This is a genomic window from Rhizobium sp. AAP116, assembly GCF_001295785.1.
GTDB lineage: Bacteria > Pseudomonadota > Alphaproteobacteria > Rhizobiales > Rhizobiaceae > Allorhizobium.
In genome coordinates, this window is the sequence record NZ_LJIB01000043.1 from 223,507 (window position 1) to 281,177 (window position 57,671).

At 61.6% G+C, this 57,671-nt stretch carries 49 protein-coding genes and 1 other RNA gene (1 of these 50 running past the window's edge); 38 read left to right on the plus strand and 12 right to left on the minus strand.

The window, feature by feature from the left end:
• The first annotated feature begins 32 nt into the window (after window positions 1-32).
• The 4 genes from IP85_RS21180 to IP85_RS21195 all read left to right on the plus strand — a co-directional run bounded on the left by IP85_RS21180 (window position 33) and on the right by IP85_RS21195 (window position 5,020).
• The gene (locus tag IP85_RS21180) at window positions 33-1,400 is read left to right on the plus strand and encodes a glutamine synthetase family protein (RefSeq protein WP_054151640.1); all 1,368 of its coding nucleotides are present in this window, start codon (window positions 33-35) and stop codon (window positions 1,398-1,400) included.
• Window positions 1,401-1,504: 104 nt separating this feature from the next.
• Window positions 1,505-2,890, plus strand: coding sequence for an aldehyde dehydrogenase family protein (locus IP85_RS21185; protein WP_054151641.1), 1,386 nt, complete (start codon window positions 1,505-1,507; stop codon window positions 2,888-2,890).
• A complete protein-coding gene (locus tag IP85_RS21190) occupies window positions 2,887-4,032 on the plus strand; it encodes an iron-containing alcohol dehydrogenase (protein ID WP_054151642.1) in 1,146 nt (381 codons plus the stop codon). Before IP85_RS21185 ends, IP85_RS21190 begins: the two co-directional genes overlap by 4 nt.
• A gap of 268 nt (window positions 4,033-4,300) precedes the next feature.
• Entirely contained in the window at window positions 4,301-5,020 is a 720-nt protein-coding gene (locus IP85_RS21195) for a ParA family protein (RefSeq protein ID WP_054151643.1), read from the plus strand.
• A 648-nt stretch (window positions 5,021-5,668) separates the two neighbouring features.
• Here the strand turns inward: IP85_RS21195 and IP85_RS21205 are convergent.
• Window positions 5,669-7,000 (minus strand): L,D-transpeptidase, encoded by a 1,332-nt coding sequence (locus tag IP85_RS21205; protein WP_156323036.1) that lies wholly within the window; start codon window positions 6,998-7,000, stop codon window positions 5,669-5,671.
• Between the two features lie 211 nt (window positions 7,001-7,211).
• Between IP85_RS21205 and IP85_RS21210 the strand changes: the two genes are divergently transcribed.
• The 4 genes from IP85_RS21210 (at window position 7,212) to IP85_RS21225 (ending at window position 9,336) form a co-directional block, all read left to right on the plus strand.
• On the plus strand, window positions 7,212-7,664 hold the full coding sequence (locus tag IP85_RS21210) for a MarR family transcriptional regulator (RefSeq protein WP_245280920.1): 453 nt from the start codon (window positions 7,212-7,214) through the stop codon (window positions 7,662-7,664).
• A complete protein-coding gene (locus IP85_RS21215; RefSeq protein ID WP_054151646.1) occupies window positions 7,661-8,488 on the plus strand; it encodes a DUF4432 family protein in 828 nt (275 codons plus the stop codon). Before IP85_RS21210 ends, IP85_RS21215 begins: the two co-directional genes overlap by 4 nt.
• An 85-nt stretch (window positions 8,489-8,573) precedes the next feature.
• On the plus strand, window positions 8,574-8,912 hold the full coding sequence (locus IP85_RS21220) for a TIGR01244 family sulfur transferase (protein WP_054151647.1): 339 nt from the start codon (window positions 8,574-8,576) through the stop codon (window positions 8,910-8,912).
• Between the two features lie 82 nt (window positions 8,913-8,994).
• Entirely contained in the window at window positions 8,995-9,336 is a 342-nt protein-coding gene (locus IP85_RS21225) for a RidA family protein (RefSeq protein ID WP_006728347.1), read from the plus strand.
• A gap of 81 nt (window positions 9,337-9,417) precedes the next feature.
• Here the strand turns inward: IP85_RS21225 and IP85_RS21230 are convergent, their stop codons facing one another.
• Complete coding sequence (locus IP85_RS21230; protein ID WP_054151648.1) at window positions 9,418-10,353, minus strand: DMT family transporter; 936 nt, start codon at window positions 10,351-10,353, stop codon at window positions 9,418-9,420.
• A gap of 114 nt (window positions 10,354-10,467) precedes the next feature.
• Here IP85_RS21230 and IP85_RS21235 point away from each other — a divergent pair, with 114 nt between their 5' ends.
• Window positions 10,468-11,052 (plus strand): Ada metal-binding domain-containing protein, encoded by a 585-nt coding sequence (locus tag IP85_RS21235; RefSeq protein ID WP_054151755.1) that lies wholly within the window; start codon window positions 10,468-10,470, stop codon window positions 11,050-11,052.
• Window positions 11,053-11,445: 393 nt separating this feature from the next.
• Window positions 11,446-12,369, plus strand: a complete 924-nt coding sequence (locus IP85_RS21245) for a LysR family transcriptional regulator (RefSeq protein WP_245280921.1) — start codon at window positions 11,446-11,448, stop codon at window positions 12,367-12,369.
• A gap of 21 nt (window positions 12,370-12,390) precedes the next feature.
• Here the strand turns inward: IP85_RS21245 and IP85_RS21250 are convergent, their stop codons facing one another.
• From IP85_RS21250 to IP85_RS21260, 3 genes are all read right to left on the minus strand, one after another.
• On the minus strand, window positions 12,391-14,043 hold the full coding sequence (locus IP85_RS21250; protein ID WP_054151650.1) for a thiamine pyrophosphate-binding protein: 1,653 nt from the start codon (window positions 14,041-14,043) through the stop codon (window positions 12,391-12,393).
• Entirely contained in the window at window positions 14,040-15,239 is a 1,200-nt protein-coding gene (locus IP85_RS21255) for a CaiB/BaiF CoA-transferase family protein (protein ID WP_054151651.1), read from the minus strand. The genes IP85_RS21250 and IP85_RS21255 overlap by 4 nt, the downstream gene beginning before the upstream one ends.
• A 160-nt stretch (window positions 15,240-15,399) precedes the next feature.
• Window positions 15,400-16,326, minus strand: coding sequence for an alpha/beta hydrolase (locus IP85_RS21260; protein WP_054151652.1), 927 nt, complete (start codon window positions 16,324-16,326; stop codon window positions 15,400-15,402).
• A 246-nt stretch (window positions 16,327-16,572) separates the two neighbouring features.
• Here IP85_RS21260 and ettA point away from each other — a divergent pair, with 246 nt between their 5' ends.
• The 4 genes from ettA (at window position 16,573) to metF (ending at window position 22,835) form a co-directional block, all read left to right on the plus strand.
• Complete coding sequence (ettA, locus tag IP85_RS21265) at window positions 16,573-18,222, plus strand: energy-dependent translational throttle protein EttA (protein WP_054151653.1); 1,650 nt, start codon at window positions 16,573-16,575, stop codon at window positions 18,220-18,222.
• 242 nt (window positions 18,223-18,464) lie between these two features.
• Window positions 18,465-20,750: a methyl-accepting chemotaxis protein gene (locus tag IP85_RS21270; RefSeq protein ID WP_245280922.1), complete on the plus strand. Its 2,286-nt coding sequence runs from the start codon at window positions 18,465-18,467 to the stop codon at window positions 20,748-20,750.
• 168 nt (window positions 20,751-20,918) lie between these two features.
• Entirely contained in the window at window positions 20,919-21,926 is a 1,008-nt protein-coding gene (locus IP85_RS21275) for a metalloregulator ArsR/SmtB family transcription factor (protein ID WP_054151655.1), read from the plus strand.
• On the plus strand, window positions 21,927-22,835 hold the full coding sequence (gene metF, locus IP85_RS21280) for a methylenetetrahydrofolate reductase [NAD(P)H] (protein ID WP_171901538.1): 909 nt from the start codon (window positions 21,927-21,929) through the stop codon (window positions 22,833-22,835).
• Between the two features lie 509 nt (window positions 22,836-23,344).
• Here the strand turns inward: metF and IP85_RS21285 are convergent.
• The 4 genes from IP85_RS21285 to IP85_RS21300 form a co-directional block, all read right to left on the minus strand.
• On the minus strand, window positions 23,345-24,532 hold the full coding sequence (locus IP85_RS21285) for a lytic murein transglycosylase (RefSeq protein ID WP_054151656.1): 1,188 nt from the start codon (window positions 24,530-24,532) through the stop codon (window positions 23,345-23,347).
• Window positions 24,533-24,630: 98 nt separating this feature from the next.
• A complete protein-coding gene (locus tag IP85_RS21290; RefSeq protein ID WP_054151657.1) occupies window positions 24,631-25,410 on the minus strand; it encodes a GH25 family lysozyme in 780 nt (259 codons plus the stop codon).
• 130 nt (window positions 25,411-25,540) lie between these two features.
• On the minus strand, window positions 25,541-26,209 hold the full coding sequence (locus IP85_RS21295; protein WP_054151658.1) for a class I SAM-dependent methyltransferase: 669 nt from the start codon (window positions 26,207-26,209) through the stop codon (window positions 25,541-25,543).
• Window positions 26,206-27,456 carry a DUF3419 family protein gene (locus IP85_RS21300; RefSeq protein ID WP_054151659.1) on the minus strand — a complete coding sequence of 417 codons (1,251 nt, stop codon included), beginning with the start codon at window positions 27,454-27,456 and terminating at the stop codon, window positions 26,206-26,208. Before IP85_RS21300 ends, IP85_RS21295 begins: the two co-directional genes overlap by 4 nt.
• 140 nt (window positions 27,457-27,596) lie before the next feature.
• Here IP85_RS21300 and IP85_RS22310 point away from each other — a divergent pair, with 140 nt between their 5' ends.
• Together IP85_RS22310 and IP85_RS21310 are read left to right on the plus strand one after the other, a co-directional pair.
• On the plus strand, window positions 27,597-29,165 hold the full coding sequence (locus tag IP85_RS22310; protein WP_197278035.1) for an EAL domain-containing protein: 1,569 nt from the start codon (window positions 27,597-27,599) through the stop codon (window positions 29,163-29,165).
• A 90-nt stretch (window positions 29,166-29,255) separates the two neighbouring features.
• On the plus strand, window positions 29,256-30,623 hold the full coding sequence (locus IP85_RS21310) for a serine hydrolase (protein ID WP_054151661.1): 1,368 nt from the start codon (window positions 29,256-29,258) through the stop codon (window positions 30,621-30,623).
• Window positions 30,624-30,632: 9 nt separating this feature from the next.
• Here the strand turns inward: IP85_RS21310 and IP85_RS21315 are convergent, their stop codons facing one another.
• The 3 genes from IP85_RS21315 to IP85_RS21325 form a co-directional block, all read right to left on the minus strand.
• Window positions 30,633-31,598, minus strand: a complete 966-nt coding sequence (locus IP85_RS21315) for a lytic transglycosylase domain-containing protein (protein WP_054151662.1) — start codon at window positions 31,596-31,598, stop codon at window positions 30,633-30,635.
• 133 nt (window positions 31,599-31,731) lie between these two features.
• Window positions 31,732-32,367, minus strand: coding sequence for a LysE family translocator (locus IP85_RS21320; protein WP_054151663.1), 636 nt, complete (start codon window positions 32,365-32,367; stop codon window positions 31,732-31,734).
• 45 nt (window positions 32,368-32,412) lie between these two features.
• Window positions 32,413-33,627: a pyrophosphate--fructose-6-phosphate 1-phosphotransferase gene (locus IP85_RS21325; protein ID WP_054151664.1), complete on the minus strand. Its 1,215-nt coding sequence runs from the start codon at window positions 33,625-33,627 to the stop codon at window positions 32,413-32,415.
• 319 nt (window positions 33,628-33,946) lie between these two features.
• Between IP85_RS21325 and IP85_RS21330 the strand changes: the two genes are divergently transcribed.
• The 22 genes from IP85_RS21330 to ftsZ all read left to right on the plus strand — a co-directional run.
• Window positions 33,947-34,684, plus strand: a complete 738-nt coding sequence (locus IP85_RS21330) for a DnaJ family molecular chaperone (RefSeq protein WP_054151665.1) — start codon at window positions 33,947-33,949, stop codon at window positions 34,682-34,684.
• The gene (locus IP85_RS21335; protein ID WP_054151666.1) at window positions 34,681-35,442 is read left to right on the plus strand and encodes an N-acetylmuramoyl-L-alanine amidase; all 762 of its coding nucleotides are present in this window, start codon (window positions 34,681-34,683) and stop codon (window positions 35,440-35,442) included. The genes IP85_RS21330 and IP85_RS21335 overlap by 4 nt, the downstream gene beginning before the upstream one ends.
• A gap of 258 nt (window positions 35,443-35,700) precedes the next feature.
• Window positions 35,701-36,225, plus strand: coding sequence for a lytic transglycosylase domain-containing protein (locus IP85_RS21340; RefSeq protein WP_054151667.1), 525 nt, complete (start codon window positions 35,701-35,703; stop codon window positions 36,223-36,225).
• Between the two features lie 85 nt (window positions 36,226-36,310).
• A complete protein-coding gene (locus tag IP85_RS21345; RefSeq protein WP_054151668.1) occupies window positions 36,311-37,501 on the plus strand; it encodes an FAD-dependent oxidoreductase in 1,191 nt (396 codons plus the stop codon).
• Window positions 37,502-37,580: 79 nt separating this feature from the next.
• An RNA gene (rnpB, locus tag IP85_RS21770) (RNase P RNA component class A) lies at window positions 37,581-37,979 on the plus strand.
• Between the two features lie 382 nt (window positions 37,980-38,361).
• Complete coding sequence (mraZ, locus tag IP85_RS21350; protein WP_054151669.1) at window positions 38,362-38,799, plus strand: division/cell wall cluster transcriptional repressor MraZ; 438 nt, start codon at window positions 38,362-38,364, stop codon at window positions 38,797-38,799.
• A 17-nt stretch (window positions 38,800-38,816) separates the two neighbouring features.
• Window positions 38,817-39,842: a 16S rRNA (cytosine(1402)-N(4))-methyltransferase RsmH gene (gene rsmH / locus IP85_RS21355; RefSeq protein ID WP_054151670.1), complete on the plus strand. Its 1,026-nt coding sequence runs from the start codon at window positions 38,817-38,819 to the stop codon at window positions 39,840-39,842.
• Window positions 39,843-39,844: 2 nt separating this feature from the next.
• Window positions 39,845-40,231, plus strand: a complete 387-nt coding sequence (locus IP85_RS21360) for a hypothetical protein (protein ID WP_054151671.1) — start codon at window positions 39,845-39,847, stop codon at window positions 40,229-40,231.
• Entirely contained in the window at window positions 40,231-41,976 is a 1,746-nt protein-coding gene (locus tag IP85_RS21365) for a penicillin-binding protein 2 (RefSeq protein ID WP_054151672.1), read from the plus strand. The genes IP85_RS21360 and IP85_RS21365 overlap by 1 nt, the downstream gene beginning before the upstream one ends.
• 59 nt (window positions 41,977-42,035) lie before the next feature.
• Window positions 42,036-43,490 carry a UDP-N-acetylmuramoyl-L-alanyl-D-glutamate--2,6-diaminopimelate ligase gene (locus tag IP85_RS21370; protein ID WP_054151673.1) on the plus strand — a complete coding sequence of 485 codons (1,455 nt, stop codon included), beginning with the start codon at window positions 42,036-42,038 and terminating at the stop codon, window positions 43,488-43,490.
• Complete coding sequence (locus IP85_RS21375; protein ID WP_054151674.1) at window positions 43,487-44,920, plus strand: UDP-N-acetylmuramoylalanyl-D-glutamyl-2,6-diaminopimelate--D-alanyl-D-alanine ligase; 1,434 nt, start codon at window positions 43,487-43,489, stop codon at window positions 44,918-44,920. The genes IP85_RS21370 and IP85_RS21375 overlap by 4 nt, the downstream gene beginning before the upstream one ends.
• Before the next feature lie 24 nt (window positions 44,921-44,944).
• Complete coding sequence (mraY, locus tag IP85_RS21380; protein WP_006725936.1) at window positions 44,945-46,045, plus strand: phospho-N-acetylmuramoyl-pentapeptide-transferase; 1,101 nt, start codon at window positions 44,945-44,947, stop codon at window positions 46,043-46,045.
• A gap of 7 nt (window positions 46,046-46,052) precedes the next feature.
• Window positions 46,053-47,462 carry a UDP-N-acetylmuramoyl-L-alanine--D-glutamate ligase gene (gene murD / locus IP85_RS21385; RefSeq protein WP_054151675.1) on the plus strand — a complete coding sequence of 470 codons (1,410 nt, stop codon included), beginning with the start codon at window positions 46,053-46,055 and terminating at the stop codon, window positions 47,460-47,462.
• Window position 47,463: 1 nt separating this feature from the next.
• On the plus strand, window positions 47,464-48,618 hold the full coding sequence (ftsW, locus tag IP85_RS21390) for a putative lipid II flippase FtsW (RefSeq protein ID WP_054151676.1): 1,155 nt from the start codon (window positions 47,464-47,466) through the stop codon (window positions 48,616-48,618).
• A gap of 6 nt (window positions 48,619-48,624) precedes the next feature.
• Window positions 48,625-49,746, plus strand: coding sequence for an undecaprenyldiphospho-muramoylpentapeptide beta-N-acetylglucosaminyltransferase (gene murG, locus IP85_RS21395; protein WP_054151677.1), 1,122 nt, complete (start codon window positions 48,625-48,627; stop codon window positions 49,744-49,746).
• Window positions 49,743-51,155 (plus strand): UDP-N-acetylmuramate--L-alanine ligase, encoded by a 1,413-nt coding sequence (gene murC / locus IP85_RS21400; RefSeq protein WP_054151678.1) that lies wholly within the window; start codon window positions 49,743-49,745, stop codon window positions 51,153-51,155. The genes murG and murC overlap by 4 nt, the downstream gene beginning before the upstream one ends.
• Window positions 51,156-52,130, plus strand: a complete 975-nt coding sequence (gene murB / locus IP85_RS21405; protein WP_054151679.1) for a UDP-N-acetylmuramate dehydrogenase — start codon at window positions 51,156-51,158, stop codon at window positions 52,128-52,130.
• Between the two features lie 69 nt (window positions 52,131-52,199).
• A complete protein-coding gene (locus IP85_RS21410) occupies window positions 52,200-53,054 on the plus strand; it encodes a GGDEF domain-containing protein (RefSeq protein WP_054151680.1) in 855 nt (284 codons plus the stop codon).
• Window positions 53,055-53,259: 205 nt separating this feature from the next.
• Window positions 53,260-54,186 carry a D-alanine--D-alanine ligase gene (locus IP85_RS21415; protein ID WP_054151681.1) on the plus strand — a complete coding sequence of 309 codons (927 nt, stop codon included), beginning with the start codon at window positions 53,260-53,262 and terminating at the stop codon, window positions 54,184-54,186.
• On the plus strand, window positions 54,183-55,106 hold the full coding sequence (locus IP85_RS21420; RefSeq protein WP_156323042.1) for a cell division protein FtsQ/DivIB: 924 nt from the start codon (window positions 54,183-54,185) through the stop codon (window positions 55,104-55,106). The genes IP85_RS21415 and IP85_RS21420 overlap by 4 nt, the downstream gene beginning before the upstream one ends.
• Entirely contained in the window at window positions 55,103-56,434 is a 1,332-nt protein-coding gene (ftsA, locus tag IP85_RS21425) for a cell division protein FtsA (protein WP_054151683.1), read from the plus strand. The genes IP85_RS21420 and ftsA overlap by 4 nt, the downstream gene beginning before the upstream one ends.
• 96 nt (window positions 56,435-56,530) lie before the next feature.
• Window positions 56,531-57,671: the 5' portion of a cell division protein FtsZ gene (gene ftsZ, locus IP85_RS21430; RefSeq protein ID WP_054151758.1), read on the plus strand. Its footprint extends 608 nt past the window's final position; 1,141 of the gene's 1,749 nt are visible here — the first part of the coding sequence; the start codon lies at window positions 56,531-56,533; its stop codon lies off the right edge, out of view.

Sequence of the window (57,671 nt, forward strand, 5' to 3'; positions counted from 1 at the left end):
CATAAGCCAATCGCTGCCCTGGGAACACCGAGATGACCACGTACACATTCGAAGAGTTGAAAAAAGACGTCGCAGAAGGGCGCATCGACACGGTTCTGGCGTGTCAGGTGGACATGCAGGGCCGTTTGATGGGCAAGCGCTTCCAGGCGGAGTTCTTTGTCGAAAGCGCCTGGAAGGAAACGCATAGCTGCAACTATCTGCTCGCCACCGACATGGAGATGGAAACCGTCTCCGGTTACAAGGCGACGAGCTGGGAGAAAGGCTACGGCGACTACACAATGAAGCCCGATCTTTCGACGCTGCGTCGGATCCCCTGGCTCGAAGGTACGGCGCTGGTTCTCTGCGACATGCTTGACCACGCCACCCATGCCGAAGTGCCGCATTCGCCGCGCGCCATCCTGAAGAAGCAGGTCGCCCGGCTTGAGGCCATGGGCATGAAGGCCTTCATGGCGACCGAACTCGAATTCTTCCTCTTCGACCAGACCTATGACGAGGCGCGGCTTTCGGGCTATCGCGACCTGAAAATGGTCTCGGGCTATAACGAGGACTATCACATCTTCCAGACGACCAAGGAAGAAGGCGTGATGCGCGCGATCCGCAAGGGTCTGCAGGGGGCGGGCATCCCTGTTGAGAATTCCAAGGGCGAGGCATCCGCCGGCCAGGAAGAGATCAATGTCCGTTATGCGGACGTGCTCACCATGGCCGACCGCCACGTGATCATCAAGAACGGCTGCAAAGAGATCGCCTGGTCGAAGGGCAAGGCCATCACCTTCCTTGCGAAGTGGCATTACAATGCCGCAGGCTCCTCATCGCATATCCATCAGTCGCTGTGGTCCGCCGACGGCAAGACGCCGCTGTTCTTCGACAAGGACGGCGAATACGGCATGTCCGAGACGATGCGCCACTACATGGCCGGGCTTCTCGCCCATGCCAGCGACTTCACCTATTTCCTCGCGCCCTATATCAACTCCTACAAGCGCTTTGTCGCCGGCACGTTTGCGCCGACCAAGGCGATCTGGTCGAAGGACAATCGCACCGCCGGCTACCGCTTGTGCGGCGAGGCGAGCAAGGGCATCCGCGTCGAGTGCCGCGTCGGTGGTTCCGACCTCAATCCCTATCTCGCCATGGCGGCTCTGCTCGCAGCTGGTATCGACGGGATCGAGAAGAAGATGGCGCTCGAACCGGAATTCTCGGGCGATGCCTATGGGGCAAAAGAGGCTCGCGAAATTCCAAGGACGCTGCGGGCGGCTGCGGAAACGCTTCGCGGCTCGGCCATGCTGCGGGCTGCTTTCGGCGATGACGTGGTGGATCACTATGTGCGGGCTGCCGAGTGGGAGCAGGAAGAATACGATCGTCGGATTACCGACTGGGAGGTGGCTCGCGGTTTCGAGCGGGCGTGACCAAAGGCGGCCTTGAGCCCGCCACGATCCCCGGCGTATGGGTGGAAACAAGGACAGCGGCTGCGGCCGCTGTCATCTCGTTCTAGAACAACAGGAAGACGATCATGACCATGATCCAATGCATTTCGCCGATCGACGGATCGGTTTACGCGGAACGTCCGGCCATGTCGCTGGAAGCGGCGTCCGAGGCTGTCGGTCGTGCGCGCAAGGCGCAGAAGGCCTGGGCGCGCCGGCCGCTTGAGGACCGCGTTCAGCTGGTGCTGAAGGGCGTTGCCCGCCTCAACGAGATGGCGGACGAAGTGGTGCCGGAACTGGCCCATATGATGGGCCGTCCGGTGCGCTACGGCGGCGAATACAAGGGCTTCAACGAGCGCTCCAACTATGTCGCGGCGATTGCTGCCGACTCGCTTGCGCCACTGGTCGTGGAAGCAAGTGACACGTTCGAGCGTCGCATCGAGCGCGAGCCGCATGGCGTGGTCTTCGTCATCGCGCCGTGGAACTACCCTTACATGACCGCGATCAACACGATCGCGCCGGCGCTGATGGCGGGCAACACCGTCGTCATCAAGCATGCGACCCAGACGCTGCTGGTCGGCGAGCGCATGGTGCGCGCCTTTGTCGAGGCGGGTGTTCCCGATGATGTCTTCATCAACCTCTTCCTCGACCACGCTACGACCTCGGCGCTGATCGCGGCTGGCAATTTCAACTTCATCAACTTCACCGGTTCGGTCGAAGGCGGGCGTTCCATCGAACGGGCCGCTGCCGGCACCTTTGCCGGTCTCGGCCTCGAGCTTGGCGGCAAGGACCCGGGCTACGTCATGGAAGACGCCGACCTGGAGGCTGCCGTCGATACGCTGATGGATGGCGCCACCTACAATTCCGGCCAGTGCTGCTGCGGCATCGAGCGCATCTATGTGCATGAGAGCCTCTACGACGCCTTCGTCGAGAAGTCGGTTGCCTGGGTGTCGAACTACAAGCTCGGCAATCCGCTGGATCCGGAAACGACGCTCGGGCCGATGGCCAACAAGCGCTTCGCCAAAGTGGTGCGCGAACAGATCGCCGATGCCGTATCAAAGGGTGCCAAGGCACTGGTCGATCCGAAGCTTTTCCCGGCCGATGACGGCGGCGCCTATATCATGCCGCAGATCCTCGTGAACGTTGATCATTCCATGGCCTTCATGAAGGACGAGACCTTTGGTCCGGCCGTCGGCATCATGAAGGTGAAGAGCGACGACGAGGCGCTCGGTCTGATGAACGACAGCCCCTATGGTCTGACCGCCTCGCTCTGGACGCAGGATCCTGAGCGCGCCGCCCGCATCGGCCGCGAGATCGAGACCGGCACCGTGTTCATGAACCGCGCCGATTACCTCGACCCGGCGCTTTGCTGGACCGGCGTCAAGGAAACCGGCAAGGGCGGCTCGCTCTCCGTGCTCGGCTTCCAGAACCTTACCCGTCCGAAATCCTACCACCTGAAGAAAGTCACGAAATGAACATCGTCGCCAATTGGAGCTATCCCACCGCCATCAAGATGGGACGTGGCCGCATCAAGGAACTGGCGGACGCCTGCAAATCGCTCGGCATGAAGAAGCCGTTGCTGATCACCGACCGGGGCCTCGCACCGATGGCGATCACCCAGACTGCGCTCGACGTGCTGGAAGAAGCCGGCCTCGGTCGCGCGCTCTTTGCCGATGTCGATCCGAACCCGAATGAGAAGAATCTCGAAGCCGGCATCAAGGCTTACAAGGATGGCGGTCACGACGGCGTTGTCGCCTTTGGCGGCGGCTCGGGCCTCGACCTTGGCAAGTGCGTGGCGTTCATGGCCGGCCAGACACGGCCGGTCTGGGACTTCGAGGATATCGGCGACTGGTGGACGCGGGCCAATTCCGATGCGATCGCGCCGATCGTTGCCGTGCCGACCACGGCCGGCACCGGCTCGGAAGTCGGTCGTGCCTCGGTCATCACCAATTCCGTGACGCATGTGAAGAAGATCATCTTCCATCCGAAGTTCCTGCCCGGCGTCGTCATCTGCGACCCGGAACTGACCGTCGGCATGCCGAAGATGATCACGGCCGGCACCGGCATGGACGCATTCGCGCATTGCCTGGAAGCCTATTCCTCGCCCTTCTATCATCCGATGAGCCAAGGCATCGCGCTCGAAGGCATGCGTCTGGTCAAGGAATTCCTGCCGCGTGCCTACAAGGACGGCACTGACCTCGAAGCCCGAACCAACATGATGTCGGCGGCTGCCATGGGCGCCGTCGCCTTCCAGAAGGGGCTCGGCGCAATCCATGCGCTGTCGCATCCGATCGGGGCCGTCTACAACACCCATCACGGCATGACGAACGCCGTTGTCATGCCGCCGGTCCTGAAGTTCAACCGTCACGTCATCGAGGAGCGGATTGAGCGGGCGGCTGCCTATCTCGGCATTGCGGGAGGGTTTGATGGCTTCTACGACTATGTGCTCGCCCTGCGCGCCGAACTCAACGTCCCGGCCAACCTGACGGCCATGGGCATTGCCAATGACCGGATCGATGAGCTTTCGGCCATGGCGATCGAGGATCCCAGCGCCGGCGGCAATCCGGTCAAGATGACGCTCGAAAACACCAAGCAGCTCTTCGCCGACTGCTTCTGATCTCACGCGTCGCTCTCTTGAAAGGCCCCGGCATGTCGTGCCGGGGCCTCTGCAGCCATGCTGTCGGGCCGAGCTTCTGCCTGCCCATTCCTATCTGCGAATATACTAGGTATTTCCGTCGCTTCTCCCCAATAAGGGGGGAGGGGGACCTCGCGCGCGTTTCCAGTTTGTTAACCATGTTTGCGCCATGATGACAGCATGTGGCACCGATGACGCAGGTTGCCAAAGAGCGATGAGCCGCTCGGATCTGACCTCCCAAGGAAACAGCATGCCAGTCATTTCTTTTGCCAATGCCAAGGGTGGTGCCGGCAAGACCACCGCAGCCCTTCTTCTCGCCACCGAACTGGCCCATCAGGGATACCGCGTCGCCATCCTTGATGCCGATCCGCAGCGCTGGATCACCCAGTGGCACGAGATCTCGGGTCCGCAGCGCAACATCGAGGTGGTCTCCGAGGTTACGGTCGCTTCCGTGCAAGGACATATCCGCGAGTTGTCGCGTAGCAACGACTACATCATCATGGATCTTGCCGGTGCGCGCGACGCCATGGTGACGACTGCGATCGGTCTCTCCGATCACGTGATGATTCCTGTCCAGGGGTGCGCCATGGACGCCAAGGGCGGCGCGCAGATCCTCGACCTCATCAAGCTGATGCAGGACGCCGGCAACCTCGTCATTCCACATTCGGTCGTGCTCACGCGCGTCACCTCGATGGTTACCACGCGCGCACTTCTGACGATCAAGGGGCTTCTGGCGGCTCGTGGTGTGAACGTCATCAACACGCCGATTGCTGAACGCAGTGCTTACCGCGAGATCTTCGACTGTGGTGGCACGCTGTATTCGATGGATACGGCGAAGATCAGCAATCTCGACAAGGCCCAGGACAATGCCAAGGCCTTCGCTTCCGAGGTCATGCGCCTGTTGCCGGTCAAGGTGATCCGCTCCAGCGAGCCGCGTCGCCTGTTCCGTCTGGTGCGCTCAGCCGCCTGATAACCCCAAATTCGACACTACAACCCGCGTTTGGCAAGCCAAGCGCGGGTTAACATTATGTCGCGACCTTCAGGGTCAAAGCCATGGCTGCATGCCAGCTCGTGCCATTCGACCGCAGCACCGGCGGCCCTCAGCTGGTCGACAAGCCCGACTGCGTCTAATCGTTCGCGCCTTTCGTCATCTTCTCCCGATACGAGAAGGAATGGTGTTCCGGCAAGATCGGGAAAGCAGTTCTGGGTGAAGGGCTTTTCTGGCCGAAGTAATACGGCGCCTGACACCAAGGCCGTGTGACGTGCAGTCAGGGCTGCTGCCATTATCGCGCCGCTCGAAAAGCCGATCAGCAGGGCCGGCTCTCCATGCCTCTGCCCGATGATCAAGAGCAGTTGCGACAGTTCTGCAGCCCTGTCGGTAAGGTTCACCTCATCAATCGACCTGTCCGTCCGTCTTCTGAAGAACGTGAACGACGCATCTGATGGCTCGCGACCCCGCGGACAGTACGTCGGATGAGCGGGTGCTACCTCCCTGGCAAAGTCCAGAAGTGAGAATTCATCCTGGTTGCTGCCATGCAGAATCACTAACGGTTGGTGACGGCTCTCGCCCTCGCGGAAGAGTGTCGGGAAGCCCGCAAACTCGCGAGGGCCTGAGCTGTCACTCGACAAATTCCACCGTCACGCCCGACTTGACCATCTTTGCCAGTTCCGTCGCATCCCAGTTGGTGAGGCGAATACAGCCGTGGCTCTGGGTGCGGCCGATCTTGGAAGGCTCGGGCGTGCCGTGAATGCCATAGGTGGGCTTCGACAATGCCAGCCAGACCGTGCCGACGGGGCCGTTCGGCCCTGGCGGGATCTGCAGGACTTGCGTGTTGTTGCCCTGCTGGAAATTGATCTTCGGATTGTATGTGTAGCCCGGGTTGAGCGCGATGCGTTCGATCGTGACGGTGCCCGACGGGGAGGGTGTATCGGCCGAGCCGATGCTGGCCGGGTAAGCGGCGATCAGGCCGCCATCCTCGCCATAGGCGAAGACCTGCTTCAGACCCTTGTTGGCGACGATGCGTGCCACGTTACCCTTCTTGTACGGGCCGGGCTCCACCACCTTGATCGTCGTGCCCGGGATCGAGAAGTCGACGCCGGGATTCAGTTCGCGCAGATAGCCCTCATCCATGTGGAAACGCTCGGCGAGCATCTCCGCCGTCGAGGTGTAGGACAGGGCCGGAAGCTGTGCCTTGTGTGCGTAGTCGTCGGGGATCGACGCGACAAAGGGGCCGGCGGCATCGCCGGCGGTGATCGTGTAGCTCTTGATCGCCAGGCCGCCGGAGAGACGCAGGCGCTCCAGGATGTCGTCGGCATTGTTCGGGTCGAGCGTTTCGCCGGTCATTTGCTCCCAGGCGACGATCGCCTTGTTGACGTTCTGGCCCATCTTGCCGTCGATGACGCCGGGCGAAATGCCTTCACGATCGAGGAACGCCTGGAGGGCGGTGATCTCCAGGCGGGAGAGATTGCTCTTGACCGGGATTTCAGGCGTCACCGTGCGGGCAGGGGCCGTGTCGGCAGGTGCGGGCAGATCCGGGCCGCCATACGGCATGTCCTGGGGCAGACCGTCGAGCGGCAGGCTGTCACGCGGGTCGACGTCGGGGATCGATGCGGTCGTGACGTCGTCGTCCCAGCCACGCGGCGCAGGTGCGGGTTCGGAATAGGGATCGTAGACGCCGGGCAGGCCATGGTTTCCGCCACGCTGGCGGGGAGGATAATAGCTTTCCGCCGGAATCTCGGTTGCGACTAGATTGCCCATGCGGTCGATCAGCACCGTGCGGCCCATTCGGTCTCGGCTGATCATGACTTCGCCGGCTTCCGGCACATAGTCGAGGATATCGCCCTCCGGCGAGACGAGCAGCATCTGGGCGTTGCGACCGTCATAGACCGATTGTGCCGAGGCTAGGCTCACAGATGTGAGAGAGGCGGCGGCCAAAACCGCAAGTATCAAGCTAGATTTCCTGAAGTCGAACACGATTCGGTTTCCTCGTCTGAGCCGGCGACAAACGCGATAAATTTGACACTAATGTGGAAAAGGTGAATTCATAATGAATTGAGAGTTAACTCGCTGTGGGGGCGGAAGAGATAACCGGGCTGGATGCAGGGTCGCAGCGCCGGGTTGAGGGGGGACAATGCAGGATAGACTGAGGATGGAGGCATTTATGCCCTTTCGGCTTTTACGCGTGGCCGAAAGCGTTGACCACGGCTTCATGCAGTTCTGCGGCCCGGAAGACGAGTTGTCATGGTCCGAATGGCAGGTTCTCTGGTCGCTCGGCGAACACACGCCGACAACGGCGAAGGCCATCTCCTCCCATTCGGGTCTTTCCAAGACAAAAATCAGTCGTGCCGTGAAGGTCCTAGAGGACAAAGGATATCTCATTCGCAAAAAGGATCGATCGGACCGGCGCTTTGAACTTCTGTCGTTAACGCTCAAGGGGCAGCACAGGTTCGAACGGCTCGCGGACGAGGCTGGGGCTTTCCAGCAGTGGCTTGAGCGCAGTGTCAACATCGCCTATCTCTCCTCGCTCGACAGCGGGCTCTTGGGCTTGGAGGATCTCATCTCCACCGGTCACCTCAGGGCCCCGCAACGGCAGGCCGAGGAACCTCTTGCATGATCACTTTTTCCGGTCCCAGGGGACCGCGTCTGGCACTGGACGAAAGCTCGGTATTCGATATCGGCTCGTGCATCGTCGAGGGCGTCGATCTGTCTCCCGGCCGGGCGATCCCCGATGACGGCGATCCGCGGATTGACCATTCGCTGGAAGGGTTCCTGTTCACCTGCGGACCCGACCATATCCGCCACCGAGAGCCGATCGCGGGCACGGACCGGCACTTTCCTCTGCATGGCTCCTTTTCAGCCAACCCGGCGCATTCGATCGAGATGGCGGTCGAGGGAGAGGATCTCGTGGCGCGGGCCGTGGTCGATGTGACACTCGCGGCTGGCGGCCACGCGCAGTTGCGGCGGCAGTGGCGCCTGAAGGCCAAGAGCGGCGAGGTGCAGCTTTCGGATACGCTCGTCAATGTCGGCGAAACCGCCTTTCCGACCTTTCTGATGTATCACATGAATCTGGGCGCGAAGCACTTCGACGACGAAACGCAGCTCGAAGGGGCGATGCTCGACGGCGGTGGTTTCCCCTGGGCCTTCGGCGAAGCGGAGGGCGGCATCTTCTGTGTTTCAGCGGGTCATGGCGGCTGGGCGGAACTGCGTCTGGGGCCGATCGCGCCGATCGGCGGCAAGCGGCTGAAGGTCCGTTTCCGAACCGATACACTGCCGCATCTGCAGGTGTGGAGAAACCAGAGGCTGCCTGCCCATGTGCTCGGCATCGAGCCGGTCTCGCATCGCTGGAAGGGGCGTGCCGAGCTCGAGGCGGCGGGCGAATTCAATATCCTGCAGCCGGGCGAAAGCCGGGACTACGGACTTGCATTTTCCTTCGTCTGACGACCGATCGGTGATCCCGCGCGATTGACGCTCAGGGATGCCCGTCGTAGATGATTGGCCCTAAGGAAATTGACGAGGAGCCCCGATGAACATCCGCCAGATCAACGAGGAATATTCGGTCAGCGGCCAGATCACGGTCGACGAGGTCGACGAGATCAAGGCGCTCGGCTTCAAGTCGATCGTCTGCCATCGCCCGGATGGTGAAGAATTCGGCCAGCCTGAATTTGCAGCCGTTGCCAAGCGCGCGGAAGAACTCGGCCTCAAGATCAAGCATGTGCCCGTCGGGCCGATGGGTGTCACGCCGGATGCCGTCGCCGACATGGTCGATGCGCTCGAAGAATTCGAACGCCCGATGCTCGGCTATTGCCGCTCCGGTGCCCGTTCGAACGCAACCTACGAACACGCACAGCGCCAGCGCGGCTGACGCGTCTTTTCCATTATCCTTGGCCGGACGTTCGCGTCCGGCCTGTCTGTTTTCTAAACCAGCCTCAAGCAGGAGTTATCCCATGAGCATCAAGCGTATCGAGCCCGGCAAGCGCATGAGCGGCGCCGTCGTCCACGGCAACACCGTTTACCTCGCCGGCCAGGTTGGCGAAGGCTCTACCGTGACCGAGCAGTCGAAGTCGGCGCTCGCCGAAGTCGACCGCCTGCTGGCCGCCGCCGGTTCGGACAAGTCGAAGATCCTGCAGACGATCATCTACCTCTCCGACATGTCGACCTTCGGCGAAATGAATGCCGTCTGGGAAGCCTGGATCGATCCGGCCAACCCGCCGGCCCGCGCCACCAGCGGTGCGCCGCTCGCGACGCCGGACTATCTGGTCGAGTTCATCGTCACAGCTGCTGTCTGATTTTGCAGGGCAACGTACAGAATGCGAAAGGCCGGGAGCGATCCCGGCCTTTTTTTGTTTTCTCCGGCGGTTGCTCAGGGCTCACGGGCTGGCGGACTTGTGTCTCCTGGCAAGGAGCCAGCGATATAGGCGCCCGTCGATGGAGAGCAATCCGAGCGTGATCAGGCCCATTCCAGCGAAATGGTTGGGTGCCAGCCTTTCGCCGAGGAACAGATAGCCGAGCAGGATGGCGCTGACGGGAATGAGCAGGGTGACGAGGGAACTGTTGATCGCTCCACCGACCGCGAGGATGTGGAAGAAGAGGATGTATGCAAGCGCCGTGGACAGCAGCCCGAGGCCGAGAAGCGCAGCGATGGTCGTCATTCCCGGCATCGGCAGATGCCATGGGCTATCGACCAGGGCGACCACGGGCATCATCAACAGCGTCGTCGCCGATACCTGGCCGAATGCACTGGTTGCCGGCGAGATGCCCATCCGCCGGAAGCGCCGGCCGAAGACGCCCGCAAAGCCATAGGACAGGGCTGCGCCAAGGCAGGCTAGCAGCGGCAGGAGCGGAATGGCCTCGGTCTTCACGTGGTTTCCGGCCATCAGCACTGCGACACCCAAGAACCCAAGGGCGATGCCGACGAGCTTGTTGCGCGTGATGCCTTCGTCCGATGTCAGACCATGCGCGACGAGGATCGAGAAGATCGGAGTGGTCGCGTTGAGGATCGAGGCGAGACCGCTGGCGATCTGGGTCTGCCCCCAGAAGAGAAGCGTGAAGGGGATGAGATTGTTGAGGAGACCCATGCCCAGGAAAGCGGTCCATATGGTGGCGTCTGCGGGGATGGGCTGGCGGCGGATTCGCAGATAGACAAACAGAGCCAATGCAGCGATTGCCACGCGGGCCAGAACCACCGTGAGCGGCGGCAGTTCGGAGAGGGCGAGTTTGGAAAAGAAGAAGGAACCGCCCCACAGCACGGACAGTGTCAGGAGGAGAGCCCAGTCTGTGAGGCCCATGGATTGGTTCGTCTGCATGCGATTGTTCCAGCGTTGATCTGATGGACATGAGTGGCGTGCCGAACCGCGATTTGCTCGCCGGATTCGGACTCTGTCCTTTTGAGGGGCCGAACGCTGATGTACTCTCTGATCATGAGCCTCGATATCCACCAATGTGAACAGGCATGGCTTGCGCGTGATCCCGAGTTTGACGGCCGGTTCTTCATAGGCGTTCGAACGACCGGGATCTATTGCCGTTGTGTCTGCCCGGTGCGCCAGCCTTATCGCTGCAATATCGAATTCCTGCCGAGTGCGGCGGCGGCCGAACTTGCGGGCTATCGCCCCTGCCTGCGCTGCCGGCCGGAAACGGCGCCGTTCAGCCCGGCGTGGAAGGGCAGTGCTGCCATCGTCGAAAGAGCAGCAAGGCTCATTCGTGACGAGGGCGCGCTTGATGCGCCGGGTGCGACCGTCGAGATGCTAGCCGCTCGTGTCGGGGTCGGCGGTCGGCATCTCTCGCGTCTGTTTCAGAAGCATCTCGGGGCAAGCCCGCTCGAGGTGGCAAAAACCGCCCGGGTGCAGCGCGCCAAGCGCTTGCTGACCGGCACTGATATGACGATCACGGAGATTGCTCTGCAGGCGGGTTTTGGAAGCGTCAGGCGGTTCAATGCCGTCTTTCAGGAGGTGTATAGACGTCCACCCACAGAGATCAAACGCCGGCTGTTATCGGCAAAAATCTGAGTTGCGGCGCAAGGCCGGGCTCACAGTGCAAGAAAAGCCGGGAGTGATCCCGGCCTTTATCGTTTGGCTCAGCCTTCTATTCTCTCTGAATACTCACTGCTCCTCCGCGGTGCGAACATGGTGCGAAGCGTGGACAGTGCGCCGACTAGGGAGCTCACGGCACCCCGCAGCAGCTTGTGCCAGAAGGCGGCAATCGCCTTGCGGCGCAACACAGCTGCGCGGGCGCGGTGGAAGTCAAAGTCGATCTCTCCATCCGCGCCCACCCTTGCATCTGTGGCTTTCGAACGTCGCATGATGTGATCCGCCTGTTGTCATGACCGAGAATTCATGAATTATCATGGTTGATGCGGCTGATAATCAGCTCGTTTTGCCGCTATCTCGTGACTGAGGTTCATGAATATGACTGCATCGGCCGACATGAAGGCATTTGTCCGGATCGTTGAACTCGGTTCCTTTGCCAGAGCGGCGGAGGATCTGAGAGTTACCCCGTCTGCGCTGTCAAAACTTATATCGCGGCTGGAGGACCGATTGGGTGTGCGGCTGCTGATGCGCTCGACGCGGCGACTGGCGCTGACGCCGGAAGGCGCCCTCTACCATGAAAGGGCGCAACAGGTTCTCGCGCTGATCGAGCGGACAGAAGCTGACGTGGCATCATCGAGGTCACGACCCAAAGGGCTTTTGCGGATAAATGCCAGTACCGGCTTTGCGCGCCAGACACTGCTGCAAGTCGTCCCGGCCTTTATGGTGCGCTATCCCGAAGTGCGCATAGACCTCAGCCTGACCGACAGGCTGATCGACCCAGTCAGCGAACGCGTCGACATCGTGATCCGTGGAAGCCCGACAACATCGGGCGAGTTTACCGTTCGCGAACTTTCACGGGGGCGGCGGGTCATCTGTGCCGCACCTGCCTATCTTGCGCGTCGGGGCACGCCTTCCGTTCCGTCCGATCTCGCGTCTCACAATTGCCTGGCGCTGACGGGGCGGCTGCCGCCCCCAACCTGGTCCCTTTCCATAGCGGGGACCATGGTCGAATTCGAACCGCAGGGATCATTCTCCAGCGACAATGTCGGCATGCTGCTCGACATGGCGCTGGAAGGACATGGCATAGTCCGACTGGCGGATTTTGTCGTCGGCCCCGCGTTGAAGGACGGGCGGTTGGTTGAAATCCTGACGGACGCGAACTGCGGTGCGCCGATCAGTCTTTGGGTGCTGATGGCCAAGGGACGGTTCGTCAGTCCGCGTGTCCAGGTTTTCCTGGAGTTCCTGGAACACTTCCTCTCACGCTCGGGAGAAATGCGTCCCGCTCCTGCTTCCTGAGGCGACAGTCGGATCCGGATATCACGCCTTCTCTCTGATCTGGCTCAATGTCTTTGTCGGCGTGATCGCCTCCGGATCGAGCTTGATCTCGATGATCGCAGGCTTGCCGGAAGCGCGGGCGCGCAGGAAGGCAGGGGCGAAGTCTTCGGTCTTTTCGACGGTTTCGCCGTGGCCGCCGAAGGCATTTGCGAGGGCTGCGAAATCGGGGTTGGTCAGATCTGTTGCGCTGACGCGGCCCGGATATTCGCGCTCCTGATGCATGCGGATCGTGCCATACATGCTGTTATTGATGACCAGCGTGATGATCGGCAGGTTGTAGCGGATCGCGGTCGCAAATTCCTGACCATGCATCATGAAGCAGCCGTCACCGGCAAAGCAGATGACTTCACGTTGCGGGAACAGCTGCTTGGCAGCGACGGCCGCTGGCAGGCCATAGCCCATGGAGCCCGAGGTCGGGGCGGCCTGGGTGTTGAAGGCCTGGAAACGGTGGAAGCGGTGCAGCCAGGTGGCATAGTTGCCGGCGCCATTGGTGAAGATCGCATCCTTCGGCGTGTTGGCCTCGATCCACTCCATGATCGGCCCCATCTGGACGGCGCCGGGGCCGGCCTTCGGCGGTGTCGACCAGGCGACATAAGCGGCGTGCATGGTAACTGTGCGCTCGGCCCATACAGGGGCGGCGGGTGCATCGAGCGATGCGAGTGCTGCGACGAATTCCTCAGGCGCGGCACAGATCGCCAGATCGGCGCGGTAGACCCGGCCAAGCTCGGACGGATCCGGATGGATGTGGACGAGCGTCTGCGCCGGGTAGGGGATGTCCATCAGGGTATAGGAGGAGGACGGCATTTCCGAGAAACGTCCGCCGAGCAGGATCAGGAGGTCTGCCTCCTTCACTTCCCTGGCGAGCGCCGGATTGATGCCGATGCCGACATCGCCGGCATAGGACGGATGCAGGTGATCAAACAACATCTGGCGGCGGAAGGAGCAGCCGACCGGCAGCTTGAACTTTTCCGCAAAGGCCTGGATGCCGGCAACGGATGCCTCACTCCAGCGCGTGCCGCCGAGAACCACCATCGGGCGCTTCGCGGTCTTCAGCATCTCGCCGAGGGCTGCGATCTGGCTTGGACCGGGATGGGCTTCTACGGGCGTGTAGGGCTTGGCTTCCGGGGCTTCGACTTCGTCGAGCAGCATGTCTTCCGGCAGCGTCAGCACGACGGGGCCGGGGCGGCCTGATGTGGCGACGGCGAAGGCGCGGGTGACGAATTCCGGGATACGGCGGGCGTCATCGATCTCGCCGACCCATTTGGCGAACTCGGTGAAGGCGCGGCGGTATTCGACTTCCTGGAAGGCTTCGCGCTCCTTCATGTCGCGACCGATCTGACCGATGAAGAGGATCATCGGGATCGAATCCTGCCTGGCGACATGCAGTCCGGCAGACGCGTTGGTCGCGCCCGGACCACGGGTCACCATGCAGATGCCGGGTTTGCCGGTGAGGCGACCCCAGGTATCGGCCATCATCGCCGCGCCGCCTTCCTGGCGGCAGACCAGCGTCTCGATGCCGCTGTCCTTCAGCGCGTCGAGCACGGCTAGAAAGCTTTCGCCGGGAACGCAGGACACGCGCTCGACGCCGTTGGCCTTCAAGGCTTCGACTACAAGGGCTCCGCCGGTTCTCTTCATTTGATCTTCCTTTCCAGCTCGGCCAGTTCGGCCAGAATGTCTTCGCCATGCTCGCCAATGCGCGGGCTCGGGCGCTCGTAGCGCAGGGGTGTCTCGGAGAGCACGATCGGCGTGCGCACGCTTGGGATGACCGTGCCCTTGTCGTCGGTCAAATCGATCTTGAGGCCGCGGGCCTGGACCTGCGGGTCGGCGAACATTTCCTCGATCGAGTTGATCGGTCCCGCGGGCACGGCATTCGCCTCACAGGCGGACAGCAGATCGCGCTTCTGCCATTTCTCTGTTTCTGCGGTGACGATGCGGCGGACCTCGACCTTGTTGGCGACACGGGCCTTGTTGGTGGCGAAACGTTCGTCTTCAGTGACTGTGGGGATACCGAGGATGGTGCAAAGACGCTTGAACTGGCCGTCATTGCCGACGGCGAGGATCAGGTGGCCGTCTGATGTCGGCACGACTTCATAAGGGCTGATGTTCGGATGGGCATTGCCGAGGCGTGTCGGCGGCTTGCCGGAGATCAGGTAATTCATGTTCTGGTTGGCGAGCACCGCCGACATCACGTCGAGCAGGGCCATGTCGACGAACTGGCCCTGACCTGTTTTCATAACGTGGATCAGGGCGGCCTGGATCGCGGTCACCGCATAGATGCCGGTGAAGATGTCGGCGATGGCCACACCCGCCTTCATCGGTTCGCCGTCCTTCTCGCCGGTGATCGACATGAAGCCGGACATGCCCTGGACGATGTAGTCATAGCCGGCGAAATCGGCATAGGGGCCGTTCTGGCCAAAGCCGGTGATCGAGCAGTAGACGAGCTTCGGGTTGATCGCTTTCAGGCTCGCGTAATCTAGACCGTATTTCTCAAGGCCGCCGCGCTTGAAGTTCTCGATGACGACATCGGCCGAGGCACAGAGGCGGCGGACCGTTTCCTGGCCTTCGGGCGTCTTGAGGTCCACGGTAATCGAGCGCTTGTTGCGGTTGGTGGAGTGGTAATAGGCGGCCGAGAGGTTTTCGCCGTCGGCGCCCTCGACGAAGGGCGGACCCCAGGCGCGGGTGTCGTCGCCACCATCAGGGTTTTCGACCTTGATCACGTCGGCGCCGAGATCGGCGAGCATCTGGCCTGCCCATGGGCCTGCGAGTACGCGGGCCAGTTCGATCACGCGGATGCCGGTGAGCGGGGCAGGGGATGATGGCTTGGGCGTCATTGCGCGATCCTGTGCGGCGTCGTCAGGTTCGGTGATCCGACAAAATTGGATCTCCTGCCATGACAAGAACTGCTATCGACAGAGCTATATCGCCCCATTTTGCCATTCGCACCTGATATTCTCTCATGGCATCATTCCGTTTCGGCAAGATCTGGCCAGATCAGGGTCCGAGATTGCCGATCCAAGCGAGGAAATCGGCGATCGCCTTTTCGCGACCGATCTCGTTCAGCGTCTCATGGCGCATGCCGTCATAGACCGTGGTTTCGACATCCGTCATGCCGACATCGAGCATGCGCTGGCCGAGCCAGCGGATCTCGCGGCCCATATTGGTCGCGGGGTCCTCAGCGCCGCCGACGAGATAGACCGGAAGCCGCTGCGGCAGGCGGGCGAGGCGTTCTGGGGCTGCACCTGCAAAGGTCAGCCGGAAAATGTCACGCCACATGGAGACGCTGGCATCGAAGCCGCAGAGCGGATCGGCGATATAGGCGTCGACCTCGCGCGCGTCATGCGAGAGCCAGTCGAATGGCGTCCGATGGCCCTTGATTGCGTGGCCCCAGGCAACGAAGGTCGCCTTTGGCAGGATTAGTGACGGGACGTCGGAGCCCTTCAGCATCTGCTCAAGAGAAAGCACGGCTTGGGCGAAGCGTCCGGCAAGGCCGGGATTGAAGTTGGAATTCCAGATCGTCAGTCCATGGAAGGCTTGTGGATGTTCATTCGCGACGTTGAGCGCGATCAGGCCGCCCATGGAGTGACCGAGGAGGATGACCGGAAGCCCCGGATAGGTTTCGACGGCAAACTCGCGCATGGCCATGACATCGGCGATCACCTTTTCGGCCCCGTTGCGGCGCGCGAATATCCCGAGTTGAGCGTCCGGTGCCGTCGTCTCGCCGTGTCCGCGGTGATCATGGGCAAAGACGTGGTAGCCATGGGCGGCCAAAGACGAGGCAAATCCCGCGTAGCGCCGGGAATGCTCCGCCAGGCCGTGACAGATGAGGACGATACCGCGCGGCGCGGTCGTCGACGGCTGGTGGTGGTAGGCAAGACGGGCGCCTGATGGCGATTGGTGAAAGGCAAGATCTGAAAACATTTGGTTCCCCCGATGGCGCGATAGGAGGTCATTTCTCTGCCATGCGCAATAGCGTCAGTGGCTTGACGCCGGATGCGCGAACAAGCCGGCGAGTAGCCACCCCGGCCGGCGAGGCGGGGATGTGGAATGATCTGAAACTTGCGAGAACTGCTGTATTTCTCGGCAGTTTTTTGTGCGCCGCATTGCCCCAAGGACGCAATTCGCCTACATAGCGGCAAATTCCCATTCCCGCCGGAGCAAGACCCCATGGCACGCCAGTTCATCTATCACATGTCGGGACTTAGCAAGTCCTACGGCGCAAAGAAGATTCTCGAGAACATCCACCTCTCGTTCTATCCCGATGCCAAGATCGGTATCCTCGGTCCGAACGGTGCGGGTAAGTCGACCGTGCTGCGCATCATCGCCGGTCAGGACAAGGAATACACCGGTGAAGCCTGGCTCGCCGAAGGTGCGACCGTCGGTTATCTCGAGCAGGAACCGCATCTCGATCCGGCGAAGAATGCGTTCGAGAACGTCATGGAAGGCGTGGCCGACAAGCAGGCCGTGCTCGACCGTTACAACGAACTGATGATGAACTATTCCGACGAGACCGCCGACGAAGGCGCGAAGCTCCAGGACATCATCGACAGCCAGAACCTCTGGGATCTGGAACAGCAGGTCGAAATGGCGATGGAAGCGCTGCGCTGCCCGCCAAAGGACGCCGACGTCACCTTGCTTTCCGGTGGTGAACGCCGCCGCATCGCGCTTTGCCGTCTGCTGCTCTCGCAGCCGGACCTGCTTTTGCTCGACGAACCGACCAACCACTTGGACGCCGAGACGATCGCCTGGCTTGAAAAGCACCTGCGCGACTATCCGGGCGCCGTGATGATGATCACCCACGATCGCTACTTCCTCGACAACGTCACCGGCTGGATTCTCGAACTCGACCGTGGCCGCGGCATTCCGTACGAAGGCAACTATTCGGCTTACCTGCAGGCGAAAGCCAAGCGCATGCTTCAGGAAAACCGCGAAGAGGCCGGCCGCCAGAAGGCGATCTCGCGCGAACAGGAATGGATTGCATCCAGCCCGAAGGCCCGTCAGGCCAAGTCCAAGGCCCGTATCAAGGCCTATGAACAGCTGGTTGATGCGGCTGAAGGCATTCGTCCCGGTGATGCGCAGATCATCATTCCGGTCTCCGAGCGTCTCGGCCAGGTCGTCATCGAACTCGACGGCATCACCAAGGGCTTTGAAGGCCGCACGTTGATCAACGACCTGTCGATCAAGCTGCCGCCGGGCGGCATCGTCGGCATCATCGGCCCGAACGGCGCCGGCAAGTCGACGCTGTTCAAGATGATCACCGGTCAGGAAAAGCCGGATGCCGGTTCGATCCGCGTCGGTGATACGGTCCATCTCGGTTATGTTGACCAGAGCCGCGATGCGCTGGATGGTTCGAAGACCGTCTGGGAAGAAATTTCGGGCGGTGCCGAAATCATCAAGCTCGGCAAGTTCGACATGAACTCCCGCGCTTACTGCGGCGCCTTCAACTTCAAGGGCGGCGACCAGCAGCAGAAGGTCGGCAACCTTTCCGGAGGTCAGCGCAACCGCGTGCATCTGGCCAAGATGCTGAAGGCCGGCGGCAACGTTCTTCTGCTCGACGAACCGACCAACGACCTCGATACGGAAACGCTGGGTGCGCTGGAAACGGCACTTGAGAACTTCGCCGGCTGCGCGATCATCATCAGCCACGATCGCATGTTCCTCGACCGTCTTGCGACGCATATCCTCGCTTTCGAAGGTGATGGCCATGTCGAATGGTTCGAGGGCAACTTCGAAGACTACGAGCAGGACAAGATCCGCCGCCTTGGCCCGGATGCGCTCAACCCGGGCAGCCAGGCTTACAAGCGCCTGACGCGCTAAATCGAGACAGGCTTTCCCTGTTGCTCGTCAAACTGGTTCAATGTGGCTCGCAATCTCTGCGGGCCACATTTCGTTTGGCTTGCGCATCGTCGCAACAACCGCAATACTTTCGTGTATCACGATAAACTGAATCTAAACAGTTTGTGTATCATACCAGTTCTGGGAGCCGCGCATCAGGCGCAGTGGGGATTTGGCAGAAGACGACATCAGGTCCGCCTTCTCTGTCTGGAGGGAACTGACAGGTGTCTATCCTGGGAAAAATTTCGTTTCAAAAAGCGCTGACCCTGATCGCTTTGGTGCCGTTGCTGGCCGTCACCGGTCTTGGTGGCGCGGCTGGCTATAACAGCTATCTGGAGTATCAGAAGCTCACACGCGCAGCGGCGCTCGCAGAGCTCGCCTATCAAGGCGGCGAGCTGATGATGATCATGCCGCTGGAGACGGCGCCGAATCGCATGGAGATCCGCAAACAATCGGATGCGATCTATCAGGCCATGATGGATCAGATGGCCGAGCTCGACCGGATGGGATACGGCGATCCGATCACCCTGCAGCTCCGGGCCAATCTGGAGAAGATGTATGCCCGGATGCCGGAGTATCGACAGAAACTCGATGCCGGCGACAAGGATCCGATCCTGCCGCTGCGTTACGCCCAGCCAGTCGCCGCAGCCGGACTTGAGCTGACGCTCAGAACGGCGAACCTCACCGAGGATCTGACGCTCTCGTCCGACATCCGTGCGCATCATGCGCTGATGAAGGTCAATGAAGCCTATCTCGGTCTCAATCGCATGGGCCAGTTCTACATCGAGAACGGCGCCTTCGGGAAGGCCGAGCTTGTCCGGTTCAGCGCGCTGCAGAGCCAGCTACGGACCTTCGACGGTCCCTTCCGTGAGCTTGCGCGTCCAGATGTGATCAGCCGCTTCTATTCCTTCTTCGATACGGCAGAGGGCAGGCAGATCAACGAAACGCTCCAGGCGATGGAAAGCCTCGAGGATTACGCTGGGGCGCGTGATCCGAAGCCTTTCACCGAAAGCATGGCGAAGCGCCGTGACTTTGCGGCCGCGATCATCCGCGACAACGCCACGGCGTTCCTCGAGGCGATCAATGATCGTCTGGCCGATGCGCGCTTCAGCATGATTTCCGTCATCGTCGGTCTTTCCAGCTTCATCCTGCTGGTCGTGGCCTTCAGCGTCTCCATCACCCGCACGTTGTCCCGTTCCATTGGGCGTGTCAGCTGTTCGATGATCGGACTGGCCAATGGCGATACGCTGCAGTCCATCCCCTTCACCGAGCGCACTGACGAGATCGGGGCGATGGCCCGGTCTGTCGAGGTCTTCCGTGAGGCTGCCATTCGCAATGCCGAGCTGGAAGCCGAAGCATCCGAAAGTCGGGTTCGCAGCGAGCGCGAGCGTGCCGAGATGCAGGCGCGTGCTGAGGCCGATGCCGAGGAACGCCTGACAAAGGCAACCGGCACGCTGGCCGCAGGTCTCAAGCGGCTGGCATCGGGCGATCTGCTTTGCGAGATCGAGGAGGAGTTTGCCCTTCAGTTCGAAGCTCTGCGTCACGACTTCAACACGTCGGTGCAACAGCTGCGTGGCGTTCTGGTCTCGGTCGGCCGCTCGGCCCATGCCGTCAGCGGTGGTTCCGGCGAGATCTCTCATGCGTCCGACGATCTGGCCAAGCGCACCGAACAGCAAGCAGCTTCGCTCGAGGAGACCGCAGCGGCGCTCGAAGAGATCACCTCCAACGTGACGGCCACGTCGCGGCGGACCGGAGAAGCGCGCGACATCGTGCGCAACACCCGCAGCCGTGCGGAACAGTCCGGTGTGGTGGTCGGAAACGCGGTCACTGCGATGGAGCGCATCGAGCATGCCTCCAAGCAGATCAGCCAGATCATCGGCGTGATCGATGAGATCGCTTTCCAGACCAACCTTCTGGCGCTCAATGCCGGTGTCGAGGCCGCGCGTGCGGGCGAGGCAGGCAAGGGCTTTGCGGTCGTCGCGCAGGAGGTTCGCGAGCTCGCGCAGCGTTCGGCGAATGCGGCGAAGGAAATCAAGGCCCTCATCGGGAATTCCGAAGTCGCTGTCAGCGAAGGCGTGAAACTGGTCAACGAGACCGGCGACGGCCTGACGGCGATCGCCGGCCTGGTTCAGGCGATCAACGAGCATATGGATGCCATCGCCTCTGCCGCGCAGGAACAGTCGGTCGGTCTCGGCGAGGTCAACCAGGCAGTCAACCACATGGACCAGGCGACCCAGAAGAATGCGGCCATGGTGGAGGAGATGAACGCGGCGTCCGCGGGTCTCGCTCAGGAGGCCGCAAGCCTTGCGGAGCTGTTGCAGCGTTTCCGGACGGGGCAGGGCGCGGCCTCGGCTGCTCAGGCTTCGCGCCAGACGCGTTCGATGGCTCCGGTATCGCCGCAACCAGCACGGTCTGCTGTTCCGGCCGCACAGCAGGCTGCTCCCCGTCGAGTGACACCCGCTGTGTCCGGCAATACCGCGCTCGCAAGCGAGAGCTGGGAAGAGTTCTGAGGCTTCTGTCAGTCGCTTGACGAGTGTCTCACTGAGATCGCGACGGCCGCCTGAAGAGGCGGCCGTTTTCCTTTTCACCGTCAAGCTAGCGGTGGTCGCGGATTAAGGCTTGCATCACATCGAAAACGGACATAAAGATATCTTTATGTCGTTATTGTGGTGGTGTGAATGAGACTCGGTGTCGATACTCTTGTGGAATTGCTGAAGGCGGCAGGCGAGCCGACCCGCCTGCGTCTCCTCACGCTTCTGTCTGCGGGCGATCTCACGGTCACCGATCTTACCGAAATTCTCGGTCAGTCCCAGCCACGAATCTCCCGTCATCTGAAGTTGCTTGCGGAAGCCGATCTGATTGATCGCTATCAGGAGGGCGCCTGGGCCTATTTTCGGCTGAAGCAGGAAGGCTCGGGCGCGGCACTGGTTCGACTGCTGCTGGATGCTGCCGAGGAGAGCGATCCTGTCCTCCAGCGTGACCGGGATCGCCTGGCCAGCGTCAAGCGGGCGAGGGCTGAGAAGGCGCAGGCCTATTTCAGTCGCAACGCTTCCGAATGGGATGAGCTTCGCCGGCTGCATGTTAATGATGCCGATGTAGAAGCGGCTCTGATGCGGATCGTCGGAACCGACGCGGTCGAATCGATGCTCGACCTCGGCACAGGCACTGGCCGTATCCTGCAACTGCTTTCGCCACGCTACCGCCGCGCAATCGGGATCGATGCCAGCCGCGACATGCTGGCGGTCGCCCGCTCCAACCTCGACAAAGAAGGCATCCTGTCCGCCAGCGTGCGTCATGGTGACATCCTGAACCTGCCGCTCGATGCCGGCGACTACGACCTCGTCACGATCCATCAGGTTCTGCACTTCCTTGAGGAGCCGGAACTGGCTCTCGCCGAGGCTGCGCGCATGCTGAAGCCGGGTGGTCGGCTCGCGATCATCGATCTCGCACCCCATGCCCATGAATATCTCCGGGACGAGCACGCCCATGTGCGCCTCGGCTTCTCCCATGGCGTCATGGCCGAATGGCTCGACCGCCAGGGTTTGGCCGTCGAGGACGTCATCGATCTGCCGCCGGAAACTGCGGCGGGGCGCGGGCTCACCGTGACCATCTGGCTTGCCCGGCGCGGGAGCGCTGCGGGCAGGGCCACTTCAGTACAACCCCTTGCCTTGACCGGGAGCAGATAGATGACCATGCCCGAACGGCCGATCGCCAAGACCCCTGATGCGCGGATCTCCTTCGAGTTCTTCCCGCCCAAGTCGCCCGATATGGAGGATCAGCTCTGGCAGGCGGTGAAGGCCCTGCAGCCTTACCAGCCCGATTTCGTTTCGGTGACCTATGGTGCCGGCGGTACGACGCGCGAGCCGACCCTTGCGACCGTCAAGCGGTTGATTGCCGAGACCCCGCTTGCCACTGCTTCGCATCTCACCTGTGTGGGTGCGACGCGTGACGAGGTGCGCGCGGTCGTCGAAGAATTTCAGGCCGCCGGCGTTCGCCACTTCGTGGCGCTGCGTGGCGACCCACAAGGGGGCGTCGGCAGCCGCTATGCGCCGCATCCGGGTGGCTTCGTCAATGCTGCCGACCTCGTCTCCGGTCTGCGTGACCTCGGCGATTTCGAGATCTCCGTCTCAGCCTATCCCGAGCGCCATCCGGAAAGCGAAAACGACGACGTCGATCTCGACATGCTCAAGCAGAAGGTGGATGCGGGAGCAACGCGCGCGCTGACGCAGTTCTTCTTCGACAACGATATCTTCGAGCGCTACCTGGAACGTGTCCGCGCGGCGGGGATCACCATCCCGATCGTGCCCGGCATCATGCCGATCCAGAACCTGACGCAGCTGAAGCGTTTCGCTTCTATGTGTGGCGCCAGCACCCCGTCGTTTCTCGACGAGCGCTTCGAGGGGACCGAGGGTGATGCTCAGGCGCGTGCCGCCGTTGCGGCCGACATTGCGGCGGAACAGATCGCCGATCTCGCGCGTCGCGGTATCGAGGAGTTTCACATCTACACAATGAACCGGGCGCCGCTGACCATTGCGACCCTGGACCGGCTCGGCATCACGGCGAAGGCCGCCAAGGTTTCCAGCGCTGCTGCTTGATCTGAGGTCGCCGTCGGCATGAGAAAAGGCGCATGACGGTCCGTGTCATGCGCCTTTTATTCGTTTTGAAATCATATCTGCTGGAGAGGCCTAACCAGGCCAACTCATGGGTTTCAGTTACTCAGACCCGTGTCAGATAAACAGCATCGTTGCGATGAAAACAAACGCTGCACCGACGATCAGGACATTAATTGAATTAGTCAGTCCCATGTGTGCCTCCTTGCGTTGACCGTTAGATATTATGTCTGATTTGTGTCGGCGCAAGGGCAAATCTGTGCTGCGCTGCGTCATTCTGCAGTGGATAAAGTATGCCTAACATTCGATAAGCTAGTCGTTTCAACGGCTTGTTTCAGATCTCGCGCTGTTAATGAAGTTTAATTTCCGTGAGCGTTTGTAGGCCGACTCAAGGCGCTGAAATCCTCAGCGTCACCAGATCGACAGCTGCTCGAAACAAAAAAGCCGGGGCGTGGAGGCGCCCCGGCTCGATCATGTGGTCTTTGATGCGGATATCAGAGTGCGGCCAGCAGTGCCGGTGTCGGCCAGCCATCGGCGGGTAGGCCGACTCGCTGCTGCTCCTTCTGCACCGCGACGCGCGTGCCGGCGCCGAGGATGCCGTCGATCTTGCCGACGTCGTGGCCAAGGCCCTGCAGCTTGGTTTGCAGCGCCATCATCTGGTCGGTGTCGAGGCCCGGTTCGGGGTTGCCCTTCTGATAGGCGGGCGCACCACCGAACTGGGTGGCGAAAAATGCCGCCGAGGTCGTGTAGATGAAGGACTGATTCCATTCGAGATAGATGTTGAAGTTCGGATAGGTGATGAAGGCCGGCCCCTTGCGGCCCTGCGGCAGGATCAGCGAGGCGGGCAGGGCAGAGAAAGCTGTCTCGCCATCGCGAGGCTGAACGCCGAGCGCAAACCACTCACCTGCCGTCATCGTGCCTCCAAGGCCGGACTTCTCGAAGGGCAGGTTTTCCGGAATGCTGACTTCCTGGATCCAGGGTTCGCCGCGCTTGAAGCCGAGATGCTGAATGAAGCGCGCAGCCGTGAGAAGGGCGTCAGGGCTGCTCTGCTTGACGTTCACATGGTTGTCGCCATCGCCATCCACGCCAAAGGCGATGATGTCTTCAGGGAGCATTTGCACCTGGCCAATTTCGCCGGCCCAGGCTCCGGTGTTGGTCGCAGGGTCCAGATCGCCGTGCTCGACCATCTTGATGAGCGCCAGTAGTTGCGGGCGGAAAAGTTCCGGACGGCGGCAGTCATGGGCGAGCGTGACCAGCGCATTGCGGGTGTTGAAGTCGCCCTGCACGGCGCCAAAGTCTGTCTCCTTGGCCCAGAAGGCGGTGATGACGCCTGCCGGTACGCCATATTCCTGTTCGGCGCGTGCGAAGACATCGGCGTATTCCCTGATCTTCTTAAGGCCGGTGTCGAGGCGCGCCTGACTGCCGGTGCGGCTCGAGAATTCCAGGAAGGTCTGGCGGAAAACGCCCTGCGAACGGTCGCGCGACAGAACCTTCTGGTCGATGGTCGCACCCGCGAGCGCCTTGTCGACAATCTCTGGAGGCGAGCCCGCGGCAATGGCTTCCGCCTTCACGCCTTCGAGGAAGGTCGCGAGATCGCCGCCGCATTGCTGCTGCGCCTGGGCGAAACCAGCTGAGGCAAGAATGAGGGCGAGAGGGAGCGCATGACGCAGGGCTTTGTTCATCGATCAGTCCTTCGGGTTGCGTGCCGCCGCAGGCCGCGTTTGCGCCGGCATGCGATGGCATGGGTTTGTTTCTCAGAGCCTCTAGGCTCCGTTTGCGATCATTTCGAGACGGCAGCGACCCAGTTCTGCCAGTTCTTCTGGGTGCCGGCGAAAACGTTGATATCGGTTTCGCCGCGGATGCCGGGAATGACGCCTGTCGACGTGTATTGCCAGAAGGACCAACGCCGTTCCGGATAAATCACGCTTGGATGCTGCGCCACGGCCCGGACCCAGAAGTGATGGTCCCTGAATGCGCCTTCGAGGTTGTCGCGGTGGAAGTCGACGGAGGTGTAGATGATCGGACGCTTGCCGAAATGGGCCTCTATGCGCTGCATGAAGCGCTGCATTTCGCTGCGCACCGTTGCGGGATCCGGCCGCAGGCGACAGGTCGGGGAGGTCGGGTTCCACTCGACGTCGAGCACCGGTGGCAGGAGGTTGGCATCGCGCGGCACGTTCTTGATGAACCAGTCGGCCTGCTCGTCGGCCGTCGAACAGAAATAGTAGAAGTGGTAAGCAGCGTGCGGGATCCCGGCATCGCCAGCGCCCTTCCAGTATTCGTGGAAGCGTGGATCAAGCATGTCCTTGCCTTCCGTCGCCTTGATGAAGACGAAGGATACGCCCGACTTTTTCACCTGGCGCCAGTCGACGTCGCCGTTCCATTTGGAGACGTCGATGCCATGCACCTCGTGACGATGCGGTGTCTTGCCATCGAAATGCTGGGGATCGGTGTCCTGGAAACGCGGAGAGAGGGAGGCTGTTTCCAACAGGTCGTAAGAGCTCGCGGTGCAGCCTGAAACTGCAAGGCAGAGCGGGAGAAGAAGTGTGGGAAGCCACCGCATCGAGGGTCCGTGACCTCATCATTAAGGGAAGTTGCCCCACAAGGTGCAACAACGACACGCGTGCGAGCCGACCGTCGTCGCCCATCATCGTCAAATCCGGAATAGATGCAATCTTGCTTGCGCGAGGCCGTCAGCGGGTGAGGACGGCGTGCCAGGCATAGCCACGCCAGAGGGGCTCGAATCGCAACTGCAAGCCCTTTGCTGCCGCCCGCTCTTCGAGAACGCTTTTCAGATCCGGGCGGGGGCTGACGTGGAAGCGGGCGAGCCAGGCCTGCAGACCCTTCTGAAACCACTGGGGCAGGCGCTCCTGCTGGCCGAAGTCGACGATGTGCAGGGATCCCTCTGAACCAAGCGCTTCGATACCCCGGTCAATGGCCCCCTGCCAGTCGGGAATCATCGACAGGGCATAGGAGATCATCACCCGATCAAAATGCGGCTGTCCGAAATCGGCGGCGCGAAATGTCGTGGCGTCGGCGACCTCGAGCCTTGGGCGTGACGCCTTGCCCTCGAACTTGGCCTGGGCGGTTGCGAGCATCTCTGCCGATATGTCGAGGCCAAAGAGGTTTGCATGCGGAAAGTGCCGCCGGGCAAGGACAAGATTGCGACCCGTGCCGCAGCCGATTTCCAGGAGTGAGCCGCCGTTTTGCAGATCGAGATCTGCTATCATGTGGTCTCGACCGAGCAGGTAGTATTTCCGCGTCAGGTCGTAGATATGCCGCTGATAGCGATACATCTGGTCCATGCGGTCCGCGTGGTCCTGGCTGGTGGTGGCAGCGAGGGCGGCAGGGCTTTCGCTCATGCGGGCCGCTTCTCATAGATGTGGAAGCCACCATAGATGGCGGAGCGGTCCTGAGTGTTCAGGGTATGCGAGCGTTCGGGCTGATAATGCCACTGGTCGAGCAGGGCGGGTGCGAGCTTTCCGTCCAGGATGCTGTCTTCCGCCGCGGTGCGGAAGATGACGCGGGCGCCTTCAGAGGCGGTACGCGTGATTTCGGTCCACAGCTCGTTCAGCTGTCGCTCGTTCATCCAGTCCTGTGCGTCGAGCAGCACGTAGCGATCGACGCTGCCGGCTGGCTTTTTCGCCAGGAGTTCGGTGAAATTGGCGTGGTGAACGGTCACGCGATCCGCTGTGTCCCGGATGGCGCGGTAGTGCTGTTCCTGCAGATAGGTGGGCAGAACGCCTTCCTCCGGCTTCGGATAGCGGCGGAGAAATGCCTGCCAGGCGAAATAGTTGTCGCGCAGCAGAAAATGGCAGCAGAGCTTTTCCAGGCGGTGGCGCAGCACGGGAGCGATCGTCCCGTCATTGGCCAGCGATGCGAGCTCGTCGTATTGCTGCGGTGGGATGCCAAGGCCGAAGAGCGAACTCTTGCGGCGGGTCAGCCAGCGAATGAGCGGCTTGTCGAACAGCGGTGCGATGCGGCTGTCGAAAAACATCCGCTGTTCGCGCAAGGAGCGGGTTTCGGCAAGTTCTTCCAGGCGAACGCCATGGCTGCGGGCGATCAGGTGGCCGACGGTGATGAACCGCCCAAGAAGGCCGGTGCGGTAGATGTTGCGGTTGAAGACGGAAATTCGTTTGCGACCCGTCAAGCCGCGCGCTTCCCAGTGGCGCCGAGTCGCTGTGTCCAGGTTGGGCGCGATGTGGCGGTCATACATCCGGACATTGGTGCTGACGCCCTTTTCGCCAAGCAGGCGACGGACGGAGGCGTGGTCGGGCAGGTGGCGGAAGGCGGCAAGCTTCAGACGGTTGAGGGCGATATGGTTCGGGTTCAGGTCGACCACATCGATCGAGGACGGGCGACGGCTGAGATAGGCGAGCATGTTGCAGCCGCCCGAGCCGATTGTGACGATGCGATGGCCTTCGGAAAGATCCATGGCCTGCATGTCGACCTCCGGATCCTCCCAGATCTGCGCATAGACGAGGCCGGAAAACAGCAGGCCGAAAAGCCGTTCCGAAAGGCCCGCCGGCGAAAGGGCGGCATGCTGCAGCAATGCACCCTTCAGCTTCTCGTTTCCGCGAAATCCGGCATCGGGTGCAAGCTCAGTCATGTCGATCCGCCCTCTTGTTGGGTTTCACGGCGTGTAGCGCCCGGGTGCTACAGTTTGATGACGTCGTTGACGGCGCGGCGGTAACCGAATTTCAATGCATTTTATACAAATTGTCCTCAGTTATTTTAGGGGTGTTTAACATGATGTTAAGTGAAATCCCGTTTGGGAGGCGACTGCGCTACGGTTTTGCGGGGTTTCTGGGCGGCGCTGCGGCGCCGGCTGCCATGGCTCTACCCGTTGTGGTGCAGTCCGGTTTTGTCGGTCTTTCCACAGCTTTTCTGAGTGAATGGTCCTCACTTGCGGCCATCAGCCTGCCGCTTGTCGGCGCCGCAGTCGGTTGGCGAATCGCCTCCTGGGAGGCCATGCTGCATGAGCGCATCAGTCGCCTCGAAGGTGGTGCGACGGCGCTTGAGGCTGCCTCACGTTTCGATCGTCTAACCGGGCTTGGAAACCGCCAGGCGCTGAACGAAGCACTTGACGCCCTGCTGGCGGCACGTGGTCCTTCCGGCGGTACGCTTCTGCTCATCGATCTCGACCGCTTCAAATATGTCAACGACACGCTGGGACATGCGGCTGGCGACGCACTGTTGGTCGTCGTGGCCGAGCGTTTGCGCCAGGCTTCGGGCGAGGGCGCGCAGTTGTTTCGTCTCGGGGCCGACGAGTTCGCGGCCATCCTGCCGCAAGCACTGCGCCGCCCGGTGGCAGAGTTCGTCTGCCTGGCGATCGAAGACGCGCTCGCCCGCCCCTTCGAACTGGAGCAGGGCCGCGTCATGGCCGGGCTCAGCATCGGGGCGACGCTCATCTCGCCCGAGGACCGGAACGTCACGGCCTTGTTGCAGCGAGCGGACCTTGCCCTCTATCGCGCCAAGGAGGTCTTCGGCCCCGCCCATGCCTTCTACGATGAAAGTCTCGCCCGTGAAGTGCGGGAAGGCCTCGAGCTCGAGCGCGACCTTTCGCGCGGCTTCGTCGACGGGGAATTCTATCTTGAATACCAGCCGATTGTTGCCGTGGAGAATGGCGACGTGCGATCGCTGGAGGCGCTTCTGCGCTGGCGCCATCCGACGAGAGGATTGATCACGCCTGACATCTTCATCCCTCTCGCAGAGAAGACCGGCATCATTCAGGTGATCGGCAAATGGGTCGTGCAACAGGCTTGCGCCGCAGCCGTAACCTGGCCGGAACCGACGGGCGTCAGCGTCAACGTGTCCGGCGACCAGTTCAAGGATCCGAACTTCGTGACGCATATCCTCGATTGTCTGGTGGATACCGGGCTGGCGCCCGAGCGGCTGACGATCGAAGTGACAGAGGCGGTCTTTTCCGTCGATATCGATCTTGTTTGCCGCAGTCTCGCCGAGCTTCGCTCGAGCGGCGTGCGAATCGCGCTCGACGATTTCGGCACCGGCTTCTCGTCGATCAACAATCTCCGGCTCTTCCCGCTCGATGAACTGAAGATCGACCGCTCCTTCGCAAAGCAGATGCTCGAGACCAGCCAGGGTGCGAAACTCGTCGACCTGATGCACAAGCTGTCGGAGACCTTCCAGATCCGGACCACCATCGAGGGCATCGAGACGAACAGCCAGTTGGATTTCGTCAAGCGCCTCGGCATCGGCGAGGCTCAAGGGTTCCTGTTTTCAAGACCCGTTGCAGCTGCGGAGGCGCTCAACTACCTGCAGGCCCGGCTCGCGCAACGCGCAGCGCCCGTCGGTTGAAAGTCGCGGGATAACTTCAGACACGCGGCCTGCTCATCTTTCGCCTGTCATCCATTCCTGCTTCGATAGCGGCAACAGGAGGAGAGGCTGATGCGGAGACTGATGAAGTGGGGTGCACGGGTGGCGGTGGCCCTCGTAGGCATCGTTGCTGTGGCCGCAGCCTGGATCGTCGCATTTCCGCCCGAACTTCTCAGGGTCGGCACCGGCTATGCCGCCAAGATCGTCTGCTCGAACGTGTTCATCGCCGGTCGCGACGCCGACGAAGTGCTGCGCGACGATGTGCAGGCCCCCGGGCACCCCTTGCTCAAACTCGTGCGCGCCGAGGTCGATCTCGAACAGGGCCTGGTGAAAACAGCCTTGCTCGGTGTCGTCGCACCATCGGCCGCACTGCATCGCACCGGCTTGGGCTGTGCTGCAGTCAACGAATCCGAGATCGATGCGGCAAGACGCCTGTCTGCTCCGCCGGCCGAAGCGGGCTCAGTCGACACGGCCCGGGCCTGGCCGGATGGTGACGCAGTGGCGCAGAACGATCCGCGGCTCCAGGCCGTGCTTTCCGATCCCGACCTCCTCGGACCAAGCGCCCGCGCAGTCGTCGTCGTGAAGGACGGCCGGATCGTCGGTGAAGCCTATGGTCCGGGTTTCAATGCGGAAACACCGCTTCTGGGTTGGTCCATGACGAAGACGGTGACGGCCGCGCTGGTCGGCATCCTCAAGGGGGAGGGACGGATCGACGAGAATGCGACGAACCTCTTTGGCGAATGGAACGGTGACAGCCGTGCCGAGATCTCGCTTTCGGATCTACTCGCCATGCAAAGCGGTCTCAGTTTCAATGAGAGCTATGGCGACGTGACCGACGTGACGCGCATGCTCTATCTCGAACCGGATATGGGGGCCTATGCGGCGTCGCTGCCTCCGGCGGCAGGGCCGGGCACGCGTTTCAATTACTCCTCCGGAGAAACGGTGCTGATCTCGCGTTACTGGATGTCGCGGTTTTCGAACCGGGAGGCGGCGCTCGCCTACCCGCGGGAGGCCTTGTTCGATGCGATCGGTATGCGCAGCGCTGTGCTCGAAGCGGATGCGACCGGTACTTTTGTCGGCGGTTCCTATCTGTACGCGACTGCCCGCGACTGGGCACGGTTCGGTCTCTTGATTGCGGAGAACGGACGCTGGTCCGGCCGTCAGCTCGTCGATCCGTCCGTCATGGCACGCGTCTATGAACCGGCTGCTGCGTCCAACGGCGCCTATACGAGAGGGCAGGCCTGGCAGAATGGTCCCGGAGACAAGGACAGCAATTTTTCGCTGCCCGAGGAAACGCTCTGGATGCTCGGCCATGACGGACAGTCGATTGCCGTCATTCCGTCTGATAAACTGGTGGTCGTCCGGCTTGGGCTTACGCCGCGCCGCCTGGACTACAGACCACAGAGGCTCCTGCAGGCCATACGTGATGTCCTAGGCTAATGAGACGAGTTACTGCATCAGATGCAGCAGGCCCTTGCGCTTGGCATCGTAGTAGTAGCCGCGAGAATAGAGGCGGATAGCCTGGTCGTGATCATTGTCGGCGACGACCCAGGCGCCTTTCAGATATTTGACCGCATATTTGATGTTGGTTTCGGCATCGAACAGTCCGTCGGCTGGGCCGTCGTAACCCATCGCCTTCGCCGTGTTGTAGCGGATCTGCATCAGGCCGTAATTGCCCTTGCTGTAGGCGGCCGGATTGTAGCGGCTTTCGCGGTGCACGACGCGATGCACCAGATCAACCGGGATCTCGTGGAGCCGTGAGTATTTCTCGATAAGCGCGTTCAGACGCGTCGGGCCAACCGTATCCGGCTTCCGACCCGCATTGGGCACCTGCGGCTCGCCCGGAGGCGACACGTCGAAGGGGTCGCCGAAGCTGGTGAGCGCCGTCGCGCGCAGGGGGGCTGCATAAGCCAGGACGACGGGAGCCTGTACCGCTGCTGGCGCTGTCGCGGATGCCGGTGCAGGTGTTGCACTTGCGCCAACGCCAGGAGGGGTGAGCGTCGCTTCGGTCGAAGCTGCCGCAGCCGTCATCTGCTGGCTCCCTGCGGCAACAGGCGTCGTTACCATGGCCAGTGCATCGGTGGCTGCTGTCTGCGGCGTGGTGGGGGAGAGAGCCGAGGCCTTCAAGGCCGGGATCGGCGCTGCGGTTTCCGTGCCGGGAATGAGTGGTGCAGGGCCCGGGTTTGCTGCTGCGAGCTCGGCCTGCGTCATCAACGACGCCTGGGCCCCGGCTGTGCCATTCGTGGCGGCCTCGGCAGCCATGGCAGCCTGCATTTCCGGAGACTTCGGATTGGCGACCGGTGCGGCAGCGAGATCTGCCTTCACGCTTTCATCGATCGCGGTGCATCCACCCAGTCCAGCCAACAGTGAGGCAGCCATGCAGAGAGCGATGCCGCGGTCAGTTCTGACGTTCATGCCACTATCCGTTACGAGATGCACGCGAGGTCACCGGCAAATCAGCCGACTGTTCGTTTCCGTTTCTTAATCTATGCCCAGCATTGCGGCAAGCTTGCGACCTCGGGGGCATTTCGCAGACGCGTCCCGCGGCTCAGGCCGCGATCTTTCGATAGCCGGCCGTAACCGCCTTTGCCGCAATCAGGACGGTGCGGCCGGAACGGTTCACAGTCCGGCGAGCTGCATGTTTCCTAACGATTTTTCGGACGCGTTCGGGAAACAGTGCATAGACGATGCAGGACAAGGCCGAGAGGGCAACGAAGGTGGCGCCAAGTGCGATCGCCTGGGGAATGAACGGAGCGGCCGGCGCCAGGAATTGCGGCAGAAGTGCGGCAACGAGCAGGCTGCTGCGCGGGTCGCGGGATTCGCTTTCGAAGCAATGCGCGATGACGCGAAGCGGTTTTTCCTCCGGCAGATTGTCGTTGTCGGCTACCGGTTCGATGCCGGCAGGCGCACGCGCGAGGCCAAGCCCGAAGAGCATCAGCCAGAACAGGCCGATCCACTGGAAGATCGAAAACGTCAGCGTCGACAGCGAGATCAGGCCCCAGGAGATGGCGAGTGTCGCTGCGACCGACACGGCGGTGCCGAGTGCAACGCCCGTTCCCGTGGCGAAGACGCTCTTGCGGCCATGGGCCAGCGCATAGGACAGAACCATGCGCTTGGACCGGCCGGGCACGACCAGAAGGGCCGCGGCGACGACTGCGAACAGGATCCAGATAGAATGGGGCATGACACTCACTCCTCCAGGAGAGGAAGCCAGCTTTCGGCGGTCAGGTCAATGGATGGGGCGGTACTTCTGCCCGAGATAGTCCATCACTTCTTTGAACCATGGCGTGCCGAGGTCGAAAGGCTTGCCACCCTTGATCCGCGGGAACTCTATGGTCCGCAGGCGTCCGGCCTTGTCTTCATCATGACCGGTCACGCCCGACACCTTGTTCAGACCGCTTTCGACCGCGAGATCGACCATGCTCTGGATGAGGCGAAGGTCTTCGTAGTTGGCGGGGGCAGAGCGGGCGTAGTAGCCTGATTTCTGCACCATCGAGCGATCGGCATCGAGCAGCTTGGCAAAGTGCTTCTGGAACCAGTTGCCGACATTGATCGTGTCGAGCTTCACATGGCCGAAGGCGTCACGCTTGATTTCCTCGCCGGCCGCCTCCCGGTCGGCGACGATCTCGTCCATGCAGGCGCCTTCCGAAACGAAGAGCGTGACGAAGCCGGTCCGGTCCATGATGTCCTTCAGGCGGGCGGCTTCGCCCTCCATGTCGAAATGGGTCTCGGGAAGATAGAGGCCGTCGATGTTCTTCAGCTCCTGGTTCATCATGAGGCCTTCGATGTATTCATTGTGCTGCGTGCGCTGCATGTAGGCGCGGGCGGTGGCTGCTGTCAGCCAGCCGCAGTGGCGGCCCATGACCTCATGAATGACCAGCGTGCGTGGCGAAGCGCTCTGTTCGTTGGAAACATGGTCGAAGAATCGGGCGCCGACTTCGGCGGCCGTCCAGGCGCCGAGCGTCTGCTTGATCGGGTAGACGTCGTTGTCGACGGTCTTGGGCATGCCGACGACCGTCAGGTCGTAGCCGTTGGCGCCGAGATAGGCGGCGAGGTCGGCAGCGGTTGTGTTGGTATCGTCACCGCCAATGGTGTGAAGGATCGTGACGCCATCTGCCGCGAGCCGTTCGGCTGCGACGCGGAGCGGATTCTGGTCTTCCCTGACCAGACCGCGCTTCACGCAATCGGCGACATTGGTGAGCTTGACGCGGCTGTTGCCGATCGGCGATCCACCATAGCGATGCAGCACATGCGCCTTCTCGCGCATTTCCTTGGTTATCTCGATCTTGTAGTCCATCAGCAGGCCGCGAAAGCCGGACTTGTAGGCGATGAGCTCGATTTCGGGTGCGATGTCGGTGTAGCGCTCGATCAATCCGCCGACAGCGGACGAGAGACAGGGCGCGAGGCCCCCGGCGGTCAACATCGCGACTTTCTGCTTGGCCATCGATCCTCCTCGGACGCTTCATCGCCCGTGCAACTTGGGTGTTCAGGTGGCAAATGGATGCGATAGGCGCGGCGGCCTGTAAAGCCAAAAAATCAAGGAAATCGGGCATTTCGCAACCATGCGAGCTTCAAATCCGAATATAATCGTTTCAATCGCGGCCGGGTGACGGGATGGCTTCTGTGGATAATCGATTGGAGCCCATGCCGGGCGTCGGGGCAGCGCGAGTTCAGCGAAACGGATTCAAGATGAAGAAACTTTAATCCTCGCTATTGGGCCCGGCTCCTTGCTTTTTCTGGGTATATTTGGTCAAGCTTTCAACATGATCTTCGATTTTGCCTGCGAACAAATATCGTCATTCTGGGACCGGTTGCTCGGCGCGATCGGTGATGCGGCTGGCAATGTGATCGGCAGTATCGTCGAGGCCGTGCGCACGGCCTTCGAAGGCGATCCGGAAACGCGCCGTCGCGTGTCTTTCTCGGTTGCCATCATCGCGCTCTCCGCGAAGATGGCGAAGGCCGATGGCGTCGTCTCGAATGCCGAAGTCGAAGCATTCCGCAAGATCTTCGAGTTTCCGCCGGAAGAGGCCCGCAATGTGGCCCGGCTTTACAATCTCGCCCGCCAGGACGTCGCGGGTTTCGAGACCTATGCGAAGAACCTCGCAGGCATGTGCCGGACCTGCGACGAGTTTTGCCCGGTGCTCGAGGATATCATCGACGCCCTGTTCCACATCGCCAAGGCGGACGGCCTCGTGCATGAGAAGGAACTCGCCTTCCTGTCGCGCATCGCCGAGATCTTCTCAATCTCGGAAGAACGGTTCGCGATGATCACCGAACGGCATATCCATCTCGACGGCGATCCTTATGGGGTTCTCGGCGTGCAGCCGTCCGACGATTTTGCGACGATCCGCAAGAAGTACAGGGCGCTGGCGGCCGAACATCATCCCGACCGACTGCATGCGCGCGGCATTCCGACGGAATTCCACAGCGTCGCCAACCATCGCATGGCCAAGTTCAACGAGGCCTATTCGGCGATCGAGAAGGCGCGCCGGGCGGCATGAGTTCGTTCACCGGGGATTTCAAGCGCGCGGAGGTCTGTCCTTCGCCCAATCACGGCGAACGCGTCGGCGTCGATCGCCCGGATATTCTCCTTTTGCACTATACGGGCATGCCTTCCGCCGAGGGCGCGCAGGCTTGGCTTTGTGCGCCGGAAAGCCAGGTCTCCAGCCATTATCTGGTGCATGAGGACGGCCGCGTGGTTCAGATGGTGCCGGAAGAGCGGCGTGCCTGGCATGCGGGCAAGAGCATTTGGGGCGGCGAGACCGATATCAACTCCCGCTCGATCGGCATCGAAATCGCCAATGCCGGACACCCGGGCGGCCTTCCGGACTTTCCCGAACAGCAGATCGAATCCGTCATCGAATTGTGTCTCGAATGCGTCAAACGGCATGGTATTGCCCCTGAAAGGGTGCTTGCCCACTCCGATGTGGCCCCCATTCGCAAGGTCGATCCGGGTGAAAATTTCCCCTGGGATCGGCTGCATCGGGCAGGGGTCGGACACTGGGTTGAGCCTGGTCCGATCGGCGGTGGTCGCTTCTTCCAACGCGGTGACCGGGGGCAACCCGTCGAGGCGCTGCAGTCGATGCTGTCGCTTTATGGTTACGGTCTTGAGATTACAGGCGAATTCTGCGCTCAGACGGAAGGCGTGGTCGCCGCATTCCAACGACATTTCCGGCAAGCCAAGGTTGACGGGGTTGCCGACAGATCGACCATCGAGACCCTGCACAGGCTGCTGACCAGCCTGCCGCGTTTCGGCTGATCCAATCCCATCCCACGGTGTTTTCGGACCAAGGAAATCAACGCCTCTGGCGATGATTTGTTGCGGTGCCACAGGAATTCCTCATTGGGCGGCTCTAAAGGACGGGCTGAACAGCGCCGAGGGTTCGCAGACGGACCTGGCGCAAACATCAACTTGAGAGACCCGGAACTGGCGGCCTGACAGGGGCTCGCGGCGCTTAACTGCGCCCGCTTTGACGCGCGTGGATACCGGTGGCTCGACTGGAGACTGAACCTTCTCATGACACGACGACTTGTTGCTGCCGCGGCATGCATTGCAATGCTTTTGACCAACGCCCAGTCCGCGCTTGCCGGCAGCGAGGAGCGCCGCTTCAAAAAGCCCCTCAAGACGATCACTCGCGACGCCGGTTATCCGGCGGCGCCTTCCTTCTCGAAAAGCCCCTACAGCGCGATCATCACCAAATATGCGAAGAGCTACGGCGTCCCGGTCGATCTGGCCCATGCCGTCGTTCGCGTCGAGAGCAATTTCAATCCCAAGGCGCGTGGCAGTGCCGGCGAAGTGGGGCTGATGCAGATCAAGCCGGCGACGGCGCGAGCCATGGGCTATCGCGGCAAGACCAAGGGGCTCTACGATCCGGAGACCAACATCCGCTACGGTATGAAGTATCTCTCGATGGCCCATGAACTGGGCGGCGGCGAGACCTGCGGCACCATCCTGCGCTACAATGCCGGCCATGGCGCCAAGCGCATGAACCCGATCTCCAAGCGCTATTGCGGCAAGGTTATCGCCTTGATCGGAAACTGAGAAAGAGCTGTGCCCTTGCCGTTCCTGTCACTGGACACGGGGACTTGCCATGCTATCACCGGACGCAACGTAAGGATGGTGACGCATGATTGAGCGGTTCAAGTCGATAGTCGTTGGCCGAGGCATGATGGGTGCTGCGGCGGCCCGGTACATGGCACTTTCGGGAGAGGGCGTCGCCGTCATCGGTCCCGACGAGCCGAAGGACTGGTCGAGCCATCACGGTGTTTTTGCGAGCCACTACGACGAGGCCCGGATTACCCGGACGATCGATTCGAACCCCATCTGGGCCCGGCTCGCCAATCGCTCGATCGCGCGCTACGGCCAGATCGCTGCGGAAAGCGGCATCGCGTTTCATGATGAGGTCGGATGCCTGATCGTCGGGCCGAAGCGAGGCGGGCGCGATCCCTATGTCGGCCAGGTCGAGGCTGCCGCACGAGAGCTCGGGGTGTCCGTCGAGATGCTGTCTGACGCTGCACTCAAGTCGCGGTTTCGCTATTTCGATTTCGGCTCCGATTGCGAGGGTGTCTACGAGCAGCGCAATGCGGGTTACGTCAACCCGCGTCGGCTCGTCGAGGCGCAGAGCCTGCTTGCGGAGAAAGCCGGTGCCAGGGTGATTCGTCAGACGGTGGTTTCCGTCCGGGAGGAGGGCGGTCTTGCCATCGTCACCACCGATGATGGCGCGGTCTACTCGGCCGAGCGCGTGCTGATCGCGGCCGGCGGCTTCTCGATCAACGAAAACCTGTTGCCGCGTCCCGTCGACCTTAAGGTCTATGCGCGTACTGTCGCCTTCTTCGAGGTCCCGGATGAGGATCTTGCCGCCTATTTCGGCATGCCGTCACTCATCCATCAGCCGGCTGATCCCACCGACCACATCTATCTTCTGCCGCCGGTGCGCTATCCCGACGGCAAGACCTATCTCAAGATCGGCGGGGATCCCGACGATCTGCAGCTCGAGACGGAGCCGGAGATTCGGGCCTGGTTCAGGCGGGGTGGTCGACTGACCACGCGCGATCACCTGCATCGGATCATCACCGGCCTCGTGCCGACCCTGGCCGATGCGCCGATTTCAATGGCGGCCTGTGTGACCTCGTTCACCCCGGAGAACTATCCGTCGATCGGTTTTGCGAGTGAGCATATTGCAGTACTCACGGGCGGCTGTGGCGCGGCGGCCAAGAGCTCCGACGAGATCGGGCGGCTGGGTGCAGAGCTTCTCCAGCACGGCCGAATCATCGACGAGGCCTATGGCGACGTGTTCCGGCCGGTCTTCAGAGACTGATTCACCAAAAGCGCCCAAGTGGTCCTCGATGCTCGCTTTTCGATGGCAATCGGGCAAAGGGTCGGCTAAGGACGCCTTGCCAGTTGGCTGGGCAGCCGCGCTTTACCAATGCCGAAAGGCGGTAAGGTGAGGAAAGTCCGGGCTCCACGGAAACACGGTGCCGGATAACGTCCGGCGAGGGCGACCTCAGGGAAAGTGCCACAGAAAGCAAACCGCCTCGCATGCGAGGTCAGGGTGAAAGGGTGGGGTAAGAGCCCACCGCGTCGCTGGCAACAGGGACGGCACGGCAAACCCCACCGGGAGCAAGACCGAATAGGGATGACGCGGGTGGTGCGAAAGCACCGCTACAGCCTGTTTCCGGGCCAGTCATCCGGGTGGGTTGCGCGAGGCAGCGTGTAAACGCTGTCCCAGATGAATGGCTGCCACGTTCCGGGAAACCGGGGCCATACAGAACCCGGCTTACAGGCCAACTGGCAAATTTCCCCTTTTTCGACTTTTCGGCGAACCACCTGAAATTTCAGGTGGAACGGCCTCGGGTTCGGCGAATCACATTTGCGGCAACGATTGTCGAATTGCGCACCGAAAACAGCAGTTTCTAACCATTCGTTAAGCTTAACCGCCTATCAATGTTTGAATCGCGGAAGAGGTTCATCCCGGCCGTTCCCATTGACGCCCATATTGTCCCATGGTATCCCAATTGCATGCCGTTGCGGGGGTCGTTTCATCCCCGAAATCTCGTGAAGCAGGTGCTTCCTCTCGCATTTCAGGCGGGTGTGTTGCGGGTTCGACGGTTGGCGTAATCAGGTGTGTTCCGGGGTCTCTGATCGACCCTGCATCCAAGGGGAGGCCGGTTGTCAGTGATGAGCCGCTTCCTGTCCAACGCGACAAACAGGATCGATGCGAAGGGGCGGGTTTCCGTCCCGGCGGCGTTTCGTGCCGTGCTGGTGCAGCGCGGAATTCAGGAGCTTTATTGTCTCCAGGATTTCGTCTATCCGGCGGTCAACATCGGTGGTCCGGATCTGCTCGAGCGGTACGAGCGGAGGATGGCGGCCGAGGATCCCTTCGCGTTGGAGGCAAACGAGATGTCGCTGCTGCTTCATGGTGGCGGCGTCTTTGCGCGACTCGATGCCGAAGGGCGATTGGCGGTGACGGATTTCATCCGGGATTTCACGGGGATTTCCTCGGAGGTCTGTTTCGTCGGTCGGTCGGATCATTTTCAAGTGTGGCAACCGCAGGCGTTTCACGAGGCGCAGGCGAGAGCCAGAGAGGTGGTCAGGCAGCGAGGCCTGCGCACCTAGAAAGACGGAGAAACGGAATGGCGGCGAACTTTGGCGAAGGTTTTTCCGATGCCGATGGCGGACCAGTTCGCCACATTCCGGTTCTTCTTTCCGAAGTCCTGAAGGCTCTCGAGCCCGAGGCTGGCAAAGTCATCCTTGATGGGACCTTCGGCGCCGGTGGTTACACCTCCGCCATCCTGGTCAAGGGCGCCGACGTCATTGCGCTCGACCGCGACCCGAACGCCATTGCCGGCGGCAAGGCGCTCGTCGAGGCCAGCGGTGAGCGGCTGACCCTTCATCATACGGAATTCTCCAATCTTGCTGAGTTTGCTCCCGACGAGGGTCTCGACGGTGTGGTGCTCGATATCGGCGTCTCCTCCATGCAGATCGACGAGGCCGAGCGCGGCTTCTCGTTCCAGCGCAACGGGCCGCTCGACATGCGCATGGCGGTCTCCGGTGTTTCGGCCGCCGATGTCGTCAATCGTGCCAAGGTGTCTGATCTGATCCGCATCTTCGGCTTCCTCGGCGAAGAGAAGCATGCAGGGCGTATTGCGCGCGCCATCGAAAAGCGCCGCGCGATCGAGCCTTTCCAGACGACGCGTGATCTCGCCAACCTCATCGAGACCGTCAATCCGCGCAAGGCCAAGGACAAGATTCATCCGGCAACGCGCGTCTTCCAGGCGCTGCGCATCTACGTCAATGACGAACTCGGCGAGCTGGCGCAGGCGCTGTTTGCGGCTGAGCGGTCTCTGAAGCCTGGTGGTCGGCTTGTTGTCGTGACCTTCCATTCGCTGGAGGACCGGATCGTCAAGAAGTTCTTCTCCGAGCGGTCCGGCAAGGCGTCAGGTTCGCGCCATCTTCCCATGGTGGAAGCGCGGCCGGCAACCTTCGAGCCGGTCGGCAAGGGCATGGTGGCGGCGAGCGAGGAGGAGGCGGAGATCAATCCCCGCGCCCGTTCCGCGAAGCTGCGCGCCGGCATCCGCACCTCGGCGCCCGCCGAACGGGCCGACATGTCGATCTTCGATCTGCCCGACCTTGCCACTCTCGAAAAGATCGGAGGCTGACAGTGCTGAGAACCTTCGACTTCCTGATGATCGGAGCCATGCTGGCCGCAGCCACGGTGACCTACCAGATCAAGCACAACACGGATAACAAGGCAGCGGAAGTCCGTCGCCTCGAGGCCGAGATCAAGCTGGAGAAGGACACCATCGACCTGCTCAAGGCCGATAGGGCACTGCTCACCCAGCCGAACAGGCTTGAACGCCTGGTTCAGGCCTATGCCGCCGAGTTGCAGCTTGTGCCGACCGAGCCGAGCCAGCTGGCGCGGCCGATGGAGCTTCCCATGCTCAAGGATTTGGTGCCTGTGCCGGAAGGCGAAGAGGGAACCGTGAGTGCGACAGCACCCTCCGATCCCATCAAGGACCTCATCACGACAGGATCGGTGGACCGCTGATGACCTTTCTTTCGCGAATCATGCTGTTGAAGAGCCAGGCGCATTTCTCGACCGATGTGCAGCGTGGCGGTGCCGTCGTGAACGGAGCGACCTTCAAGGGGACCGGCAAGCGCAAGTCGGAAATGGCCAAGACCCGCGTCGGGCTGATGATCGCGACCTTTTGCGTCGCCTATGCCGTGATCGGTGGGCGTCTCGTGCAATACGGTCATGCGCAGCCTGAAACCGTATCCAGCATCCTGCCGGCCGACCGGCTGATGGCCTCGCGCCCCGACATTCTCGATCGCAATGGCGAAGTCCTTGCCACCGATATCCGCACCGTCTCGCTGTTTGCCGAGCCCCACAAGATCGTCGATGCGGACGAGGCGGTCGAACGCCTGTCGACCGTCCTGAAGGACCTTGATGTCCGGGATACGTATCGCAAGCTTTCGTCGAATTCGCGTTTCCAGTGGTTGCGCCGGCAACTGACCCCGAAGCAGCAGAGCCAGATCCTGGCGCTCGGCATTCCCGGCATCGGCTTCCGGCCTGAGAAGCGACGCTTCTATCCGGGCGGCGCGACTGCCTCGCATATCGTCGGCTACGTCAATATCGACAATCGCGGCATGGCCGGGATGGAACGCTATATCGACAATCAGGGCATGGCGGATCTGAGAGCGCTTGGCATGACCAGCGATGCGCCGCTGGAACCGGTCCGGCTGTCGGTGGACATCCGTGTCCAGAACATCTTGCGTGATGCGCTCGTCAACGCTGTTGCAAAATACGAAGCGATCGCCGCCGGAGCCGTGGTTCTCGACGTTCACACCGGTGAAGTGGTCGCCATGTCATCGATTCCCGATTTCGACCCGAATCGGCCTCAGGAAGGGGCCGAAGAAGGCTGGATGAACCGGATGACGAACGGCACCTTCGAGATGGGGTCGACCTTCAAGACGTTCACGACGGCCATGGCGCTCGATTCGGGCAAAGTGACCATGAATGACAGTTTCGATGCCCGTTATCCGATCCGCATCGGCCGGTTCACCATCAAGGATTTCCATGGAAAGCACCGAGTGCTGACCGTGCCTGAGATATTCCAGTATTCTTCGAACATCGGAACGGCCCGCATGGCCGAAGCCGTCGGGACCGCCGGCCATCAGGAATTCCTGACACGCTTGGGTCTCCTTACCAGACTGGAAACCGAACTGCCGGAAGTGAAGGCACCGTCGCAGCCGCGGGAATGGAAGCAGATCAACTCGATCACCATTTCCTTCGGCCACGGCGTCTCGACCACGCCGCTGCAGACTGCGGTTGGAGCCGCGGCGCTGGTCAACGGTGGAAAGCTTCTGCCGCCCACCTTCCTGACCCGCGACCGCGAGCAGGCCGATCAGATTGCCCAGGTCGTGGTGAAGAAACAGACCAGCGATGATATCCGGCATCTGTTCTGGATGAACGGCAAGGCTGGTTCCGGCAAGTTTGCGCTTGTTGATGGCTTCAATGTCGGCGGCAAGACCGGCACGGCCGAGAAAGTCATCAATGGCCGCTATTCCGACGATCAGAATTTCAACTCGTATGTCGGCGCCTTCCCGATGGATGATCCGAAATATCTGGTGCTGAGCTTCATCGACGCGCCGAAGACGGGCGAGGGTGGTGGTCGGACCGCGGGTCTTACCGCCGCACCCATCGTCGGCGAGATCATCCGCAGAAGCGCCGCAATTCTTGGTGTAGAACCCAAATACGGGGAAGACGGCTCAGCGTTGCTCGTCTCTTATTGATCAGATCGACTACAGGCGGGGCGATTCGCGTAACTTGCCCCTCAAGGATGGACTGCAAAATGCTTTTGGGTGCACTGGCTGGCGAGGAGTTTGGGGAACAGGTGGCAGCCAGTGGTGCTGCAGGCGTAGAGGTTCGTGGGCTTTCAGCCGATAGCCGCAAGGTCGAACCGGGCACCGTGTTCTTCGCTCTGTCCGGCTCCAGGGCGGATGGTTCGGCCTATGTAGCTCAGGCGGTCGAAAAGGGTGCCGTGGCTGTTGTTGCATCGCATGCGCTCGACGCCACTGTACCCGTCGTCATCGTCGATAATCCTCGCCGGTTCCTCGCGCTTGCCGCAGCCCGCCTCGTCGGGCGCCAGCCTGAGACGATGGTCGCGGTGACCGGCACGGCGGGAAAGACTTCCGTCGCCTCCTTTACCCGTCAGATCTGGGCCGAGGCCGGCCATGCCGCCGCCCAGATCGGCACCACAGGCGTCATCTCGCCGAAACGCAACGACTACGGCTCGCTGACCACGCCCGATCCGCTCGCACTCCACACGCTTCTCGGCGAACTCGCCGATGAGGGCGTCACGCATGCCGCGATGGAAGCGTCTAGCCACGGCCTCGATCAGAGCCGTCTCGACGGCGTGGTGCTGTCGGCCGCGGGTTTCACCAATCTTGGCCGTGACCACATGGACTACCATCCGACCATGGAAGATTACATGGCGGCGAAGATGCGGCTCTTCGAAACGCTGCTGCCGAAGGGCGCCCCTGCAGTCATCTTCGCTGATGATGCCTGGTCTGACGAGGCGATCCGGGTCGCCAAGGCCTGCGGCCACGATGTGCGCACGGTTGGCCGCAAGGGTGATTTCCTCAGCCTGAAGCGGGTCGAGCATTTTCGCCACAAGCAGGTCGCCGAAGTGCATCATGCGGGCGAAATCTTCGAAGTTCACATTCCGCTTGCCGGCGATTTCCAAATCGCCAACGCGCTGGTTTCAGCCGGTCTTGCCATTTCGACCGGCGTTGCCCCGGCCGTGGCGCTGAAGGCGCTGGAGCATCTCAAGGGGGCCTCCGGCCGTCTCGAACTGGTCGGTCAGACCAAGGCTGGCGCGCTCGCTTATGTCGACTATGCGCACAAGCCGGAAGCGTTGGAAAACGTGCTGACCTCGGTGCGTCCCTTTACGACCGGTCGTGTGATCGTCGTATTCGGCTGCGGCGGAGATCGCGACAAGGGCAAGCGGCCGATCATGGGCGAGATCGCCTCGCGGCTTGCCGACATCGCCATCGTCACCGACGACAATCCGCGCTCGGAAGTGCCCGCGACCATCCGCTCCGAGATCATGGCGGCAACGCCCAGGGGGATCGAGATCGGTGATCGCGCCCAGGCCATTCGCGCCGGTGTGGCTATGCTCTCCACGGGCGATACGCTGATCGTGGCGGGCAAGGGGCATGAGGAAGGACAGACCGTCGGTTCCGAGACGCATCCGTTCTCGGACCACCAGGAAGTCCGCAAAGCCTTGGGGGAGTTCGACCGTTGACATTGCTTTGGACCGCGCGTGAAATGGTTGTCGCCATGGGCGGCCGGCCTTTCGGCAATCTGCCGGAAGGTGTGACCGGCATTTCGATCGACAGTCGGACGATTACGCCTGGCGAAGCATTCTTCGCCATCAAGGGCGACCGCGTCGATGGTCATAACTATGCCAGTATCGCCATCGCCAACGGGGCTGCCCTGCTCGTCGTCAGCGAGGCCAAGCTGCCGGCGCTCGGTCGGCTGACTATCCCGATGATCGTGGTCGAAGACGTTCTCGTCGGCCTGCAGAAGCTCGGCATGGCCGCCCGCGATCGCACGCCTGCGACCGTCATTGCTGTCACCGGCTCCGTCGGCAAGACGACGACCAAGGAGATGCTGCGCGTAACACTTGCGCCATCCGGCAAGGTGCATGCCTCCGTCGCGTCCTTCAATAACCATTGGGGCGTGCCGCTGACGCTCGCCCGCATGCCGATCGACACCCGTTACGGCGTGTTCGAGCTGGGCATGAATCATTCCGGCGAGATCGGGCCGCTGTCTCGCATGGTGCGTCCGGACGTGGCGGTCATCACGACGATCGCGCCGGCACATCTCGGCAATTTCGCCAGCGTTGACGAGATCGCGGACGCCAAGGCCGAGATCTTCGAGGGTGTCGTCAATGGTGGGGATGCGATCCTCAACCGCGACAATCCCTACTACGAACGCCTTGAGCAGGCGGCGCTCGCCCAGGGTGTCGAAAACATCCACAGCTTCGGTCAGCATGCCAAGGCTGAGTTCCGGCTGGCGGAATTCGATGGTGCTGCCGAGCTTTCCACCGTCTGGGTGTCCTTCGGTGGCGAGACGCGTGAAGTGACGATCGGAGCGCCGGGCCGGCATCTCGCAGAAAATGCCATGGCAGTTCTTGCGGCCGTATCGCTGGTTGGTGCGGACATTGATGCCGCAATCGAAGCCCTGGAAAACCTCGCTCCGGTCAAGGGGCGCGGTGAACGCCACAGGCTGCAGATGCCCGATGGCATCCTGACGCTGATCGACGAGAGCTACAATGCCAACCCCGCGTCGATGCGGGCCGCCATTGCCGTGCTTGCCTCTTCCCAGCCGACAGGCGAGGGGCGGCGGATCGCCGTGCTCGGCGACATGTTGGAGATGGGCGAATTCGCGCCCTCCGTTCATGCGGAGCTCGCAGGTCCTCTGCTGGCCGCCGGGATCGAACATGTCTGGCTCGCAGGCCCGGAAATGGTGGCGCTGCGCGACGCCCTGCCGGAAACGGTTCACGTCGTCTATCTCGAAACCACGCAGGAGCTCGCGAATTTCGTCAGCGCCGAGGTCCGCGCGGGCGATGTCGTGATGGTCAAATCTTCTCTCGGCATCGGTTTCGGCAAGATCGTTTCGGCCCTGCTTGACAAGCATCCGGCATTCACCGACACGGAGCGCCACTTTTAATCCGGGCTTTTGGAAAGGGCTCCAATGCTGATCTGGCTTGTGGAACTGGCGGATAACCTTCAGTTTTTCAATCTCTTCCGTTACATCACCTTCCGCACCGGGGCTGCTCTCTTCACCTCGGCGCTGGTGGTTTTCCTGTTCGGCCCGGCCATCATCTCGTCCCTGCGCGTGCGCCAGGGTAAGGGACAGCCTATCCGCGCCGACGGACCACAAACCCATTTCAAGAAGGCGGGAACGCCGACGATGGGCGGGTTGATGATCCTGGCCGGCATCGTGGTGTCGTCACTGCTCTGGGCCGATCTCTCCAACGTCTATGTCGTCGCTACGCTGCTGGTGACGCTCGGCTTTGGCGCAATCGGCTTCTATGACGACTATCTCAAAGTCACGAAGCAGACGGAGAAGGGCTTCTCCGGCAAGGCGCGCCTCGGCATCGAATTCGTGATTGCGGGCATCGCCGTCTACTTCATGATGTCGACGGCGCTGAGTTCCGGGCCTCAAGGCTCAACCTTCGGATCCTCGATCGCCTTTCCCTTCTTCAAGGACTTCCTGATCGATCTCGGGATCTTCTTCGTGCTGTTCGGTGGCTTCGTCATCGTCGGCGCCGGCAATGCGGTCAACCTGACGGACGGTCTCGACGGTCTTGCCATCGTGCCTGTGATGATCGCTGCTGCCTCCTTCGGCGTGATCGCCTATCTCGCCGGCAATGCGGTGTTCTCCAACTATCTGCAGATCAATTTTACGCCGGGCACGGGCGAACTTGCGGTGGTGCTGGGCGCCGTCATTGGTGCAGGGCTCGGTTTCCTGTGGTTCAACGCCCCACCGGCTGCCATTTTCATGGGAGATACGGGTTCGCTTGCCCTTGGTGGCCTGATCGGCTCCGTCGCTGTTGCTACCAAGCATGAGATCGTCATGGCGATCATCGGGGGCCTCTTCGTCATGGAAACGCTTTCGGTGATCATCCAGGTCGGTTACTTCAAGCTGACGGGCAGGCGCGTCTTCCTCATGGCGCCGATCCACCATCATTTCGAAAAGCTCGGCTGGACCGAGAGCCAGGTGGTCATCCGCTTCTGGATTATTGCGGTCGGCTTGGCCATGCTCGGCCTTTCGACGCTGAAGCTGCGGTGAGGCGGCGATGATCGCGGCCAACACCTTCAAGGGCAAGACCGTCGCGCTGTTCGGGCTCGGCGGATCGGGTCTCGCCACGGCGAAGGCTCTTCAGGCCGGTGGCGCAAATGTCATTGCCTGGGACGACAATCCCGACAGCGTTGCGCGGGCTGAAGCCGAAGGCGTATCGACCCGGGACTTGCGCGAGATCGACTGGTCGTCAGTCGCATCCTTCGTGCTCTCGCCCGGCGTGCCGCTCACCCACCCGAAGCCACATTGGACGGTCGGTTTTGCCCGCAATGCCGGCGTGGAGATCATCGGCGATGTCGAGATCTTCGTGCGGGAACGGCGGGCTCAGGCGCCGGATTGCCCGTTCATCGCGATCACCGGCACCAACGGCAAGTCGACGACCACCGCTCTCATCGCCCATATTCTTCAGGCGAGTGGCCGCGACACCCAGCTTGGCGGTAATATCGGCCGTGCGGTTCTGACGCTCGATCCGCCGAAGGATGGCCGCTTCTTCGTCGTTGAATGCTCGTCCTATCAGATCGACCTTGCCCCGACGCTCAACCCGACCGCTGGCATCCTGCTCAACCTGACGCCCGATCATCTCGATCGCCACGGCACGATGCAGCATTATGCCGAGGTGAAAGAGCGTCTTGTCGCCGGGGCGAAGACAGCGATCGTCGGGACCGATGACAGCTATTGCGAGCTGATCGGCGATCGTGTCGAACGTGCCGGGACCAAGGTCATCCGGATCTCGAAGCGGCAGCCACTCGCCGATGGCCTCTATGCCGAAGGCTCGCGCATCATGCGGGCCGAGAACGGAGCATCTGCTCCTCTGGTCGATCTCGATGGGATCCAGACGCTGCGCGGCAGCCACAATGCCCAGAATGCCTGCGCCGCCATCGCGGCCTGCCTGGCAGCAGGCGTCTCGGAAGACGAGATCCGCAAGGGCCTGCAGAGCTTCCCGGGCCTCAAGCATCGCATGCAGCCGGTCGGGCGGCGACGTCACGTAGTTTTCGTCAACGACAGCAAGGCGACCAATGCGGATGCTGCAGCACCCGCCCTTTCCAGCTATGAGCGGATCTACTGGATTGCCGGCGGTCTGCCCAAGGAAGGCGGCATCGCAAGCCTCGCACCACTCTTCCCGCGCATCGTGAAGGCCTATCTGATCGGCGAGGCTGCTTCCGCCTTTGCGGCACAGCTCGGCGACCGCGTGGCCTACGAGATCTCGGACCACCTCGAGCGCGCCTTGGCGCATGCCGCTGATGATGCCGATCGGGATGGCGAAGCTTCGGCCGTGATGCTCTCACCGGCTTGCGCAAGCTTCGACCAGTACAAGAATTTCGAGGTCCGCGGCGATGCCTTCGTTTCGCATGTCGCAGATCTGGACGGAGTGACGATGCTGATCGACCTGCCGACAGGAGGCAAATGAGATGGTAAGCCGCGTAGAGAGAGGACCTGTCGCAGACTGGTTCTGGACGATCGACCGTCTGTTCCTGATCACCTTCGTTCTCCTGATGGGGATCGGGCTGATGCTCTCCTTTGCGGCCTCACCGGCGGTTGCCGAACGTCTCAATCTCGACAGCTTCCACTTCGTCAAGCGTCATGCCTTTTTCATGCTGCCGGCACTCGGGGTGATGATTGGACTGTCCTTCCTGTCGCCACGACAGGTCAGGCGGATGGCCATGCTGATCCTTGCGGCCTCGCTCATCATGATGGTGCTGGTGCTTTTCATCGGTCTCGAGGTCAAGGGCGGCCGCCGCTGGCTGTCTTTGGGCTCCATGTCGATCCAGCCGTCGGAATTCATGAAGCCGGCCTTTGTCGTGATCTGCGCCTGGTTGTTTGCCGAACATGCGCGCCAGCCTGAGATCCCGGGCAATCTCTTTGCCATTCTGCTCTTCGGAATTGCCGCAGCCCTCCTGATCGCCCAGCCTGACCTCGGGCAGACCATCCTGATTGGCAGCGTATGGGGGGCGATGTTCTTCATGGCCGGCATGCCCTGGCTCTGGATCGTCGTGCTCGGCGTACTCGGTGGTGCAGGCTTCTTCGGGGCCTATCTGACGCTGCCGCACGTCGCCGGACGAATAGACCGGTTTCTGACCGGCGAGGGTGATACGTTCCAGGTCGATACCGCCCGCGAAGCGATCATTCGTGGCGACTGGTTTGGCCAGGGGCCGGGCGAGGGTATCGTCAAGCGCATCATTCCCGACAGCCATACCGACTTCATCTTCTCGGTCGCTGCGGAAGAATTCGGCATCGTCTTCTGCATGGCGCTGGTCGCGATCTTCGCCTTTCTTGTTCTGCGCGGCCTCAGCCATGCCTACAAGGAGCGCAACGACTTCAACCGTCTCGCCGTGTCCGGTCTCGTTCTGCTCCTCGGCGTCCAGTCGATGATCAATATCGGCGTCAATCTCGAACTTCTGCCGGCCAAGGGCATGACGCTGCCGCTCATCTCCTATGGCGGATCGTCGATGACGGCGATCTGTGTCACGGCCGGCTTCATCCTGGCGCTGACCCGCCGCCGTCCGGAAAAGCGCGCCCAGGAGCGCAGCCTGTTCCGTTCGGTCGCGGGCGTGCCTGCGGAGTAAAGCGTAATGACCAAGGGTATCGTCTTTCTCGCCGCCGGGGGAACCGGCGGCCATCTCTTTCCGGCCGAAGCGCTGGCGCATGAATTGAAGGCGCGCGGCTATGGCGTGCATCTGGTGACCGACCGGCGTGCCGAACGTTACGCTGGAAGCTTCCCGGCCGATGAGATCCACACCGTTTCGTCTGCGACGATCGGTTCGAAGAACCCGGTCGCCGTGGTCAAGGCGTTTCTCTCGCTGGGGCGCGGTTATCGCGAGGCGCGAGCCCTGGTGTCCCGCCTGAAGCCGAAGGCCGTCATCGGCTTCGGCGGATACCCGACCGTGCCGCCACTTTTCGCGGCCTCCGGTCTCGGCGTTCCGACGGCGGTGCATGAGCAGAATGCCGTGATGGGACGGGCAAACAAGCTGCTTGCCTCGCGAGTGCGGGCGATCGCTGGTGGATTTCTGTCACCTGACGGCGAACACAAGTCCAAGATGGTGCTCACCGGCAATCCGGTAAGGCCGGCCGTCATCGCGGCCGCGGCCCAGCCCTATGTCGCGTCCGCCACTGGCGAAGCCTTCAACCTCGTGGTCTTCGGTGGAAGCCAGGGCGCGCAGTTCTTCTCCGACGCCATTCCGGGCGCCATCCGGCTTCTCCCCGATGCGCTGCGTCAGCGTCTCGTGGTCACCCAGCAGGCCCGACCCGAAGACCGGCAGAAGGTGATCGACAGCTATTCGACGCTTGGCATTCGCGCAGAGGTCGCGCCGTTCTTTACCGACATGGCTGAGCGGCTGGCAACGGCCCATCTCGTGATCTGCCGCTCTGGCGCGTCTACGGTCTCCGAACTCGCGGTGATCGGTCGCCCGAGCGTGCTTGTTCCCTATCCGCATGCACTCGACCATGACCAGGCCGCGAATGCCGCAGCACTCGCGGCGCAGGGCGGCGCGCAGGTGATCGCCCAGTCGGCGCTTTCTGCCGAGCGCATTGCTGACCTTCTGACGACAGCGATGGAGGGCCCGGAGCGGCTCGCAACCATGGCGGCCGCCGCGAAAAGCACGGGCAAGCCCGACGCTGCCGGCTTGCTCGCAGACCTCGTAGAGGCTATTGCCGCCGGCAAGGGCATTGCCCAGTCGAAGGGAGCCACACAATGAAAATGCCGAAAACCATCGGCCTCGTCCATTTCATCGGGATCGGCGGCATCGGGATGAGCGGGATTGCCGAGGTGCTGCACAATCTCGGTCACAAGGTGCAAGGGTCGGACCAGGCCGAGAGTGCCAACGTCCAGCGGCTGCGCGCCAAGGGCATCGAAGTTTTCGTCGGTCACACGGCCGAGAACCTCGGTGATGCCGAAGTCGTCGTCGTCTCGACCGCGATCAAGAAGAACAATCCGGAACTGATTGCCGCTCGCGAGAAGCTGTTGCCGATTGTCCGCCGTGCCGAAATGCTCGCCGAGCTCATGCGCTTCCGCAACGCGATCGCGATCGGTGGCACGCATGGCAAGACGACGACGACCTCGATGGTTGCTGCACTCTTGGAAGCAGGCAATCTCGACCCGACCGTTATCAATGGCGGCATCATCAATGCCTATGGCACCAATGCCCGCATGGGTGAGGGTGAGTGGATGGTGGTCGAGGCTGATGAGTCCGATGGTACCTTCCTGAAGCTTCCGGCCGATGTCGCTGTTGTCACCAATATCGACCCTGAACATCTCGACCATTACGGCACCTTTGACAATGCGCGGGCGGCTTTCCGCCAGTTTGTCGAGAACGTCCCGTTCTATGGCTTCGGGGTGATGTGCCTCGATCATCCGGAAGTTCAGGCGCTGGTGAGCAAGATCGAGGACCGCAAGGTCATAACTTATGGCGAGAACCCGCAGGCCGATGTGCGCTTCTCGAATGTGCGCCTCGACGGCATCCGTTCGATCTTCGATGTGGAGATCCGCCGTCGTCGTACCGGCCGGGTTTTCAATTTCAAGGATCTGGTGCTGCCAATGCCGGGCCGGCACAATATCTCCAATGCCTGCGCCGCAATTGCTGTCGCGAACCGGCTCGACATTTCGGAAGAGAGTATCCGCAAGGGACTTGCCGGCTTCGGCGGCGTCAAGCGGCGCTTCACGCTGACGGGCGTATCGAATGGCGTGCAGGTGTTCGACGATTACGGCCACCACCCGGTGGAGATCAAGGCGGTGCTCAGAGCGGCCCGCGAAGCCTGCCAGGGGCGGATCATTGCGGTGCATCAGCCGCATCGCTATTCGCGCCTTGCCAGCCTCTTCGATGATTTCGCCAACTGCTTCAACGATGCCGACACGATCTTCCTCTCGCCGGTCTATGCGGCCGGTGAGGATCCGATTGAGGGTATCGATTCAGAAACGCTGGTATCGCGCATCAAGTCAGGCGGTCATCGCGACGCGCGTTACTTGGCCGCGCCGGATCAGCTCGCCTCTCTCGTTGCAGGCATTGCACAACCGGGTGATTTCGTGGTCCTGTTGGGGGCCGGCAACATTACCCAGTGGGCTGCTGCCTTGCCGACGGAACTAGATGCAATTGCGGGAAAGTCTTGAATGAAACAGGTGGATGGGGAAAAGCTTCTGGCGTCGCTCGGCCCGGGGGTCAACGATCTCAAGGGGCGGTTGACGCCTGATGCGCCAATGGACCGGGTGACCTGGTTCCAGGCCGGCGGGCTGGCGGAGCTGATGTTCCAGCCGCATGACGTCGAGGACCTCACCAGTTTCCTGAAGCTTTTGCCGGAAGAGGTGCCGCTGACCGTAATCGGCGTCGGATCGAACCTTCTGGTGCGCGATGGTGGCATTCCCGGTGTTGTTGTTCGCCTGTCTGCCAAGGGTTTTGGACAGGTGGAGCTGGCCGGCGAGAACCGCATCCGTGCCGGAGCGATCTGCCCGGACAAGCACATCGCCGCCATGGCGATGGACAACAATATCGGCGGTTTCCACTTCTACTACGGCATTCCCGGTTCGATCGGTGGCGCCATCCGCATGAATGCGGGTGCCAATGGCGGTGACACGGCCGGCCGGTTGATCGAGGTCGAGGCCGTCGATCGCAAGGGCAATGTGCATGTCCTGTCGAATGCCGACATGGGCTACAGCTATCGCCATTCGGCCGCGTCCGAAGGCCTGATCTTTACCAGCGCGCTCTTCGAAGGCTATCCGGAAGAGAAGGCGAAGATCCGCGCAGACATGGATGCGGTTCGTCACCATCGCGAGACGGTACAGCCGGTCAAGGAAAAGACCGGTGGCTCGACGTTCAAGAACCCCGAGGGCCATTCGGCCTGGGAGTTGATCGACGAGGCAGGCTGCCGCGGTCTGATGATCGGCGGGGCGCAGATGTCGTCGCTGCACTGCAATTTCATGATCAATGTCGGCCATGCGACGGGTTACGATCTCGAATATCTCGGCGAGACCGTTCGCCAGCGGGTTTTCGAGACCGCAGGCATCAAGCTTGAATGGGAAATCAAACGCCTCGGCATTTTCATGCCCGGTCGCGAAGTGAAGCCGTTCATGGGCGTCGCCGAGGCCTAAGCCTTCGACCTCTTTCCTACGAAGTTTTAACGTCGCTCGGTTAAGCTCCCCGAAGGTTCGGGGAGTTTCATGTTTGATCTGGTGCATGTCTGGGTAATCCGGCAGCTCACGCTTGGCGAGTTTTCCTCGCGGCAGGCGGTGCTGTGGAAGGCCGTTGCCATGGCAGCCAAGATCGCCGTGTTTGCCTACGGCCTCAACGTCCTCAGTCACTTCATTCTCGTCGGTCTCGGGCTTCTGCCATATCCTCTGGGGCCGGCGCTGGTCGTCGCGACCATGCTGACGCCGCCCGTCTCCTTCATCGTCGCCGTGATTGCCTATTCGGTTGTCGGCCTTGCAATCTATGACCTTGGCGTATCGCGCCAGCGTTTCGAGACATTGAGCCGAACCGACATGCTGTCCGGTCTGATGAATCGTCGGGCATTCCTCGACACGTTCGAGGCCGCGCGTGGGCCGGTGGCTCTGATCCTGCTCGATATCGATCGTTTCAAGTTGGTCAATGACACTCTCGGTCACAAAGCGGGTGACGACGTCATCGTGCAAACGGCGAACTGCCTGACGAATGTCCTCGGCCCGGATGAGGCCATTGCCCGCATCGGCGGCGAGGAGTTTGCCGTCCTCTTGATCGGGCAGGGGACGGAGCGAGCGATGGAGATCGCCGAAGCGATCCGCGCATCTGTCGAAGGCATGGGTTTGGAAATTTCAGGGCGGCCTGTTTCGATTTCCGTGTCTGCCGGGGTCTCCGACGGCGTCGCCGAACTCGGCTTCAGCGAGCTGTTTTCAGGCGCCGACCGCGCCCTTTATCTCGCCAAGGCCAGCGGGCGGAACCGAATCGTGCATGCGAAAGATGTCCCTGTGGCACCTTTCGCGGCTCCGGTTTCTGACGATGGTCAATCCGCCGTGAACCTGTCGCGGCTCAGCGCCTGATTAATCTCATCCGTTAACTTTCTCTGTCTTTTCATCGGCTTCGTCCGATAACCTCAAGTCTTTGTTTGGCTTGCAGGGCAGGCGCTTTCGCGACCAAATTAACGAAAGTAAACGGTTCATTAACCTTAATGTTGTTCAACTGATCTGACAAAGCCGGATCAGTCGGTGCGATTGCCGGTCGAATTTTAGATTTTGCGAGGCGTAGATGAGTGGCAAGCATGTCGCGGTTTTGATGGGTGGATTGTCCTCCGAGCGGCCTGTGAGCTTGTCCTCTGGCAACGCCTGCGCTTCGGCTCTCGAGGGTGAGGGCTTCAAGGTCACGCGCGTTGATGTCGGTCGCGATATCGGTCGTGTTCTCGAAGATCTGAAGCCGGATGTCGCCTTCAATGCGCTGCATGGTCCCTATGGCGAAGATGGCACCATTCAGGGCGTGCTTGAATATCTCGAAATCCCCTACACCCATTCCGGCGTGCTTGCGTCGGCGCTTGCCATGGACAAAAAGCAGGCGAAGATCGTGGCTGCCCAGGCCGGTATTCCTGTCGCCGAAGCCATGGTCATCAACCGCTTCGACGTCGGCAATACGCATCCAATGGCGCCGCCCTATGTCGTGAAGCCGGTTCGTGAGGGGTCGAGCTTCGGTGTCGTCATCGTCCGTGAGGACATGGCGCACCCGCCGCAGATCCTGACGTCAAGTGAATGGCGTTACGGCGATCTCGTGATGGTCGAGCGTTATGTGGCGGGTCGCGAACTGACGTGCGGCGTGATGGATGGCAAGGTGCTCGGCGTCACCGAGATCGTGCCGCTCGGCAACAGCTTCTACGATTACGACTCCAAGTATGCGGCGGGTGGTTCGGAGCACGTGCTTCCTGCGCAAATTTCACCGAAAATTTACCAAAAAATACAATCATTAGCGCTGAAGGCACATCAGGCGCTCGGGTGTCGCGGAGTGAGTCGGTCCGACTTCCGCTATGACGATCGCTTCTCCGAGGATGGTGATCTGATTTGGCTGGAGCTTAACAACCAGCCGGGCATGACCCCCACTTCGTTGCTGCCTGAAATGGCTGCCCTTGCGGGCTACAGCTTTGGTGAATTCGTACGTTGGATGGTGGAGGACGCTTCTTGTTCTCGTTGAGCGGCAACAAATTGGTGGGTGGGTCCGGCGTGTATCCGGCTGCGCCGATTGCGTCGGGTGAGACGAAGGTGCTGCCGCGTCCGCTGCGCCGCCTGGTGCGATTTGTGCTTGCCTTGTGCTCGGGCCGTATCGCGCTGCCGCGCCATCTCGGTAAGGTCAGTCTGGTGGCGTTCTATGGTTTGGTCAGTCTGCATGGAACTGTGGTCGGTGGCCACGGCCCGATCGTCATGCAGACCGTTACGGCGTCGGCTGGTTTTGCGGTCGAAGATGTTCGGGTCTCCGGCAATCAGCATACGTCGGAAATCGATATCCTGCAGCTGCTCGGTCTTGATGGATCGACCAGCCTGCTCGGCCTCGACATTGCTGCTGCGCGCCAGGCGCTCTCCGAGCTTCCCTGGGTCGAATCGGCCGAGGTCCGCAAGGTCTATCCGTCGACCGTCGAAGTTGTTCTGCGTGAGCGTCAGGCCTATGGCATCTGGCAGCACGGTAATGATCTCTCGCTTATCGAGCGCTCTGGTTCGGTGATCGCGCCGCTGCGTGACAACAAGTTCGCTTCGCTTCCGCTCTTCGTCGGTCGCGATGCCGAAACCGCAGCTGCAGCCATCGATGAGGAGTTCTCCCGGTGGCCGGCAATTGCTTCGCGGGTGAAGGCATTCGTGCGTGTTGGTGGTCGTCGCTGGGATGTTCACCTGGAAAACGGAATTGTCGTTCGTCTGCCGGAAGAGAACGTCCCGGGTGCTCTCGCACTGCTAAATCGCTTTGACGCCGAGCAGCAGGTTCTGTCGCGCGACGTCGCCGTCGTTGATCTGCGTCTGCCCGATCGTGTCGCCGTTCGGCTGACCGTCGGCGCGCAGGAGCGCCGTACGGTTGCCCTCGAAGAGCGTCGCAAGGCTCTGAAGAAACTGGAGCAGAAGATATGAGCATCTTCGGTGGCTCTTCCTTTGGTTTTCCGCGCACCAAGCCGCTTTCGTCGAAGCGGGCGCATGTCGTTTCGGTGCTCGATATCGGCTCGACCAAGGTGGTTTGCATCATCGCGCGCCTCACACCGCGCCGCGAGTCTGCTGTCCTGCCGGGTCGTACGCACAATGTTGAGGTCATCGGTCTCGGTCATCAGCGCTCGCACGGCATCAAGTCCGGCGTGATTGCCGATCTGGACGCCGTTGAAAATGTCGTGCGCTTGGCCGTCGATGCTGCCGAGCGCATGGCAGGCCTCACTGTTGAGAGCCTGATTGTCAACGTTTCTGCCGGTCGCATCGGTTCCGACGTCTACACCGCGTCCATCGATCTCGGTGGGCAGGAAGTCGAATCCGGCGATCTGCGCAAGGTGCTGATCGCTGCCGGTCAGCAGTCCCAGGGCAATGACCGTGCCGTCCTGCATTCGCTGCCGACAGGCTTTTCTCTTGACGGAGAGCGGGGAATCCGTGATCCACTTGGAATGTATGGCGACGTTCTCGGCGTCGACATGCATGTGGTCACGGCCGAACGTGCAGCGCTTCGCAATCTGGAGCTTTGCATCAACAGGGCCCATCTGACCGTCGAGGGTGTGGTCGCCACGCCTTATGCCAGCGGCCTTGCGGCCCTGGTCGACGACGAAGTGGAGCTCGGTTGCGCGGCGATCGACATGGGCGGTGGCATGACCACCATCTCTGTCTTCGCCGAAGGCAAGCTGATCCATACGGACGCCATCGGGATTGGTGGTCACCATGTGACGACCGATCTGGCGCGCGGGCTTTCGACCCGTATCGAGGATGCAGAACGTCTTAAGGTCGTTCACGGTTCGGCTGTCGCCAACGGCGCCGACGATCGCGAGGTCGTGTCCGTGCCGCCGATCGGCGAAGACGATCGTGATCAGCCGACCCAGGTATCGAAGGCACTTGTGACCCGGATCATCAGCGCGCGGATCGAGGAAACCCTCGAGATGCTGCGCGACCGGATTCAGAAGTCGGGCTTCTCGCCGGTGGTTGGCAAGCGCGTGGTTCTGACCGGTGGTGCCTGCCAGCTCACCGGCATGCCGGAAGCGGCGCGCCGCATTCTGGCCCGTAACGTGCGTATCGGTCGTCCGATGGGTGTCTCCGGCCTCCCGGCCGCGGCCAAGGGACCGGCCTTCTCGACGGCCGTCGGGCTGACGATCTATCCGCAGATGGCGGATCAGGAAACACATGCCGGGCAGGGCGGGTTGTTCTCGCCCTTCGGCAACGGAAACAGCCGCTTCGCCCGCATGGGCCAATGGCTGAAAGAGAGTTTTTGAGTTTACCCGGCCGGACACAAGGTTCGGCCAAGGGAAATCTGTTGAAATGACATGGCCGGCTTGGCGATGCGGCCGGAAAAAGAAGGAACGGGTACCATGACCATCAAGCTGCAGAAGCCAGATATTACTGAGCTGAAGCCCCGCATCACCGTCTTCGGTGTCGGTGGCGGTGGCGGCAACGCCGTCAACAACATGATCACCGCTGGTCTGCAGGGCGTCGATTTCGTCGTTGCCAACACGGATGCCCAGGCGCTGACCATGACCAAGGCCGAGCGCATCATCCAGCTCGGCGTCAATGTCACCGAGGGTCTCGGCGCAGGATCGCAGCCGGAAGTCGGTCGCGCTGCCGCTGAAGAATGCATCGACGAGATCATCGACCATCTCAATGGTACCCACATGTGCTTCGTCACCGCCGGCATGGGCGGTGGTACCGGTACCGGTGCCGCTCCGGTTGTCGCCCAGGCTGCCCGCAACAAGGGTATCCTGACCGTCGGCGTCGTCACCAAGCCGTTCCACTTTGAAGGCGCGCGCCGCATGCGGCTTGCCGAATCCGGCATCGAGGAACTGCAGAAGTCGGTCGACACGCTGATCGTCATCCCGAACCAGAACCTGTTCCGCATTGCCAACGATCGCACCACCTTCGCCGACGCCTTCGCGATGGCCGACCAGGTGCTCTATTCCGGCGTTGCCTGCATCACCGACCTGATGGTCAAGGAAGGCCTGATCAACCTCGACTTCGCGGACGTTCGCTCCGTGATGCGCGAGATGGGCCGCGCGATGATGGGCACCGGCGAAGCATCGGGTGAAGGCCGCGCAATGCAGGCTGCCGAAGCCGCCATTGCCAACCCGCTGCTCGACGAAACTTCGATGAAGGGCGCTCAGGGCCTGTTGATCTCGATCACCGGCGGTCGTGATCTGACCCTGTTCGAAGTCGATGAAGCCGCGACCCGTATTCGCGAAGAAGTCGACCCGGACGCCAACATCATCCTCGGTGCCACCTTCGACGAAGCGCTCGAAGGCATCATCCGCGTGTCTGTCGTTGCCACTGGTATCGACCGTGCAGCACTTGCCTCCAAGGGCTTCGAAGCCGCTCCGCTGGCAAAGCCCCCTATGCGTCCCTCCGCGGCCGTTGCTCCGGCACCGGCCGCATATCAGCCTGCAATGACGCAGGCCCCCAAGCCGACCATGGATCCGGTCGCAGACACCATTCGTTCGGCTGAAGCAGCCATGGAACGTG

What these genes read in the sequence shown, in the direction of transcription:
- IP85_RS21180 (WP_054151640.1), top strand. Translation starts at nt 33, where the DNA reads ATGACCACGTACACATTCGAAGAGTTGAAAAAAGACGTCGCAGAAGGG.
- IP85_RS21185 (WP_054151641.1), top strand. Translation starts at nt 1,505, where the DNA reads ATGACCATGATCCAATGCATTTCGCCGATCGACGGATCGGTTTACGCG.
- IP85_RS21190 (WP_054151642.1), top strand. Translation starts at nt 2,887, where the DNA reads ATGAACATCGTCGCCAATTGGAGCTATCCCACCGCCATCAAGATGGGA.
- IP85_RS21195 (WP_054151643.1), top strand. Translation starts at nt 4,301, where the DNA reads ATGCCAGTCATTTCTTTTGCCAATGCCAAGGGTGGTGCCGGCAAGACC.
- IP85_RS21210 (WP_245280920.1), top strand. Translation starts at nt 7,212, where the DNA reads ATGCCCTTTCGGCTTTTACGCGTGGCCGAAAGCGTTGACCACGGCTTC.
- IP85_RS21215 (WP_054151646.1), top strand. Translation starts at nt 7,661, where the DNA reads ATGATCACTTTTTCCGGTCCCAGGGGACCGCGTCTGGCACTGGACGAA.
- IP85_RS21220 (WP_054151647.1), top strand. Translation starts at nt 8,574, where the DNA reads ATGAACATCCGCCAGATCAACGAGGAATATTCGGTCAGCGGCCAGATC.
- IP85_RS21225 (WP_006728347.1), top strand. Translation starts at nt 8,995, where the DNA reads ATGAGCATCAAGCGTATCGAGCCCGGCAAGCGCATGAGCGGCGCCGTC.
- IP85_RS21230 (WP_054151648.1), bottom strand. Translation starts at nt 10,353, where the DNA reads ATGCAGACGAACCAATCCATGGGCCTCACAGACTGGGCTCTCCTCCTG.
- IP85_RS21235 (WP_054151755.1), top strand. Translation starts at nt 10,468, where the DNA reads ATGAGCCTCGATATCCACCAATGTGAACAGGCATGGCTTGCGCGTGAT.
- IP85_RS21245 (WP_245280921.1), top strand. Translation starts at nt 11,446, where the DNA reads ATGAATATGACTGCATCGGCCGACATGAAGGCATTTGTCCGGATCGTT.
- IP85_RS21250 (WP_054151650.1), bottom strand. Translation starts at nt 14,043, where the DNA reads ATGAAGAGAACCGGCGGAGCCCTTGTAGTCGAAGCCTTGAAGGCCAAC.
- IP85_RS21255 (WP_054151651.1), bottom strand. Translation starts at nt 15,239, where the DNA reads ATGACGCCCAAGCCATCATCCCCTGCCCCGCTCACCGGCATCCGCGTG.
- IP85_RS21260 (WP_054151652.1), bottom strand. Translation starts at nt 16,326, where the DNA reads ATGTTTTCAGATCTTGCCTTTCACCAATCGCCATCAGGCGCCCGTCTT.
- ettA (WP_054151653.1), top strand. Translation starts at nt 16,573, where the DNA reads ATGGCACGCCAGTTCATCTATCACATGTCGGGACTTAGCAAGTCCTAC.
- IP85_RS21275 (WP_054151655.1), top strand. Translation starts at nt 20,919, where the DNA reads ATGAGACTCGGTGTCGATACTCTTGTGGAATTGCTGAAGGCGGCAGGC.
- metF (WP_171901538.1), top strand. Translation starts at nt 21,927, where the DNA reads ATGACCATGCCCGAACGGCCGATCGCCAAGACCCCTGATGCGCGGATC.
- IP85_RS21285 (WP_054151656.1), bottom strand. Translation starts at nt 24,532, where the DNA reads ATGAACAAAGCCCTGCGTCATGCGCTCCCTCTCGCCCTCATTCTTGCC.
- IP85_RS21290 (WP_054151657.1), bottom strand. Translation starts at nt 25,410, where the DNA reads ATGCGGTGGCTTCCCACACTTCTTCTCCCGCTCTGCCTTGCAGTTTCA.
- IP85_RS21295 (WP_054151658.1), bottom strand. Translation starts at nt 26,209, where the DNA reads ATGAGCGAAAGCCCTGCCGCCCTCGCTGCCACCACCAGCCAGGACCAC.
- IP85_RS21300 (WP_054151659.1), bottom strand. Translation starts at nt 27,456, where the DNA reads ATGACTGAGCTTGCACCCGATGCCGGATTTCGCGGAAACGAGAAGCTG.
- IP85_RS22310 (WP_197278035.1), top strand. Translation starts at nt 27,597, where the DNA reads ATGATGTTAAGTGAAATCCCGTTTGGGAGGCGACTGCGCTACGGTTTT.
- IP85_RS21310 (WP_054151661.1), top strand. Translation starts at nt 29,256, where the DNA reads ATGCGGAGACTGATGAAGTGGGGTGCACGGGTGGCGGTGGCCCTCGTA.
- IP85_RS21315 (WP_054151662.1), bottom strand. Translation starts at nt 31,598, where the DNA reads ATGAACGTCAGAACTGACCGCGGCATCGCTCTCTGCATGGCTGCCTCA.
- IP85_RS21320 (WP_054151663.1), bottom strand. Translation starts at nt 32,367, where the DNA reads ATGCCCCATTCTATCTGGATCCTGTTCGCAGTCGTCGCCGCGGCCCTT.
- IP85_RS21325 (WP_054151664.1), bottom strand. Translation starts at nt 33,627, where the DNA reads ATGGCCAAGCAGAAAGTCGCGATGTTGACCGCCGGGGGCCTCGCGCCC.
- IP85_RS21330 (WP_054151665.1), top strand. Translation starts at nt 33,947, where the DNA reads ATGATCTTCGATTTTGCCTGCGAACAAATATCGTCATTCTGGGACCGG.
- IP85_RS21335 (WP_054151666.1), top strand. Translation starts at nt 34,681, where the DNA reads ATGAGTTCGTTCACCGGGGATTTCAAGCGCGCGGAGGTCTGTCCTTCG.
- IP85_RS21340 (WP_054151667.1), top strand. Translation starts at nt 35,701, where the DNA reads ATGACACGACGACTTGTTGCTGCCGCGGCATGCATTGCAATGCTTTTG.
- IP85_RS21345 (WP_054151668.1), top strand. Translation starts at nt 36,311, where the DNA reads ATGATTGAGCGGTTCAAGTCGATAGTCGTTGGCCGAGGCATGATGGGT.
- mraZ (WP_054151669.1), top strand. Translation starts at nt 38,362, where the DNA reads ATGAGCCGCTTCCTGTCCAACGCGACAAACAGGATCGATGCGAAGGGG.
- rsmH (WP_054151670.1), top strand. Translation starts at nt 38,817, where the DNA reads ATGGCGGCGAACTTTGGCGAAGGTTTTTCCGATGCCGATGGCGGACCA.
- IP85_RS21365 (WP_054151672.1), top strand. Translation starts at nt 40,231, where the DNA reads ATGACCTTTCTTTCGCGAATCATGCTGTTGAAGAGCCAGGCGCATTTC.
- IP85_RS21370 (WP_054151673.1), top strand. Translation starts at nt 42,036, where the DNA reads ATGCTTTTGGGTGCACTGGCTGGCGAGGAGTTTGGGGAACAGGTGGCA.
- mraY (WP_006725936.1), top strand. Translation starts at nt 44,945, where the DNA reads ATGCTGATCTGGCTTGTGGAACTGGCGGATAACCTTCAGTTTTTCAAT.
- murD (WP_054151675.1), top strand. Translation starts at nt 46,053, where the DNA reads ATGATCGCGGCCAACACCTTCAAGGGCAAGACCGTCGCGCTGTTCGGG.
- ftsW (WP_054151676.1), top strand. Translation starts at nt 47,464, where the DNA reads ATGGTAAGCCGCGTAGAGAGAGGACCTGTCGCAGACTGGTTCTGGACG.
- murG (WP_054151677.1), top strand. Translation starts at nt 48,625, where the DNA reads ATGACCAAGGGTATCGTCTTTCTCGCCGCCGGGGGAACCGGCGGCCAT.
- murC (WP_054151678.1), top strand. Translation starts at nt 49,743, where the DNA reads ATGAAAATGCCGAAAACCATCGGCCTCGTCCATTTCATCGGGATCGGC.
- murB (WP_054151679.1), top strand. Translation starts at nt 51,156, where the DNA reads ATGAAACAGGTGGATGGGGAAAAGCTTCTGGCGTCGCTCGGCCCGGGG.
- IP85_RS21410 (WP_054151680.1), top strand. Translation starts at nt 52,200, where the DNA reads ATGTTTGATCTGGTGCATGTCTGGGTAATCCGGCAGCTCACGCTTGGC.
- IP85_RS21415 (WP_054151681.1), top strand. Translation starts at nt 53,260, where the DNA reads ATGAGTGGCAAGCATGTCGCGGTTTTGATGGGTGGATTGTCCTCCGAG.
- ftsA (WP_054151683.1), top strand. Translation starts at nt 55,103, where the DNA reads ATGAGCATCTTCGGTGGCTCTTCCTTTGGTTTTCCGCGCACCAAGCCG.